Source organism: Citrobacter sp. wls711 (assembly GCF_005281055.1).
Taxonomy (GTDB): domain Bacteria; phylum Pseudomonadota; class Gammaproteobacteria; order Enterobacterales; family Enterobacteriaceae; genus Citrobacter; species Citrobacter gillenii.
The window spans coordinates 1-56,504 of record NZ_SZXC01000021.1; the positions used below are offsets into that span (position 1 = coordinate 1).

59 protein-coding genes, 3 tRNA genes and 1 pseudogene (1 of these 63 running past the window's edge) are annotated in these 56,504 nt (G+C 52.0%); 23 read left to right on the top strand and 40 right to left on the bottom strand.

The features are described 5' to 3' along the window. Positions 1 to 76: 76 nt before the first annotated feature. The 7 genes from FDW98_RS07170 to flhD all read right to left on the bottom strand — a co-directional run bounded on the left by FDW98_RS07170 (position 77) and on the right by flhD (position 9,321). The gene (locus FDW98_RS07170; RefSeq protein WP_096757458.1) at positions 77 to 3,559 is read right to left on the bottom strand and encodes an autotransporter outer membrane beta-barrel domain-containing protein; all 3,483 of its coding nucleotides are present in this window, start codon (positions 3,557 to 3,559) and stop codon (positions 77 to 79) included. Between the two features lie 342 nt (positions 3,560 to 3,901). Beyond that, positions 3,902 to 4,405: a chemotaxis protein CheW gene (gene cheW, locus FDW98_RS07175; RefSeq protein WP_096757459.1), complete on the bottom strand. Its 504-nt coding sequence runs from the start codon at positions 4,403 to 4,405 to the stop codon at positions 3,902 to 3,904. Between the two features lie 25 nt (positions 4,406 to 4,430). Beyond that, positions 4,431 to 6,455 carry a chemotaxis protein CheA gene (gene cheA / locus FDW98_RS07180; RefSeq protein WP_096757460.1) on the bottom strand — a complete coding sequence of 675 codons (2,025 nt, stop codon included), beginning with the start codon at positions 6,453 to 6,455 and terminating at the stop codon, positions 4,431 to 4,433. A 4-nt stretch (positions 6,456 to 6,459) separates the two neighbouring features. Next, on the bottom strand, positions 6,460 to 7,389 hold the full coding sequence (motB, locus tag FDW98_RS07185) for a flagellar motor protein MotB (protein ID WP_096757461.1): 930 nt from the start codon (positions 7,387 to 7,389) through the stop codon (positions 6,460 to 6,462). Next, on the bottom strand, positions 7,386 to 8,273 hold the full coding sequence (gene motA, locus FDW98_RS07190; protein ID WP_096757462.1) for a flagellar motor stator protein MotA: 888 nt from the start codon (positions 8,271 to 8,273) through the stop codon (positions 7,386 to 7,388). Before motA ends, motB begins: the two co-directional genes overlap by 4 nt. Positions 8,274 to 8,398: 125 nt before the next feature. After that, positions 8,399 to 8,977 carry a flagellar transcriptional regulator FlhC gene (flhC, locus tag FDW98_RS07195; RefSeq protein ID WP_161959006.1) on the bottom strand — a complete coding sequence of 193 codons (579 nt, stop codon included), beginning with the start codon at positions 8,975 to 8,977 and terminating at the stop codon, positions 8,399 to 8,401. Positions 8,978 to 8,979: 2 nt separating this feature from the next. Then, a complete protein-coding gene (gene flhD / locus FDW98_RS07200; protein WP_137399382.1) occupies positions 8,980 to 9,321 on the bottom strand; it encodes a flagellar transcriptional regulator FlhD in 342 nt (113 codons plus the stop codon). A gap of 792 nt (positions 9,322 to 10,113) precedes the next feature. Here flhD and uspC point away from each other — a divergent pair. Further along, positions 10,114 to 10,542, top strand: coding sequence for a universal stress protein UspC (gene uspC / locus FDW98_RS07205; RefSeq protein WP_096757465.1), 429 nt, complete (start codon positions 10,114 to 10,116; stop codon positions 10,540 to 10,542). A gap of 17 nt (positions 10,543 to 10,559) precedes the next feature. On the opposite strand, the gene otsA is transcribed toward uspC, so the two are convergent. The 6 genes from otsA to FDW98_RS07235 all read right to left on the bottom strand — a co-directional run bounded on the left by otsA (position 10,560) and on the right by FDW98_RS07235 (position 17,376). Next, positions 10,560 to 11,981 carry an alpha,alpha-trehalose-phosphate synthase gene (gene otsA / locus FDW98_RS07210; protein ID WP_096757466.1) on the bottom strand — a complete coding sequence of 474 codons (1,422 nt, stop codon included), beginning with the start codon at positions 11,979 to 11,981 and terminating at the stop codon, positions 10,560 to 10,562. Beyond that, positions 11,956 to 12,759 carry a trehalose-phosphatase gene (gene otsB / locus FDW98_RS07215; RefSeq protein WP_096757467.1) on the bottom strand — a complete coding sequence of 268 codons (804 nt, stop codon included), beginning with the start codon at positions 12,757 to 12,759 and terminating at the stop codon, positions 11,956 to 11,958. Before otsB ends, otsA begins: the two co-directional genes overlap by 26 nt. 123 nt (positions 12,760 to 12,882) lie before the next feature. Continuing rightward, a complete protein-coding gene (gene araH, locus FDW98_RS07220; RefSeq protein ID WP_096757468.1) occupies positions 12,883 to 13,869 on the bottom strand; it encodes an L-arabinose ABC transporter permease AraH in 987 nt (328 codons plus the stop codon). 14 nt (positions 13,870 to 13,883) lie between these two features. Next, a complete protein-coding gene (gene araG, locus FDW98_RS07225; RefSeq protein WP_096757469.1) occupies positions 13,884 to 15,398 on the bottom strand; it encodes an L-arabinose ABC transporter ATP-binding protein AraG in 1,515 nt (504 codons plus the stop codon). Positions 15,399 to 15,512: 114 nt separating this feature from the next. Next, a complete protein-coding gene (locus FDW98_RS07230) occupies positions 15,513 to 16,502 on the bottom strand; it encodes an arabinose ABC transporter substrate-binding protein (RefSeq protein WP_096757470.1) in 990 nt (329 codons plus the stop codon). A 316-nt stretch (positions 16,503 to 16,818) separates the two neighbouring features. Continuing rightward, positions 16,819 to 17,376, bottom strand: a complete 558-nt coding sequence (locus FDW98_RS07235) for a DJ-1/PfpI family protein (RefSeq protein WP_096757471.1) — start codon at positions 17,374 to 17,376, stop codon at positions 16,819 to 16,821. Positions 17,377 to 17,876: 500 nt separating this feature from the next. Here FDW98_RS07235 and FDW98_RS07240 point away from each other — a divergent pair, with 500 nt between their 5' ends. Beyond that, on the top strand, positions 17,877 to 18,380 hold the full coding sequence (locus FDW98_RS07240; protein WP_096757472.1) for a non-heme ferritin-like protein: 504 nt from the start codon (positions 17,877 to 17,879) through the stop codon (positions 18,378 to 18,380). 80 nt (positions 18,381 to 18,460) lie between these two features. Here FDW98_RS07240 and FDW98_RS07245 read toward each other — a convergent pair whose 3' ends face one another. After that, positions 18,461 to 18,712, bottom strand: coding sequence for a DUF2766 family protein (locus FDW98_RS07245; protein WP_096757473.1), 252 nt, complete (start codon positions 18,710 to 18,712; stop codon positions 18,461 to 18,463). A gap of 127 nt (positions 18,713 to 18,839) precedes the next feature. On the opposite strand from FDW98_RS07245, the gene FDW98_RS07250 reads away from it, so the two are divergent. Continuing rightward, positions 18,840 to 20,261 (top strand): MFS transporter, encoded by a 1,422-nt coding sequence (locus FDW98_RS07250; RefSeq protein WP_096757474.1) that lies wholly within the window; start codon positions 18,840 to 18,842, stop codon positions 20,259 to 20,261. Positions 20,262 to 20,295: 34 nt separating this feature from the next. Here the strand turns inward: FDW98_RS07250 and FDW98_RS07255 are convergent, their stop codons facing one another. Continuing rightward, the gene (locus FDW98_RS07255) at positions 20,296 to 20,934 is read right to left on the bottom strand and encodes an RpiB/LacA/LacB family sugar-phosphate isomerase (protein WP_096757475.1); all 639 of its coding nucleotides are present in this window, start codon (positions 20,932 to 20,934) and stop codon (positions 20,296 to 20,298) included. Between the two features lie 269 nt (positions 20,935 to 21,203). On the opposite strand from FDW98_RS07255, the gene FDW98_RS07260 reads away from it, so the two are divergent. Together FDW98_RS07260 and ftnA are read left to right on the top strand one after the other, a co-directional pair. Continuing rightward, on the top strand, positions 21,204 to 21,539 hold the full coding sequence (locus FDW98_RS07260) for a YecR-like lipofamily protein (RefSeq protein WP_096757476.1): 336 nt from the start codon (positions 21,204 to 21,206) through the stop codon (positions 21,537 to 21,539). 193 nt (positions 21,540 to 21,732) lie between these two features. Beyond that, positions 21,733 to 22,230 carry a non-heme ferritin gene (ftnA, locus tag FDW98_RS07265; protein WP_096757477.1) on the top strand — a complete coding sequence of 166 codons (498 nt, stop codon included), beginning with the start codon at positions 21,733 to 21,735 and terminating at the stop codon, positions 22,228 to 22,230. Between the two features lie 45 nt (positions 22,231 to 22,275). On the opposite strand, the gene FDW98_RS07270 is transcribed toward ftnA, so the two are convergent. Next, positions 22,276 to 22,515 carry a YecH family metal-binding protein gene (locus tag FDW98_RS07270; RefSeq protein ID WP_096757478.1) on the bottom strand — a complete coding sequence of 80 codons (240 nt, stop codon included), beginning with the start codon at positions 22,513 to 22,515 and terminating at the stop codon, positions 22,276 to 22,278. 213 nt (positions 22,516 to 22,728) lie between these two features. Between FDW98_RS07270 and tyrP the strand changes: the two genes are divergently transcribed. Beyond that, complete coding sequence (gene tyrP, locus FDW98_RS07275; RefSeq protein WP_096759430.1) at positions 22,729 to 23,940, top strand: tyrosine transporter TyrP; 1,212 nt, start codon at positions 22,729 to 22,731, stop codon at positions 23,938 to 23,940. Between the two features lie 29 nt (positions 23,941 to 23,969). Here the strand turns inward: tyrP and FDW98_RS07280 are convergent, their stop codons facing one another. The 8 genes from FDW98_RS07280 to FDW98_RS07315 all read right to left on the bottom strand — a co-directional run bounded on the left by FDW98_RS07280 (position 23,970) and on the right by FDW98_RS07315 (position 29,810). Next, complete coding sequence (locus tag FDW98_RS07280; protein ID WP_096757479.1) at positions 23,970 to 24,635, bottom strand: YecA family protein; 666 nt, start codon at positions 24,633 to 24,635, stop codon at positions 23,970 to 23,972. 84 nt (positions 24,636 to 24,719) lie between these two features. Next, complete coding sequence (locus FDW98_RS07285; protein WP_096757480.1) at positions 24,720 to 25,001, bottom strand: heavy-metal-associated domain-containing protein; 282 nt, start codon at positions 24,999 to 25,001, stop codon at positions 24,720 to 24,722. Next, the gene (locus FDW98_RS23605; protein ID WP_249354895.1) at positions 24,998 to 25,183 is read right to left on the bottom strand and encodes a transport protein; all 186 of its coding nucleotides are present in this window, start codon (positions 25,181 to 25,183) and stop codon (positions 24,998 to 25,000) included. The genes FDW98_RS07285 and FDW98_RS23605 overlap by 4 nt, the downstream gene beginning before the upstream one ends. A 117-nt stretch (positions 25,184 to 25,300) precedes the next feature. After that, complete coding sequence (locus FDW98_RS07295) at positions 25,301 to 26,443, bottom strand: transglutaminase-like domain-containing protein (RefSeq protein WP_096757482.1); 1,143 nt, start codon at positions 26,441 to 26,443, stop codon at positions 25,301 to 25,303. A gap of 238 nt (positions 26,444 to 26,681) precedes the next feature. Further along, the gene (locus tag FDW98_RS07300) at positions 26,682 to 27,152 is read right to left on the bottom strand and encodes an SRPBCC family protein (protein WP_096757483.1); all 471 of its coding nucleotides are present in this window, start codon (positions 27,150 to 27,152) and stop codon (positions 26,682 to 26,684) included. Positions 27,153 to 27,165: 13 nt separating this feature from the next. Then, positions 27,166 to 27,852 carry a DUF1571 domain-containing protein gene (locus tag FDW98_RS07305; RefSeq protein WP_249935696.1) on the bottom strand — a complete coding sequence of 229 codons (687 nt, stop codon included), beginning with the start codon at positions 27,850 to 27,852 and terminating at the stop codon, positions 27,166 to 27,168. 191 nt (positions 27,853 to 28,043) lie between these two features. Continuing rightward, positions 28,044 to 28,232: a hypothetical protein gene (locus FDW98_RS23370; RefSeq protein WP_161959001.1), complete on the bottom strand. Its 189-nt coding sequence runs from the start codon at positions 28,230 to 28,232 to the stop codon at positions 28,044 to 28,046. Positions 28,233 to 28,610: 378 nt separating this feature from the next. Next, on the bottom strand, positions 28,611 to 29,810 hold the full coding sequence (locus tag FDW98_RS07315; protein ID WP_096757485.1) for a hypothetical protein: 1,200 nt from the start codon (positions 29,808 to 29,810) through the stop codon (positions 28,611 to 28,613). A 344-nt stretch (positions 29,811 to 30,154) separates the two neighbouring features. Between FDW98_RS07315 and FDW98_RS07320 the strand changes: the two genes are divergently transcribed. Next, on the top strand, positions 30,155 to 30,397 hold the full coding sequence (locus FDW98_RS07320; protein ID WP_096757486.1) for a DinI family protein: 243 nt from the start codon (positions 30,155 to 30,157) through the stop codon (positions 30,395 to 30,397). Between the two features lie 322 nt (positions 30,398 to 30,719). Here FDW98_RS07320 and FDW98_RS07325 read toward each other — a convergent pair. From FDW98_RS07325 to uvrY, 6 genes are all read right to left on the bottom strand, one after another. Next, positions 30,720 to 30,806, bottom strand: a tRNA-Leu gene (locus tag FDW98_RS07325). 12 nt (positions 30,807 to 30,818) lie between these two features. Further along, a tRNA-Cys gene (locus tag FDW98_RS07330) sits at positions 30,819 to 30,892 on the bottom strand. 52 nt (positions 30,893 to 30,944) lie between these two features. Beyond that, a tRNA-Gly gene (locus FDW98_RS07335) sits at positions 30,945 to 31,020 on the bottom strand. A 151-nt stretch (positions 31,021 to 31,171) separates the two neighbouring features. Continuing rightward, positions 31,172 to 31,720: a CDP-diacylglycerol--glycerol-3-phosphate 3-phosphatidyltransferase gene (pgsA, locus tag FDW98_RS07340; protein WP_096757488.1), complete on the bottom strand. Its 549-nt coding sequence runs from the start codon at positions 31,718 to 31,720 to the stop codon at positions 31,172 to 31,174. Between the two features lie 55 nt (positions 31,721 to 31,775). Next, positions 31,776 to 33,608, bottom strand: coding sequence for an excinuclease ABC subunit UvrC (uvrC, locus tag FDW98_RS07345; protein ID WP_096757489.1), 1,833 nt, complete (start codon positions 33,606 to 33,608; stop codon positions 31,776 to 31,778). Then, entirely contained in the window at positions 33,605 to 34,261 is a 657-nt protein-coding gene (gene uvrY, locus FDW98_RS07350) for a UvrY/SirA/GacA family response regulator transcription factor (protein WP_096757490.1), read from the bottom strand. The genes uvrC and uvrY overlap by 4 nt, the downstream gene beginning before the upstream one ends. A gap of 358 nt (positions 34,262 to 34,619) precedes the next feature. Here uvrY and FDW98_RS23805 point away from each other — a divergent pair. Both FDW98_RS23805 and FDW98_RS07355 read left to right on the top strand, forming a co-directional pair. Next, a pseudogene (locus FDW98_RS23805) lies at positions 34,620 to 34,733 on the top strand (hypothetical protein); the annotation flags it as partial. Then, positions 34,720 to 34,944 carry a DUF2594 family protein gene (locus FDW98_RS07355; RefSeq protein WP_096757491.1) on the top strand — a complete coding sequence of 75 codons (225 nt, stop codon included), beginning with the start codon at positions 34,720 to 34,722 and terminating at the stop codon, positions 34,942 to 34,944. The pseudogene FDW98_RS23805 and the gene FDW98_RS07355, both read left to right, overlap by 14 nt. A gap of 66 nt (positions 34,945 to 35,010) precedes the next feature. Here the strand turns inward: FDW98_RS07355 and sdiA are convergent, their stop codons facing one another. The 8 genes from sdiA to FDW98_RS07395 all read right to left on the bottom strand — a co-directional run bounded on the left by sdiA (position 35,011) and on the right by FDW98_RS07395 (position 42,387). Continuing rightward, positions 35,011 to 35,733 (bottom strand): transcriptional regulator SdiA, encoded by a 723-nt coding sequence (gene sdiA, locus FDW98_RS07360; protein ID WP_096757492.1) that lies wholly within the window; start codon positions 35,731 to 35,733, stop codon positions 35,011 to 35,013. Between the two features lie 232 nt (positions 35,734 to 35,965). Further along, positions 35,966 to 36,718 carry an L-cystine ABC transporter ATP-binding protein TcyN gene (gene tcyN, locus FDW98_RS07365; RefSeq protein WP_096757493.1) on the bottom strand — a complete coding sequence of 251 codons (753 nt, stop codon included), beginning with the start codon at positions 36,716 to 36,718 and terminating at the stop codon, positions 35,966 to 35,968. Further along, positions 36,715 to 37,383 carry a cystine ABC transporter permease gene (gene tcyL, locus FDW98_RS07370; protein WP_096757494.1) on the bottom strand — a complete coding sequence of 223 codons (669 nt, stop codon included), beginning with the start codon at positions 37,381 to 37,383 and terminating at the stop codon, positions 36,715 to 36,717. Before tcyL ends, tcyN begins: the two co-directional genes overlap by 4 nt. Before the next feature lie 21 nt (positions 37,384 to 37,404). Further along, the gene (gene dcyD, locus FDW98_RS07375) at positions 37,405 to 38,391 is read right to left on the bottom strand and encodes a D-cysteine desulfhydrase (RefSeq protein WP_096757495.1); all 987 of its coding nucleotides are present in this window, start codon (positions 38,389 to 38,391) and stop codon (positions 37,405 to 37,407) included. Between the two features lie 107 nt (positions 38,392 to 38,498). Further along, entirely contained in the window at positions 38,499 to 39,299 is an 801-nt protein-coding gene (gene tcyJ, locus FDW98_RS07380; RefSeq protein ID WP_096757496.1) for a cystine ABC transporter substrate-binding protein, read from the bottom strand. A 100-nt stretch (positions 39,300 to 39,399) separates the two neighbouring features. After that, on the bottom strand, positions 39,400 to 39,951 hold the full coding sequence (fliZ, locus tag FDW98_RS07385; RefSeq protein WP_096757497.1) for a flagella biosynthesis regulatory protein FliZ: 552 nt from the start codon (positions 39,949 to 39,951) through the stop codon (positions 39,400 to 39,402). Positions 39,952 to 40,008: 57 nt separating this feature from the next. Then, on the bottom strand, positions 40,009 to 40,728 hold the full coding sequence (locus FDW98_RS07390; protein ID WP_096757498.1) for an RNA polymerase sigma factor FliA: 720 nt from the start codon (positions 40,726 to 40,728) through the stop codon (positions 40,009 to 40,011). A gap of 162 nt (positions 40,729 to 40,890) precedes the next feature. Next, positions 40,891 to 42,387 carry a FliC/FljB family flagellin gene (locus tag FDW98_RS07395; protein ID WP_096757499.1) on the bottom strand — a complete coding sequence of 499 codons (1,497 nt, stop codon included), beginning with the start codon at positions 42,385 to 42,387 and terminating at the stop codon, positions 40,891 to 40,893. A 255-nt stretch (positions 42,388 to 42,642) separates the two neighbouring features. On the opposite strand from FDW98_RS07395, the gene fliD reads away from it, so the two are divergent. From fliD to amyA, 4 genes are all read left to right on the top strand, one after another. Next, entirely contained in the window at positions 42,643 to 44,046 is a 1,404-nt protein-coding gene (fliD, locus tag FDW98_RS07400; protein ID WP_096757501.1) for a flagellar filament capping protein FliD, read from the top strand. A 15-nt stretch (positions 44,047 to 44,061) separates the two neighbouring features. Then, on the top strand, positions 44,062 to 44,469 hold the full coding sequence (gene fliS / locus FDW98_RS07405) for a flagellar export chaperone FliS (RefSeq protein ID WP_096757502.1): 408 nt from the start codon (positions 44,062 to 44,064) through the stop codon (positions 44,467 to 44,469). Further along, entirely contained in the window at positions 44,469 to 44,837 is a 369-nt protein-coding gene (gene fliT / locus FDW98_RS07410) for a flagella biosynthesis regulatory protein FliT (protein ID WP_096757503.1), read from the top strand. The genes fliS and fliT overlap by 1 nt, the downstream gene beginning before the upstream one ends. 71 nt (positions 44,838 to 44,908) lie before the next feature. Then, positions 44,909 to 46,396, top strand: coding sequence for an alpha-amylase (gene amyA, locus FDW98_RS07415; RefSeq protein ID WP_096757504.1), 1,488 nt, complete (start codon positions 44,909 to 44,911; stop codon positions 46,394 to 46,396). Between the two features lie 39 nt (positions 46,397 to 46,435). On the opposite strand, the gene yedD is transcribed toward amyA, so the two are convergent. Further along, positions 46,436 to 46,849, bottom strand: coding sequence for a lipoprotein YedD (gene yedD, locus FDW98_RS07420; protein ID WP_096757505.1), 414 nt, complete (start codon positions 46,847 to 46,849; stop codon positions 46,436 to 46,438). Between the two features lie 185 nt (positions 46,850 to 47,034). On the opposite strand from yedD, the gene yedE reads away from it, so the two are divergent. Both yedE and yedF read left to right on the top strand, forming a co-directional pair. Then, positions 47,035 to 48,240: a selenium metabolism membrane protein YedE/FdhT gene (gene yedE, locus FDW98_RS07425; RefSeq protein ID WP_096757506.1), complete on the top strand. Its 1,206-nt coding sequence runs from the start codon at positions 47,035 to 47,037 to the stop codon at positions 48,238 to 48,240. Continuing rightward, entirely contained in the window at positions 48,237 to 48,470 is a 234-nt protein-coding gene (gene yedF, locus FDW98_RS07430) for a sulfurtransferase-like selenium metabolism protein YedF (RefSeq protein ID WP_000790504.1), read from the top strand. Before yedE ends, yedF begins: the two co-directional genes overlap by 4 nt. 54 nt (positions 48,471 to 48,524) lie before the next feature. Here yedF and fliE read toward each other — a convergent pair whose 3' ends face one another. Further along, positions 48,525 to 48,839 carry a flagellar hook-basal body complex protein FliE gene (fliE, locus tag FDW98_RS07435; RefSeq protein WP_045444321.1) on the bottom strand — a complete coding sequence of 105 codons (315 nt, stop codon included), beginning with the start codon at positions 48,837 to 48,839 and terminating at the stop codon, positions 48,525 to 48,527. A gap of 216 nt (positions 48,840 to 49,055) precedes the next feature. On the opposite strand from fliE, the gene fliF reads away from it, so the two are divergent. The 8 genes from fliF to fliM form a co-directional block, all read left to right on the top strand. Beyond that, complete coding sequence (gene fliF, locus FDW98_RS07440; protein WP_096757508.1) at positions 49,056 to 50,726, top strand: flagellar basal-body MS-ring/collar protein FliF; 1,671 nt, start codon at positions 49,056 to 49,058, stop codon at positions 50,724 to 50,726. After that, positions 50,719 to 51,714 carry a flagellar motor switch protein FliG gene (fliG, locus tag FDW98_RS07445; protein WP_048211311.1) on the top strand — a complete coding sequence of 332 codons (996 nt, stop codon included), beginning with the start codon at positions 50,719 to 50,721 and terminating at the stop codon, positions 51,712 to 51,714. Before fliF ends, fliG begins: the two co-directional genes overlap by 8 nt. Further along, on the top strand, positions 51,707 to 52,414 hold the full coding sequence (gene fliH / locus FDW98_RS07450) for a flagellar assembly protein FliH (protein ID WP_096757509.1): 708 nt from the start codon (positions 51,707 to 51,709) through the stop codon (positions 52,412 to 52,414). Before fliG ends, fliH begins: the two co-directional genes overlap by 8 nt. Next, positions 52,414 to 53,784, top strand: coding sequence for a flagellar protein export ATPase FliI (gene fliI, locus FDW98_RS07455; RefSeq protein WP_096757510.1), 1,371 nt, complete (start codon positions 52,414 to 52,416; stop codon positions 53,782 to 53,784). The genes fliH and fliI overlap by 1 nt, the downstream gene beginning before the upstream one ends. A 21-nt stretch (positions 53,785 to 53,805) precedes the next feature. Continuing rightward, positions 53,806 to 54,249 carry a flagellar export protein FliJ gene (gene fliJ / locus FDW98_RS07460; RefSeq protein ID WP_096757511.1) on the top strand — a complete coding sequence of 148 codons (444 nt, stop codon included), beginning with the start codon at positions 53,806 to 53,808 and terminating at the stop codon, positions 54,247 to 54,249. After that, entirely contained in the window at positions 54,246 to 55,460 is a 1,215-nt protein-coding gene (gene fliK / locus FDW98_RS07465; protein WP_096757512.1) for a flagellar hook length control protein FliK, read from the top strand. The genes fliJ and fliK overlap by 4 nt, the downstream gene beginning before the upstream one ends. Positions 55,461 to 55,564: 104 nt before the next feature. After that, the gene (gene fliL, locus FDW98_RS07470) at positions 55,565 to 56,032 is read left to right on the top strand and encodes a flagellar basal body-associated protein FliL (protein ID WP_096757513.1); all 468 of its coding nucleotides are present in this window, start codon (positions 55,565 to 55,567) and stop codon (positions 56,030 to 56,032) included. A 4-nt stretch (positions 56,033 to 56,036) separates the two neighbouring features. Beyond that, a protein-coding gene (fliM, locus tag FDW98_RS07475) for a flagellar motor switch protein FliM (RefSeq protein WP_096757514.1) crosses the window boundary here: on the top strand, positions 56,037 to 56,504 show its beginning. 537 nt of this gene lie beyond the right edge of the window; 468 of the gene's 1,005 nt are visible here — the first part of the coding sequence; the start codon lies at positions 56,037 to 56,039; its stop codon lies beyond the right edge, outside the window.

Below are 56,504 nucleotides of genomic sequence, written 5' to 3' on the forward strand. Positions count from 1 at the left end.
CCGATCCTTAACTGATCAGCATTACAGCCACAGGCTGGGGTATTGTCAACACCATCAATATGATAACTTCCATCAACTACCAGCTGTAACGTACATTTAAGCTACCACTGAGATCGCCATAGTCATTACGTCCTTTTTGACCCGCCACTTGTCCAGTGATGCTCCACTGGCTATTCAGATTCGCCTGAATACCCACTTTCACCTCAGCGCGATCTGCCGGAAGATCCTGTTTCACCTCCGCGCCATCAAACGAAACAGCAACATCATCACTGGTGTGTAACCAGTTCACTTCCGCAAACGGCTGGATCACCGACGTGGTATTCTTGCGCAACTTGCCATCTACCCGCAGCCCCAGACGCGTGGTCCAGCTGTCACCGTTTTGTCCGTCAATGCGCGTTCCATTCTGCACGACTACGTCCGCTTTATATTGCTGCCATGTCACCTGAGCCTGAGGCGTCAGGCTGATGGTATTCTGGTGCTCAAGACCAATATCATACCGATAGCCTGTTTCCAGAGAGAGCGAGCTGGCCGTCGAATCATAATCCTTTGAGCCCGCGTCACCGTTATCCACGCTGTTATTGTAGAAGCCATACTGATACCAACTGTCCACATACAGTCCGCTGTGATTCTGCTCATCCGCAAACCAGGTGGCATAAGCCCCGAGGTTGTAACCGGCTACGTTACCACTGGCAGAGAACTGGCTCCCGTCAGCACCACGATTACCGGTGCTGTCCGTGTCGGCGTTAATGTAGCTCACCATCAGCCCCGCTTTCAGGCTCTGCTCGCCATTATCCCAGCTCAGCACATCACCACCTATCTGCAACTGAGAGTAGTTATTGTCAATATCCACATGGCCGTCAGCTGCCGTTGATGACGCTTCCCCCGTTTTAAAGCGCATCCACATACTGCCGTCATCGGTACGTAATTGACTACCCTCGCGGTCATAAAGGGTTTGCATTTGCAGATTACGTGCCATCCACTGGTTGCCCAGATAAGCGCCAATATCTGCCCGATACTGCGGGTTTACCGGCGTAACATCGCCGCCGTCATACGGGTCTACCGGCGCAACATCGCCGCCATCATACGGGTCTACTGGAGTAACATCACCACCGTCGTCAGGATCTACCGGCGTAACATCGTCGTCGTCATCAGGATCTACTGGCGGAACGGCCTGCGAGCGCAGATACCAGTCACCGCCATCTTCATACAATCGATATTCATACAAACCCGTCTGCACCTGATTACCCTGAGTAAAAACACCATCAAACTGGCCGCCGACATCAATCACTTCAATACCCTTTGTTGTTAACGCCCCTTCCCCCCCGATATTATTGACATAGAGCGTCGTGCTACCGGAAGTATCACCGGTAATAATCACTTTATCCGTCGGTGAAGTGTCATCCCCCAGTTGCGTGTTCAGATAAAGATTACCGTTATCGCCGTGATAATCCCCATCAATCGTCAGCGTTTTGAATTGGTCGTTCTGTGAAGGAATCTCAAATACAATATCTCCGGCATTATTTAATTGGGTTAAAGAAGAATTCTCGGTAATTGTCCAGCGTGTCTGTTCAGCCAGCGAGATATTCAGTGAAGAGTTTACCGTCGGATCGGTGTTAACAAACGTCGCCCCCACAAACTGGGAACCAGACGCCATATCCAGTGAAATACTGCCTTCACCCGCGCTAATGATGTCGCCTGTAATACCCATGACACCAGAGCCTGTCACGGTACCGCCGGGTAAGAGATTTCCCGCATTATCGGTAACAACCGGAACAAAAATAGCGACGCCATCCTGGGTTTTAATTGTGGTGTCACCGGTCAGCGATATTGCACCGCCTTGCTGTACCACCACACCGTAGCCATTTTCCCCACTCGCCGTCATATCAATGGTCATATTTTCACCATTAATTATTCCTGGCCGATTTAAGTCATTGCTGCCTATTGCCCATAAACCATAGGAACTGTTATCGCCACTCATAATAATGTCAGTATTGGCGACATTAATAACAGCACCGCTGTGTTGCGCTGAAACGCCATAACCATCGATAGCGTAAATAGCATTCCGATTGTCGGTATCCCCTTTAAAATCAAGTGTACTGCCAGAAGTCGCAGCGATACCGTTGGTCGCAGAGCCAGAAATAGCCGTACTTCTGCCGTCAACAACGCTACCGGTACCAATCTTCACATCGCCACCCTGGGCAATGATGCCCACAGACTGAGCGGTGTTGACTGTCAGCTCTTCCGCCTGGAATTCTCCCCCCGTCACCCAGAGGGTTGTACTTTCACCTGTCGCACTAATGGTGCTATTTTTCCCCAAATCGGCAAAACCGGCATCCATCATGATGGCATTCGTGAATTGCCCTGTAACATCAACTGTCAGGTTATCCGCAGTAAATTCAGCACCCGTTGCAGCACCATTTATCGATACCCCTGCGCCGTAAGAAAACCCGTCCATCGAGATGGAGGAGCCCGTGCCTAAATCCACGCTCGTACCGGCACCCTCAATAGCAATCCCCCGACCTGTACCCATTGAATTCCCGTCGGTGCTCACCTGAAGGGTCAGGGCATTAGCCTGGAAGGAACTATTCGCCCCCTTGACAGCAACGCCTTCTGAAAGATCGCCGCTACCATTAAGAATAACGGTGCTATTGTCGCCTAAGTCAGCATGACTATTAGCGTGTAATATCACACCCGAGACGGATGACCATTCGGCAAGCCCGGTAGCAGTGAGGGTAAGTTGGTCGGCATCTAGCATTCCATCATCACCCAACTCAATACCTTTCGTCATATTATTCCCTTCGGTAATAATATGACTGTTTGCACCTAAATCGATTTTGGCATTACCAGCACTTTGAATCCCCCATGCGGAGTTGTCCTGACTCGTCGAATGGATATATCCATTATCCATTTTGAATGAACCACTCCCCCCCTGTAAATAAACACCGCGGGCATCTCCCACCTCGCCCATTCTATAATCAGTCTCAGTGCTGACTGTGATAGCGCTTCCGCTACCAAGATCAACGTTGCTGTCTTTACCTGAATTTTTAAATCCATAAACATTATTTTTTCCCGACACATCGATAATAAGACCAGATGCTGTTACTTCTGTGCCTGGGTTCGTTCCGGAAATCAACACGCCGGTTGTATTTTTACTTGAGGTTTGTGTGGCATCGGTGTCGGCGACATGAATTTCAGTATTCACGCCCAAATCATTTTTGACACCATTATCCAGAGAAATCCCGGTAGACAGGGTTTCACCGGATACGTTGATAATTGCTTTCCCCTTCACCTGTAAGCCATCACCACCGGTATTGATACTCTCAACACCGGTGGTGTTTGTTTGTCCATCTGCCGTAACCACATCATTATCGTTCAATTCGATCGACGCGCCGCTTTGCGGTCCTAAATCTGCAGCATTAACAACGGCTGTACACATCAATGCGGCAAGTCCTGTTATCTTTACGCTATTACGTATTCCATTACCGCCATTCGCAAACTCAGAAGCAACCACAAACATATTACGCGTTGCGCTCCAAATTATATTATATATGGTATTCATATTTAGCTCCCTCTACACAGATAGATAGAAAAAAAAGCAATGCAGGGCAATCATATATATTCAAGATATATATACAAACCAGAATGCAATATAATTTATTTATATTAATTAAACAGTCAAGACAGCATTATATACATAGTTCACTAAGTGATTATATAAATAACCACTAGCTCCATTAAAAATAATAAATACACATAGAACAAATGAATAATATAAATAAAAGCATTCAGCCTACAATTAAATAGACACCAGGTTTTCACGCATAAAAAAACGCCCTCTATATGCAGAGGGCGTTTTATAATTTCCAGACAGGCATCATAAATAGTGTTTTTTTACTATGTCTTATGCCACATTGGAAGCAGCAATATCCAGCAATGCCATTTCATCGCTGTTCAGCAACTTCTCGATATTAACCAAAATCAGCATCCGATCGCCCAGTGCGCCCAGCCCCGTCAGGTATTCCGTTGACAGCGTAACCGCAAATTCTGGTGCCGGGCGAATCTGATCGGTCGTCAGCGACAACACATCCGACACACCATCCACCACGATCCCCACCACGCGTTGACCCAGATTCAGCACAATCACCACGGTGTTCTCGTTATAGTCAACGTCGCTCTGGCTGAACTTCACGCGCAGGTCAACGATAGGCACAATCACACCACGCAGGTTGGTCACCCCTTTAATAAAAGACGGTGTATTGGCGATACGCGTGACCTGATCATAACCACGAATTTCCTGCACTTTCAGAATATCGATACCGTACTCTTCATCCCCCAGTGTAAACACGAGGAATTCCTGACCTGACGGTTCGCCGGCCAGTTTAGTTACATTACTCATACCGGTCATATTATTCCCTTTCTCACTCAATCAATCAGGCGGCGGTGATCGCCACACGTTGTTCGCGGTTTAACCCCTGCAATGCAGAGACATCGACAATCAGCGCGACGCTACCGTCACCAAGGATCGTTGCGGCAGAAATGCCTGGCACTTTGCGGTAATTGCTTTCCAGGTTTTTCACCACCACCTGGTGTTGGCCAATAAGCTGATCGACCAGCAACGCATAGCGACGTCCCGCACTTTGTAAAATCACCACAATGCCCTGAGTTGCTTCGGTTTTTGCGCCGTCAACCTCGAAGACTTTCCACAATTCAACCAGCGGCAAATATTCCCCACGCACTTCAAGCACGCGTTCTCCCCCGGCCAGCGGGTGCAGATCTTCTTCGCGGGGTTGCAGCGATTCCATCACCGCGTTCAGTGGCAGAATAAACACCTCATCCGCCACGCGCACGGACATGCCGTCCAGAATCGCCAGCGTCAGCGGCAGCAAAATTCGGATGGTTGTGCCCTGGTCCTGCTTCGACTGGATCTCAACATGGCCGCCCATTTCCTGAATGTTACGCTTCACCACGTCCATCCCAACACCGCGACCAGAGACATCCGTCACCTGCTCGGCGGTCGAGAATCCCGGCGCGAAAATCAGCATGCCGACTTCGTCATCGCTCATGTTTTCATGGATCGGCATGCCCTGTGAGATGGCTTTGGCCAGGATGCGCTCACGGTTCAGGCCCGCGCCATCATCGGTGACTTCGATGCAGATGTTCCCGCCCTGGTGTTCAGCAGACAGCGTCAGGTTACCGACCGGATTTTTCCCGGATTCAAGGCGTTTTTCCGGCAGTTCGATACCATGGTCAAGACTGTTACGCACCAGGTGGGTCAGCGGATCGATAATGCGTTCAATCAGGCTCTTATCGAGTTCGGTGGAGCTACCAATTTGCGTCAGCTCAACCTGTTTGCCCAACTTGCCCGCCAGGTCACGAACCAGACGCGGGAAGCGGCTGAAGACATACTCCATTGGCATCATACGAATCGACATCACCGATTCTTGCAAATCACGGGCGTTACGTTGTAACTGACCCATGCTGGTGATGAGATCGCCATGGTTTACCGGATCCAGTTCATTCGAACGCTGAGCCAGCATCGACTGCGTGATCACCAGTTCGCCGACCAGGTTAATCAACTGGTCGACCTTCTCGACCGCCACGCGAATGCTGGTAGATTCGCTGGCACGCGCGGGTTTTTCACGCTCAACGCGACCCTGCGGCGGTTCGGTGGAGGCGACTTTAACCACCGGAACCGTGGCAACAGGCTGCGGTTGTACTACCTCGGTCGCGGTTTCAACGGGGGCGGCAGTAACCGTGGTAAACGCGATTTGATCGGCTTCGATGACAAAGCAGAGCACCGCGACGATATCATCTTCCGCGAGGTCGCCATCAATCGTTGCCGACAGCGTATCGCTGCTTTTGACCACATCCGTTAAGGTCGCCAGGTTCCCCAACTCTTCTTCCAGTAAATCCACTTCTCCAGCTTTCAGACGCGACAGAACGATCCGTTTTTTAACCTCTTCAGCAGCAACAGTTTCCTGCGCCATCGTCTCTTCCTGCAGCGCCGTGCCGTCAACAACGCTCAATTTTGCAGTGTTGACGACCGCGGGTGCGGTTTCACCTTTTGCTTCGAGCGCTAACTGTCGTAGCGCATGACAAATATACTCAAAGCTGGCGGCATCCGGCTCTGCTGAACTTTTATAGGCGTCGAGCTGTTCTTGCATAATATCTTTTGTTTCCAAAAACAGGTTGATAATGTCGGCATTGAGCTGCATCTCGCCACGCCGCGCTTCATCCAGCAGGTTCTCCATTAAATGGGTCGTTTCCTGCAAAATAGTAAAGCCGAAGGTGCCCGCCCCGCCTTTAATCGAGTGCGCCGCACGAAAAATGGCATTCAGTTGTTCGGAATCCGGAGATTCAGGGACCAAATCAAGCAGGTGCTGCTCCATGTCAGCCAACAGTTCGTCAGCTTCATCAAAAAAGGTCTGATAAAAATCGCTAATATCCATGCTCACGCTATCACCTCGGATTGGCTGGTGGCGATGTGGGAACGCTTGCCGGCGGAATGACCGCTGGCGGTTGTAAGACACTTACCGGCTCATTCTGGCTTTCAGCGTTTTCATGCAAAATGGCCTCTTCTGCCTGCTTATTAAGCACCAGCAGACTTATACGGCGGTTGATGGCGTCCTCAGGACCGCGATCGCTCAGACGCATCGTGGCGGCCATACCTACCACCCGTAATACTTTCCCCGTGTCCAGACCACCGCTGACCAGTTCGCGGCGTGAGGCGTTTGCGCGATCAGCAGACAGTTCCCAGTTGCTGTAGCCTTTCTCACCGTTGGCGTATGGAAAATCATCCGTATGACCGGACAAACTAACGCGGTTGGGGATACCATTCAAAACCGGCGCAATCGCCCGCAGGATATCGCGCATGTAAGGTTCAACCTCGGCACTGCCGGTCTTAAACATCGGGCGGTTCTGACTATCGATAATCTGAATACGCAGCCCTTCCTGTACCAGGTCGATTTTCAAATGCGGGCGCAGCGCGCGTAGCTTCGGATCGGACTCAATAAGCTGGTCCAGGTCGCCACGTAATTTACTCAGGCGGCTTTGTTCCATGCGCTTTCTCAGCTCATCAATATTCGGCTGCCGGTTCACTTCCCCTTGCTGTTGGGTGTAATCATCTCCCCCACCAGGGATCGGGCTTTGGCTGTTTGAAATACGATTTCCACCGGTTACCGCGGTGGCCAGAGGCGTACGGAAGTATTCGGCAATCTGGATCAGTTCTTTCGGACTGGAAATGGAAATGAGCCACATCACCAGAAAGAACGCCATCATCGCAGTCATAAAGTCGGCGTAGGCAATTTTCCATGAACCATGCGCCCCACCACCGTGACCTTTATGTTTTCGTCGCTTGACGACGATAATGGGATGGGCCTGATTTTTCATGCTTCCTCAGTCGTTTGCTGTGCCGTTGGATTTCTCACCGCACGGACATGCTCTTCCAGTTCGATAAACGACGGACGTTCGCTGGAATACAGTGTTTTACGACCAAATTCGACGGCAATCGGTGGAGCGTAGCCGTTCAGGTTGGACAGCAGCGTGATCTTCACGCACTGCATCATTTTGGTCGTTTCGGCACTTTTCTGACGCAACACGCTGGCGAGCGGTGAAATAAAACCATAGGCCAGTAAAATCCCGAGGAAGGTCCCCACCATAGCATGTGCGATAAGCGCCCCCAGTTCAGCCGCCGGACGGTCGGCCGAGGCCAGCGCATGTACTACCCCCATCACCGCCGCGACGATACCGAAAGCCGGTAATGAGTCGCCGACCATCGCCAGGCTGTTAGCTGGGACTTCCGACTCACTTTCATGCGTTTCAATTTCTTCGTCCATCAACGCTTCAATTTCAAACGTATTCATATTGCCGCTGATAATCAGACGCAGGTAATCGACGATAAAATCCAGCATGACGGCATCCGCGATAATGCGCGGGTAGCTGGCAAAAATTTCACTTTCTTTGGGGTTTTCGATGTCGCGCTCAAGCGAGAACATACCCTGCTGGCGCGACTTGGCCATCAGGCGATACAACAGCGCCAGCAGATCCATATACATGGCTTTGGTGTATTTTGAGCGACGAAAGAGCAACGGGATCGCTTTCATCGTCCCCTTAATGGCTTTGCCGTTATTACCGACAATGAATGCCCCGATACCCGCGCCACCAATGATCACCAGCTCAGCCGGTTGATAGAGTGCCCCAAGGTGTCCGCCGGTCATCATATAGCCGCCGAAAACTGTACCAATAACAACCAGGTAACCTATTAAGATCAGCACGATATCATCCTTTCGCAATTGACTATGACAGGATGCGCAGTCGGGCAGTTAACTCAAAGGTCGGGACAAAAAAAAGCAGCGGTAATGGCTTACCGCTGCTGGAGTGTCTATCCACACCGTATCAGTTAAACAGCTTGTTCGATCTGTTCATCCAGCAGTTGTGGAATAATATCGGCAGCATTCTGGGAAAGTTTACGTCTTTTTACGGCACGTGATGGCGGCTGACATAAACTGCAGGCAAAGCTGCCCACGGGTTGGTGCGCGTGAGTAATAAAATTACCGCCGCAGCAGTTGCAGGTAGACAGTTCCAGCAACCCGCTGTCAACAAAACGGACCAGTGTCCATGCGCGGGTTAACGCCAACAACGGCCCTTCAGCTGGCTGTGGGCACTGCTCAAGATACAGGCGATACGCCTTAATAACGGCATCGACACCGCTACACAGGCCCGTTTTGAGCAAAAATTGCCATGCGTTGCAGAACATAGAAGCATGGATATTTTGCTCCCACGTCATAAACCAATCGGTAGAAAAAGGAAGCATCCCTTTCGGCGGAGGGCTACCGCGTAATTCTTTATACAGCTTGATAAGGCGGCCACGGCTGAGTTGCGTTTCGCTTTCCAACATTTGCAAACGGGCGCCCAGTGTGATTAATTCCATGGCTAACTGGATATCACGTGCTTCCTGAACGATGCTTTTTTCGCTCATCATCACGCCCTTTTCTTACGCGCCGCATCATTGATGTCGCTTAACAGACGCGTTGAAAGCATGATACCTGTGTGAATTTGCTGAAGATCGTCGACGCGAGAGTCTTGCGTCAGGCGAGTGACCGTTTGATGATCGTCGAAACGAAAATGGCAGACCAGTTGGTTAGTTTCAGCCAGTTTGACCATTTGAGGAAGGGTTAAGGTTCCCAGCGTGTCCGCCATCTCTTCGCTGATACCAAGGCGAAACATCGCGGAGGCCTTGTCCTGAACGATTAGACGTTGTGCAAGCAATAAATATGACAAATTTATGTCATAAATGTGTTTCAGCAACTCGGATGTATGCATTATTTGCATCCATAATAACCAACATTATTTTTATGCGGTGTAACCGCACCCCGTGATGTCGCCGGGAAGGCCCGGTAAAAAAAAAGCAAAAGGTCAAATACATAGCAGCGTTACGGCTTACGCGTTGTGTAAACATCCCTTTTTAAGAAGGCCGCGTTCCTTACAAGCTCACATCAATTCTTACAAATGCCTAAGATTTTTCCTAATTCGACGCAACTCTACCCGCCACCAGTTACACATACAACGGAACCCTGCTGCGAATTTAAAGAATATGTGATGCAGATCACATAAACCAGCTAAACGTTTAACATAAATCCATCAGCACAGCTTTTATTTTGGTTATTTTGTAGCCAATAACTCACTCTATCGATTCCATACACCCGAATATTCTTGCAATAAAAGCGAATAGTCCTTTGTTTACGACAGTTAATATCACTGCGCGAAATAACGAGCGAGATCACAGATTTACAATAAACTGCTTTCTCACTTTATATCTTTATAAACAATGAGTTAAATATTTAACCTCATGAACTAATACCGTCAGGTAACGATATGCAAAATGTTAATTTATGTTTGTTTTTTATTAACATATTGTTTTCATTAGCCGAGAATTTCACTTAAATTGATTGAACAGATTTTCAGCTTTTGTGATCTGATTATTCTATTTATAAGAATAATTAATGAATAATTATGATGACATTCACACTATTACAGTATGAAAAATTGCAGTATGAAAGAAGCGAGAGTAACGCTAAAAGTCCTCTCATAATTCTTGTATTTAAGGAGCGAGTTATGAGCTACATGCACATTCTTGTCGCTGTTGCCGCCACCCCCGAAAGTCACCAGTTGTTAGCAAAAGCCGTTTCTATTGCGCGCCCTGTCAATGCGCGCATTAGCCTTGTCACCCTGGTCTCCGATCCCGAACTGTATAACCAGTTTGCGGCCCCCATGCTGGAAGACCTGCGTGAGGTAATGCAAGAAGAGACGCTGAATTTTATCGATAAACTCACCCAGCAGGCGCAGTACCCCATTGAGCATACCTTTATTACCTATGGGGCACTCAACGAACATATACTGGATATCTGTCGCAAACACGCCGTCGATCTCGTCATTTATGGCAACCATAATCACAGCTTCTTTTCGCGAGCATCCTGCTCGGCGAAAAGCGTGGTCAGCGCCAGCCAGGTCGATGTGCTGTTGGTGCCGCTGGCAGGCGATTAATGGCCGTATCCTCGTCGTCAGGCCAATTTAGGAAAGTCAGCTACGGTGTCATGCGGTTGGCTTTCAGCATGACGTGGCGTGATCTTTTTTAAGTCGCGGATAAAGTGTGCCTGCCAGTTGTCGATATCGTTTTTAACGATAATGTCCAGCATCTCAGCGTGGCGGGAAATACGCTCAGCAAGCGGCATGGTTAGCGCGCGGTTTAATGCACCCGCAACATCATCTCTGTCATAGGGATTAACGATCAGCGCCGAGGTCAGTTCATGTGCTGCCCCGGCAAATTGTGAGAGCACCAGCACGCCAGGATTGGCGGGATCTTGCGCTGCCACAAACTCCTTAGCGACCAGATTCATGCCATCGCGCAGTGGCGTCACTAACCCAACATCCGAGTAGCGGAAAATTTTCATCAGCAATTTACGATCAAAATACTGATTCAGATAATAAAGCGGCGTCCAGCCCAGTTGCCCATACTTGCCATTGATGCGCCCGGCCTCGGTCTCCAACTGGTGGCGAATATCCTGATAGGCCTGCACTTCTTCACGCGACGTCGGGGCGATTTGGGTATAGCGAATTTTACCGTGGTGCTGAGGGTAATGCTCCAAAAGGGCCTCGTAGGCCTGAAAACGCTCCGGCAAGCCTTTGGAGTAGTCCAGTCGCTCAACCGAAAAGATATTCTGCACATTTTTTAGCTCGGCCTTGAGCTGCGCCATTTTCGGCGGCAGAGGCCCCGCCGCCTGGCGGGCAATTTCATCGGGTTCAATGCCGATAGGATAAACCTGGGTACGGAACGCCTTTTTCCATGCCTGATGATGATTGTCGCCCCGCGAGGTGACTCGGGTTTGTGCACTCAGCGCATCAAGAAACGCCTGACGGTCGTTTTCGGTCTGGAACCCCAGTAAGTCAAAATCGCACAGTTGCTCAAGCAGCACATCATGCGGGGGCAATGCGTTGAATATCTCCGGCGTCGGGAACGGAATATGCAGGAAAAAACCGATACGGTTGTTCACGCCACGTTTCCGCAGCTCGCTGGCAAACGGTAATAAATGGTAATCATGAACCCAGATGATGTCGTCATCATTCAGTAAGGGCCGCAGTTTCTCAGCCAATAATGTATTGACCCGCTGATAGCCTTCCCAAGCCGGGCGCTGAAATTGCACCAGATCCAGGCGATAGTGGAAAGCAGGCCATAAAACGGCATTCGAAAACTGGCAGTAATACTCCTCGTAATCCTGCTCACTCAGATTAAACGATGCCCAGGTGATATTGCCGCGGGTGACTTTTTTTAGTGGTTGGTCTTCATTACCCGTCTCACCGCTCCAGCCAAACCACAGCCCCCCCGCCGTTTTCAATGCCCCCAGCACACCGACCGCCAGGCCGCCAGCACTGCCTTTATCATCCGGTGAGGCAATTCGATTAGAGACTACGACTAAACGACTCATGGTCATCTCTCCTGTCATTCGTTGCTTTTTGTTCTTGCTGCGGACAGTTGATCTGCTCCAGCCAGCGCCAGACATCTGTTACGCCCGCCAGACGCCACATCGCCTGGGTCGCGCCGCTCCCCACCTTCACGGAAATGCCGTCTGCGCGGTTTACCACAGCAAAACCCGCCTCATCGGTTAAATCATCACCAACAAAAACAGGGGTGCGCCCGGCAAAAGGGGCTTCCTGCATAAATGCAGCAATCGCTTCCCCTTTGTTCGTCCCCTTTGGTTTTATCTCAACCACACATTTTCCGGGCTGCAGGGCGAGCTGGGGCCATCGGCGCGTGATGCGTTCAGCCAGCGCCAGCAGCGCCGCCTCATGCTGTGGGGCCTGTCGATAATGCAAAGCAAACGCCATGCCTTTTGTTTCTAACGTCGTACCGGGCATGTTCGCCAGTGCAACATGCAATAGCACGCTAATGTCGTGTTCGACGTCCTGAGGAAGCCGGACTATGTGGGTGTGACCCTTGATGTCGCGGCGCTCAGCCCCGTGCACGCCGGCAAGCGGAAAACGTATGGGATGAGTGAGTGCGTCAAGCTCAGCCATTGAGCGCCCTGAAATCAATGCCAGTGCTCCCGCATTGTGCGTCGCCAGGCGATGTAATAATTGCAGGATCGTCTGCGGGACGGTGACCTGATCGGGATGCGGTTTTATCTCAGCTAATGTTCCGTCGAGATCAAAAAAATAAGCACAGTTTGCGGATAGTTCAGGGGGTACGGTTCGCGATACTGTCACCCGGTGCTCCTCCTTATCTTTATGCAGCTTGAGGTATGACGGGTATAAGTATAGACAGTGTGACCAGGCTCGCCATTTGCAAAAACAATCGCCAGCCGGTATAGCAAGTTGGCCGTTAAATCATCAAATAGTACGCTTCGCTTTTTGCTTGTAGCGGTCGAAGATCACCGCCGCCAGCAGGATTAGGCCACGGACAACGTACTGGGCGAACGGAGAAATGTTCAGCAGGTTCATCGCGTTTTCAACCGTCCCGAGGATCAACACCCCGGCTACCACATATGAGATTTTTCCGATGCCACCTTTCAGCGAAACGCCTCCCAGCACGCACGCTGAAATCACTATCAGTTCATAGCCAATAGACGTCATTGGCTGACCGCTGGTCATACGCGACGCCAGGATAATCCCCGCAACGGCCGATACCAGGCCGGAAAGAATGAAGATAATAATCTTCGTACGGACTACCGGAACACCAGCCAGACGCGCCGCTTCTTCATTACCGCCAATAGCCAGCGTGTTACGCCCAAAGGTGGTTTTATTCAGCAGTAAGCCAAAAATAATGAAGCAGCCAACGGTTAACCAAATAGGCGCAGGCAGACCCAGCCAGTTCGCATAGCCGAGGGCGAAGAAGCGCTCATCTTCGATTCCAACCGCTTTACCGTCAGAGATAATGTAGGCCAGACCGCGCACAATCTGCATGGTCGCTAGCGTGGTAATCAGCGCGTTTATTTTTAAACGGGCAATCACGAAGCCGTTCACCAGGCCGCAAAGAACCCCCAGCAGCAACCCGGCGGCGACGCCTATCCACAGACTTTCAGTCATGTTGATGACCACCGCGGTGGTAACCCCGGCACAGGCAATTACAGACGCAACAGAGAGGTCAAAGTCGCCGGAGGCCAGGCAAAACAGCATCCCACACGCGACCATTCCCGACATGGAAACCGCCAGGCCCAGCCCCTTCATATTAATAAAGGAGGCAAAGTTCGGCACAAAGAGGGCGCACACCAGAAACAGCACGGCGAACACCACCAGCATCCCGTACTGATCCCAAATTCTGCCAAGATTAAGCGCTGATTTGGTTGCGCCAGAACCCGATGTAGAAACGGAAGACATCATACTCTCCTTATTCAGGCTACAGCCTGGCTGACTTTAGGCATAGCAAGGCTCAACGCCTGACGCTCATCCGCCTGTTCGTGGAGCAACACACCGGCAATTTCACCTTCTCTCATCACCACAATACGGTCGGCGACGCCAAGAACTTCCGGCAAGTCACTGGAGGCAAACAGCACGGCAACACCGCGCGCCGCCAGGGCATAAATAACGTTATAAATTTCATGCTTCGCGCCCACATCGATGCCGCGCGTCGGTTCATCGAGCAAAATCACCTTCATATCTTCCGATAACCAGCGGCCGAGAATCGCCTTCTGCTGGTTACCACCAGAGAGGTTCATGATCAACTGCTCTGCTCCCGGCGTTTTAATATTGAGTGAGCGGATATGGTGGTCAGCGTTAGTCTCTTCCCAACCGTTGTTAATCAGGCATCCGCCCAGAACATGTTTACGCCGGGCGCTAATATTGATGTTGTTACGAACCGAATGGACCGGAATAATTCCTTCGGCTTTGCGGTCTTCCGGACACAGCATCATGCCGGCCTCAATCGCGTGGCTGGGTTTACGGATATCAATCGGCTTTTCATCAATAAACACCTGACCTTCGGTGATTCGTGTTCCGCCAAACAGCCCTTTCATCAGTTCGCTACGCCCGGCCCCGACCAGACCAAACAGCCCAACGATTTCACCACTGCGCACCGATAAACTGATCGGCGTACGCACGCCTGGCGCTTTAACCTCATGCAAGCGCAGGCGTTCTGTGCCATACGGTCGAGATTTCCAGCCGTAGATATCGCCGAGGTCACGCCCCACCATGGCCTGCACCAGCGCCTCGTGATCGACCTGCTGCATATCGGTAAATGTCTTAACGTACTGCCCATCTTTAAACACGGTAATTGCATCGCTGAGGGCGAAGATCTCTTCCATACGGTGCGAGACATACAGGATGATGCGCCCTTCGTTGCGCAGTTCGCGAATAACGCGGAACAGGTTCTCTATCTCCCTGGCGGAAAGCGAGCTGGTAGGTTCGTCAAATGCGATGATTTTGGCGTTACGCGCCAGCGCTTTGGCAATTTCCACCATTTGCCACTGGCCAATGGAGAGATATTTCAACGGCGTGGACGGATCGATATCCATCCCCAAATGTTTTAGCTGTAAACCGGCTTCGTAGTTCAGCAGCGAGCGGTTCACAATCCCACCCTTGTGGGGCAGTTGGCCTAAGTAAATATTCTCGGCGACGGTCATTTCCGGCACCAGATGCAGTTCCTGGTAAATAATGGCGACACCGGCATTCAGCGCGGTGGTGGTGTCCGCAAACGAAACCTCCTCGCCGCGGATCACCAAAGAACCCGTCGTTGGCGCATAGTTACCGCTGAGAATTTTTAATAATGTTGATTTCCCGGCGCCATTTTCACCCATCAGTGCATGCACCTGACCGGCATAGCAGTCAAAGCTAATATCCGTTAGCGCCTTAACGCCAGGGAAGGTTTTGCCAATGCCGCGAAATGAGAGATACGGGGTAGACTGTTGCATAACGTCTCCGTGAATCTAATCTGTTGCCGGATAGCGGTGTTGCCGTATCCGGCCTACTGAGGGCGTAATATGTTGGCCGGATAAGATAGGTTTAAGTCTTATCCGGCATTGACATTACTTGCCGCCTAAACCTTTTTTCGCCAGCTCTTCTTTGAAGTTGTCGCGAGTAATCAACACCACGTCTGTCACTTCAGTAAATGCCGGTGGCTCAGCGCCTTTGGTCACCCAGTTGTAGAGCATTTCACTGGATTTATAGCCGTGTACATCCGGGCTTGGCAGCAGTGAGCCGTAGAAGCCGGTCGCCTCACCTTTTGACAGTTCGCTAATCGCATCAACACCGTTAATACCGATACCAATCACGTTTGGCGCTTTAAAGCCCTGCCCTTCGGTCGCACGCACGCCACCCAGCACAGTGTTGTCGTTCATGCCGACGATCAGCCAGTGTTTAACTTCAGGATGCTGAACCAGCATAGAGTTCGCGGCGTCGAATGCGCCGGGGATATCATTAGATTTGGTCGGGACCTGATAGATCTGTTTTTCCGGGAAGCCCGCAGCTTTGAGCGCGTCCATTGAACCAGACGTACGACGACGCGCGGTATCCAGTTCGTTCGCGGTAATGGCCATCACAGCGGAGGATTTCACATCCCAGCCGCGTTTTTGCATTTCTTTGTACAATTCCTGGCCCTGGCGCTCACCAATTTTGGTTGCCGCCATCATCACCAGCGGCACGGTGTCCATCGGTTTACCTTTGGCGTTGGCAAACTGGTCATCGACAGCGATCACTTTCATGTCGTAGCCACGCGCCTTCGCCATAATCGCAGGCCCCAGTTTGGGATCCGGCGTACAAATAACAAACCCTTTTGCCCCACTTGCCGCCAGGCTATCGATGGCATTCAAGGTTTTCTCACCGTCCGGGACGGCAATTTTAATCACTTCAAAACCCAGATCTTTACCGGCTTTATCAGCAAATTTCCATTCCGTCTGGAACCAGGGCTCTTCCGGTTGCTTGACCAGGAAACCGAGCTTCATGGATTCAGCGATAGCGGATTGTGACATAACGGCGGCCAGACCGATGGCCGCCAGCGCTTTAGTGAATTTGTGCATGGTTAACTCCAGCTTTAACGTTCTTTTATATAGGGTAAAATCAGACGATTTTTTGTAATTCGGACGTAAAACAAGGCATTACCTTTTATTGATAAGATCAATGCCAGTGCTGAGAGTAGTTGTAGCGGGAAATTGATTCTCCATAAGAGAGCGGCATCACACCACAGAATTACAGTAATTGCGTACATAAATTCAGTGGGAAATGACATAAAAAAACGCGGTTTTTTTGGTGGGGAAAATGAGACGCAGCAGATTAATCCATAACGTCAGTCAGTGAATCCTTGTTCCCGAATGCACACATTCGGGAACGCAATGATTACCAGGGGTAATAAATATGTTCGGCATGGTCGCGAACAGGGGCATCATCTTCCAGCAGACGAGCAGAAACGGCAAAAGCAAAATCAAAAATATGACCTAAGCCTTTGCCGCTGATTAGATTGCCATCTTCGACTACCGGCGCGTCGATGTATTCACCTTCCGTGACATTTTGCCACAAATCCCCTGAGCACACGTAGCGACGGTCCTTCAGCAGGCCGTTACCTCCCAGAACCCGGGCGGCGGCCGAGCACACCGGACAAATCAGTTTTCCGGCGGCATCATGACGCGCAATAAACTGGACAACCGCATCGCTGGCGGCAAGATTCACGCTGCCCTGCGGCCCACCGGGTAACACGACGGCGTCATACATCGTCTCCAGGCGGGCAGCCAGGGTGCTGTCAGTGACCATCGGAATATCGTGATAGCTCACTACCGCACGGGACTCGGCGCAGGCCAGCGTCTCAACGTCAATATGCAGACGGCGAAGAATATCGATGGTGACAATGGCTTCAGCCTCTTCAAATCCGGGTGCCAGCAGCACCGCGACCTTTTTCATACTTAATTCCTCGATTTATCCACATCAATCAAACCATAAATGTCGAATTATTAATGTCATTTGATTAATGCAATTCAGTAAAATTGATCAGGCGCAAAAAAACGTCGAATATTGAGAACTCGCACCGAGGATACCTTGTCGGAAAATTTAATTTTGTGATATGAAACGCCATTTCATTATCTTTATTTAAATTTAATAACTTTAAAATCAGTTTGTTACATTCACTCCCGCTATACATCAAAATATTAAGAGCAAGAATATTCTTATAACAATATGTAAAAAAAAATAAATACGAACATTTAAGGATTTTCTTATGTGTGAGTAGGCGCTATGCTTATTTTCGATCGGCATAGAATTGCCTCAGTGATGATATAAAGGACCGGCAGAACGGATTTATTCTGCTAACAGTATTACGTGTACGTAGATGTAAAGTGCAACGGCAGCCCGTTGTACTGACGTGAGTAACGTACATTTTCCATTCTGGAAATAAGGATATTGATATGGCTGCAGTTGGAATTGTTCACAAACTCAACACCCAAATGAATCTTGAGTTTTATGCATCAAACCTCTACCTTCACCTCAGTGAATGGTGCTACGAGCACAGTCTGACCGGCACCGCAACGTTTCTGCGTACGCAGGCACAGAGCAACGTCACGCAAATGATGCGCGTGTTTAATTTTATGAAAAGCGCGGGTGCCAACCCCATTGTCAAAGCCATCGACGTGCCAGACGATGAGTTGACGTCTCTTGAAGACTTATTTCAAAAAACGCTGGATGAATATCAACAACGCGCCAACACACTGTCACGCTTAACAAATGAAGCGGAAGCATTAAACGATGCGCCAACCGTTGATTTTCTTCACGATCTGGAAAAAGAGCAGCAGCAGGATGGTGTGCTGTTGCAAACGATTCTTGATGAGGTTCGTAGCGCCAAACGCGCCGGACTGTGCATGGCGCAAACGGATAAGCATCTGCTAAACGTCGTTAACCACCAGTATCACTGATACTCGGCACTACCCTGTCTGCGCCTCTGTATCCAAGAGGCGCAAAAAAACCTTTCTAAAACCTGAAACAACGGTTTATTTTAGTGAGACTCACTTTGCGGCGTGAACTTCAGTTCGATCAACGCAACGGCTTTTTGAATAGCCCGCATCGTAACCGGATCGCCACCTGCGGGATGACTGGAAAAATCGATGCTTTTCAGCTGGCTGGACATTTTTTCCCGCACTTCGACCGGGGCAATGACATCAATAACATCCAGAATTTGCTTAATAACCAGCTGGCAGGCAACAACGTCCGAGAGCAGTTCCTGATCGGCATTCAGTGTTTGGGACATAATGAGCTCCTTATAGAAAGGTTGTCATAGTAGCCATTCAGCGTGCGAAACGATAGCTGTGCGGAGAGTACAGCTGCACTGAAAATAAAAAAATCCCGTGAATTTCATTTGAGATGGCAAGCACAACATGAGTAACGATGTAGCGGTTGAGAATAAACGTGGCCTCTCCCCGGCGGCCTTGCTCGTTGCCGGGGCTTTTTTTATGGAGTTTATCGATGGCACGGTCATCGCCACCGCCCTACCCGATATGGCAAAAAGCTTTGGCGTTGAGGCGGTCGATCTCAACATTGGCATCAGCGCTTATCTGATCACCCTGGCGGTTCTGATCCCTGCCAGCGGCTGGATTGCCGATCGCTTCGGCGCGCGTAAGGTGTTTAGTCTGGCGCTGGCCATCTTTACCCTCGCCTCAGTGTTGTGCGGATTATCCACCAGCCTCGAAAGCTTTGTAGCGATGCGTATCCTACAGGGAGTGGGCGGTGCACTGATGGTGCCGGTTGGTCGCCTCGCGGTGCTGCGCACCACGCCAAAACACCAGTTAATCACTGCCATTGCCACCCTGACCTGGCCGGCATTAGTCGCCCCTATCATCGGTCCCCCGCTCGGCGGGTTTATCACCAGCTATGCCAACTGGCGCTGGATCTTCTTTATTAATGTCCCGTTGGGATTACTGGCGATAGCCCTGGCGTTACGCTTCATCCCCGATATCCATGATGATGAACGCCGCCCCTTCGACATCCCCGGCTTTATTGCCACCTCGGTTGCCATGGTTAGTCTGGTGTATGCCATGGAGTTATTGGGCGCACAACAGCCTCAAGGCTGGCCAACTGCTGGCCTACTTATGCTTGGGGTCGTCACCTTTTTGTTCGCTTTGCGCCATTTTCGCCATGCTGCCTGGCCGATGATTCGTCTCGATGCCCTACAGGTCCCGACATTTCGCGTCACAATGTACGGCGGGTCGCTGTTTCGTGCGTCTATCAGTGCGGTACCCTTTTTGCTGCCGTTGATGTTTCAGGTCGGCTTTGGCATGAACGCCTTTCATGCCGGCTCATTAGTGCTGGCGGTGTTTGTCGGCAATCTGACGATCAAACCTGCGACCACGCCGTTGATTCGCTGGCTGGGCTTTAAAAAGCTGCTGTTGATTAACGGTGCGCTGAACGTACTGGCGCTAATGGCCTGCGCGTTGATTACCCCGCAAACGCCAGTGTGGGTGATTTTACTGGTGCTGTATCTGGGCGGCGTGTTCCGCTCGATCCAGTTTACCGGTGTCAGCACGCTGGCCTTCGCTGATGTTCCCGCCTCGCAGATGAGCTACGCCAATACGCTGTTCAGCACGGCCACGCAATTAGCGGTAGGGTTAGGGATTTCGCTGGCGGCAATTGGCATCAGAATGGGTGATGAAGTCAGCAAGTGGCTGGCGCTGAGCCATGTGCCCGGCATTAGCTTCCGTCTGGCCTTTGTGGTAATTGCTATTATTTGCCTGATCGGCATGGTGGATACGTTGCGGCTCACTCGCGACGCAGGCTGTGCGGTGTCAAACAAGAACCGATAAGCCCGGACAGCGTACGCCGCCGGGCCAACAGCATTTAGCCAATGATTTCACGGACAAACGCTTCAATCGCTTTGTCCTGGCAGTTTTCAAAGAAGCACTGCTGGAAACGCGGGCCGGATACAGCCGTTTTCACCAATTCAGGATCGATAGCGCGCAGAGTATCAAGATAGTTTTCTTTGACGATCGCCGCTTTAACCTGATTCAGAATACCGGCGTTACGCACCTGTGGCTCTTTACGCTCCGGCGGATAACCCTCGCCGTTACGTCCCGTGAAGGCTTTTTCGAACATATAGCGTACGTTCAGCTCTGCGCCCCAACCGAAACCTTTCGCAAACGCCAGGGAGAGCGCATTACCGTTGTTGATTTGTGCGAACAGGAACGCATCTGCCGGGTCGAGGCAATAGCCGCACACGACGCCCGGATGGATATTCAGCGACATCATGGCGCCCTGACCCGTACCGCAACCGGTGACGACAAAATCGACAGCTTTAGAATTGAGCAGAATGCTGGCCATAATGCCAAGATGAATATAGGTCAGATGATGGTCATTTTCATCGCTCATCCCAACGTTAAACACCGGGAAACCTTTCTCATCAGCAACGGCTTTAAGCTCGTTATGAATGATCGCGTTTTTGCTTGCCTGGCTGTTTTCCATCATCAATGCAATTTTCATTGTGTCTTCTCCTGAATACGCCGCGGGGGTTCCGCCATGAGTCATAACATTCAGGCCACATTACTATTTTGCAAACTCACTTTCAAATTTAATGAAATTTAGTTTTAAAAAGTAATAATGTGCTCACATTTTTCCTTTGAAACAACCGATTTGCCTCATGCCGAAGACGCCGTTGTGATTACTTGCAGGTGATCGTTAAGTTATTCAGGCCATTGTCAGGCCGCAGTGTATGCAAGGATAGCCTATCACCGAACTTTCAGAGCGATATCATGAAGACCCTAATCCTAACCCTATTGCCGCTCGTGCTGACGGGATGCAGTATCACTAAACAGGCACAGGTCAGCGAAGCCAGCCCTATCACCGGTGTAGTGCGCTTGACTTACAACCAGGCCATGCTGCAGACGGCTCGTACCGACGATTATGTTGCCCAGGGTACGGCGACAAAGGAATGTCAGCGGATGGGATACGCCAGCGCGGTGGCGTTTGGCCAACCGGTTGCCACCTGCAGCGTTTATGCCGGTTCCTTGTGCATGAATACCACCATCACGCTCGCCTGGCAGTGCCACGGCGTCGCCGTCCCACAATCCCCCTCTTTTAATTACTAATATGCAGACCAGCATATTGCTGCTGGTCTTTTATTACGCCGGGTTTATTTTTACGATCTAATATCGTTAATGCGTTTTATTCCCATTCGCATTTTTAATAATTAAAATTATTATTTTACCTTTTGCAAATAAATAAATAACAAATTATAGTGATGCCACATCAATATATAATTACCGTTCGTGGAGCAGAACCATGCTGAAAACAGAAATGATCGACCAACTGAATGAGCAAATGAATCTTGAATTATATTCATCTCTGCTTTACCAACAGATGAGTGCGTGGTGCAGCTATCACAGCTTTGAAGGCGCCGCCGCGTTCCTGCGTCGCCATGCGCAGGAAGAGATGACGCATATGCAGCGTCTGTTTGACTACCTGACCGACACCGGCAGCTTGCCGTGCATTAATACCGTGCCATCACCGTTTGCTGAATACGCGTCACTGGATGAACTGTTCCGCGTTACCTATGAACACGAACAGCTGATCACCCAGAAAATTAATGAACTGGCGCATGCGGCAATGACCCATCAGGATTATCCGACCTTTAATTTCCTGCAATGGTATGTTGCCGAGCAGCACGAAGAAGAGAAATTATTTAAATCGGTTATTGATAAATTAACGCTGGCAGGCAAAAGCGGTGAAGGTCTTTATTTCATCGACAGAGAACTGGCCACGCTTGATACCCAGAATTAATTCTGTTGGCTAACGGTGGCGCTATACTACCGTTAGCCAGGAATATTAATGGCGGCAGATCTTACTTTCGTGCGTAGAGAAGCCGTCGTCTCTGGCAATAAACTTCCCCTTCGCCGCTAAGAACGCCACCAGCTCAGCCGCCGTCATGCCCTCAGCAGAACAGGTATGAAAACGTGCCTGCTCGCCAAAACGTGCTGTAATCGCCGCTTCAAGGCTGGCATTTGAATACTGTTCGCCAGACTCAATCATCATGTTGAGTACTTCGTGGCCGTGAATAGATTCCATACATTCTCCTCAATAAAGCCCATAGCCTAATGTGAACGGCTTTATGCTGCTTTGCGCTAACGCAGAAAAATGTCATCTGGAATACATCTTAACCACTCACCAAGTGTAAATATAATTATACACGTATTGTAACGGTCATTTGACGAAAATAGCGTTATGCCTTACTCTGCGCCGCAGATACAACTGTTGACTATCTCTGGGACAGAGGAAAGCGTGAAGAATAGAACTCTGGGTAGTGTTTTTATCGTGGCGGGAACCACGATTGGCGCCGGTATGCTGGCGATGCCATTGGCTGCGGCGGGCGTGGGATTTAGCGTCACGCTGGTGTTGTTAGTTGGGCTATGGGCACTGATGTGCTACACCGCGCTGTTGCTGCTCGAAGTGTATCAGCATGTCCCGGCAGACACCGGACTCGGCACGCTGGCAAAACGCTATCTCGGTCGCTACGGACAGTGGATCACCGGCTTTAGCATGATGTTTTTGATGTATGCGCTCACAGCGGCGTACATCAGCGGTGCGGGTGAACTTTTGGCCTCGAGCATCAGTGACTGGACCGGCACCAGCATATCCCCAACGATGGGCGTATTACTGTTCACCTTTGTTGCCGGGGGGGTGGTCTGTGTAGGCACTTCATTGGTTGATCTGTTCAACCGCCTGCTGTTCAGCGCCAAAATTATTTTTCTGGTCATTATGCTGGCGTTGCTGATGCCGCACGTCCATAAAGTCAATCTCCTCACGCTACCGCTGCAGCAGGGTCTGGCGCTTTCTGCCATTCCGGTTATCTTCACTTCATTCGGTTTTCACGGCAGCGTTCCCAGCATTGTCAGCTATATGAACGGCAATATCCGTAAATTACGCTGGGTGTTTATTACCGGTAGCGCCATCCCGCTGGTCGCCTATATTTTCTGGCAGTTGGCCACACTCGGCAGTATCAACTCATCAACCTTTATGGGGCTGCTCGCCGATCATGCGGGCTTAAACGGTTTATTACAGGCGTTACGTGAAGTGGTGGCCTCACCGCACGTTGAGCTGGCAGTGCATCTGTTTGCCGACCTCGCACTGGCGACCTCCTTCCTGGGTGTGGCGCTGGGCTTATTCGATTATCTGGCTGACCTCTTCCAGCGCCGTAATACTACAGCCGGAAGACTGCAGACCGGCGTAGTGACATTCCTGCCGCCGTTGGCCTTCGCCCTCTTCTACCCGCGCGGGTTTGTCATGGCACTGGGATACGCAGGTGTGGCCCTCGCGGTGCTGGCGCTGCTGATCCCGTCGATGCTGGTCTGGCAGAGCAGAAAACACAATCCTCAGGCGACGTATCGCGTTGCCGGCGGCGCTCCGGCACTGGCACTGGTGTTTATTTGCGGTATTGTGGTGATAGCGGTGCAGTTTTCAATTGCGGCAGGACTGCTGCCAGAAGTGGGTTAAAAAAAAGGGGGCTTAATGCCCCCATTGTCTTAGTGCAGACAGCACTGCTTATATTTTTTACCGCTGCCGCACGGGCACGGATCGTTACGTCCTACCTTGGCATCGACTTTAACCGGTACCTTCGCCGGGGCTTCCTGCGGGTGCGCCATCCAGTACGCGTGTAGATCCAACGCCGCCAGACGGATAGCCTCAACGCTCTCTTCAAACGCCTCTGGGGTCAGTTTTTCCACCACCTCGAAGTTTTCTTCCGTCCCGTGCAGCGCAATCGCCTCAAGCGCGGGTTTTAACGAATCCGGTAATGTGGACCAGTCAGACAACGCCACACCGCGCATATAGCCAAAGCACCACTCTTCCACAATCGTCAGCTCATGGCCTTCAATTTCGCGCAGGCCAAACAACGGTTCAAACTGCTCCGGGAATTCATCCAGACGATCGGCGGTATCCGCCATGTGCTGAAACGCCAGGTTCATAAAACGCGCCATTTCTTTTTCGGATGACCAGCGAGGGACATACTGCGCGCCGCCCCATATCGCGACCAGCCACTGCTCTGGCTCAATTTCAAAAGGTGAACTGAGCACTGCCGTCAGCAAGCCGTCCAGCTCTGAGACATCCAGAATCGCCTTATCGGTATTGTACTTGGTCAGTACATCATCCAGCCATTCCAGCTCGCTCTCGTTTAACGGTCCCGTTTTCATAACGCTTTTCCTTAGTCAATAATTCCTGCCTGTGAGTATCTTACATGGCTGGCAGAATAACTGATACCAATAGGCATAAACGGCTTACTGTTGCTCAATACGGTTTAGCGTGGCCGTGTATCCGGTTTTCGCCACTGCGTTCAGCAGCGTATCAGTAGAAAAACCGTGGGGCACGATGGCTTCGGCCTGTCGAGTCTTAAGCGAAGATTTGGCTTTGATCACGCCGTCGGTTTCGCGCAGCGCCTGGTTCACCGAAATAACGCACAGCGAGCAGGTCATATTTTGGATATCCAGCACCACTTTTTGATTGGCGGCCTGTACCCATAACGGCAGTAATAACCATCCCAGCAGCATTACTTTTTTCATTCAAACACCTCATAAAACCAGGCCACCAGCGTGGGGTAGAATAACACCGGCAAAATCAGCGCCACGGCGAACCAGTATAGAACGCGCATCTGCGTCAAGGTTAACCGCCCGGTACACCACAGCCGTTTAGAAAAATAGAGTCGCCAGAAGACCCGTAATAATAACCCTAACGTCAGCACCATCAGGGGGATACGTAAAAATTCAGCCTGGGTGAATACCGCAAAGCCCGCCGCGGAAATACCAAACAGCAGATATAACAGCGGCCCGACACAGCACAGACCGGCGGTAATCCCGCCCCCTTAGCGTTGTTCTGTTGCAACATAGCGGTAAGAGAACGCTTTAGGGTCATAGAAATTGATCGGATCGCCGTCCACTTCAGCATAAGGGTAACCAAAGTTGTTCATCGCACCCTGCTCGGTTGCCGGATACAGTTCAAAATCGCGTCCGTAGTTGAAACCCACCCAGTTCATTTCCCAGTTACCAAACAGGTAAGCGTTGACGGCCTGGACATCGGCATCCTGATGGGCTTTTTTCTCTGCCAGACGCATTTTGGTCACGTCTGCCGGGTCGCACGGCAACCAGCCGTAACCGGCCAGATAGAACTCAGCACGACAGTGCTGTCCACCACTAACATCGGCAATCCCTGCGCTGTCGGCTTTGCCAAACGCGCTTTTCGAATAGCGTTCCAGCTTAACGGCTTTCCCCAGGCGGATGCCAAACAGTTCTCGCGCAGGAATGCCGCTAGCCCGAGCCAGGGCCACAAAAACGGAACTCATGTCGGTACATTTTCCCTTAAGCTTGCCGCTTTTCAGGATCTCTGCGACATCGCCTGTCCCGCAGCCAATCACGTCATTATCACGCTCCATATAGCGACTCACCCACTCATAAATCAGGCGTGCTTTTTTCAGTGGATCCTGCTCCGTCCCGGTAATTTTACGCGCGGTTTCCTGAACCAGGCCATCGATGGGCGTATGCGCTGTCGGCAGCAGATACGGTTTGACATCCAGCGGGTAAATAATCTGCGCCGGCGCTTGCCAGGTTTTTAGCGCGTCATGTTTCAGCGGTTCCCAGTCGGTCGTTTCAATCTCAATATCGACCTTTATCAGCAACTCACCCTGCGAATCGGGCCAACTGGCAAACAGCGTTTTGGCGCCGTAGGTGTTATTAGTGGTGATGTACGCCTGCTTATAATTGCCGGTAAAGACAAGGTTTGTCATCTGCTGAAACGCGGTGTCTACCGGCAGCGGTATCCACAACTTCACCACGCCACGCGATCCCTGAGGTGGATTGAGTTGATAGGTTTGTGATAACACAAAACGTCGACGCGCCACCGGCGCTGCTAACGGCTCTGCGGCTTGTACTGTCTGGCTAACTATCGAAGGGCCGACGAATCCGGCGGCAGAAAGGAGTACGCTATTTTTAAGAAACTGGCGACGTTGCATTGCTGTCTGTCCATATTATGAGAGTTGAGCCACGGCGAGCGTAGGCGATCATCACAGCAGACAGACGCTGACGTAAAAAGGCGAGTCGATGGGGATTATTCATCAATAACAGACCTGTTAACTGTGAATGAAAAGAGAACCGATTAAGCCACTTTCGACCACAAGAGTACAGGCGCAATAAGAAAAAAGGCAAAGAATGCATAAAATATGCGAGTCCCTTACCTGACTCGCCATTACATTAAAACATATACACAGGAGCGCCTAATTTGCGGGCCAGTCCTCTGGCGCCCTCGCGCATAACCGTATCGTGATTCCAGCGAAATACGGGGGCGGCCAGCGGGGCAAGATAGTTCATCCAGCGAAGCGTGGTGCGAATGTTCCAGTCGTATCTGACGAGAGTCTCCTTACCTAATTCGACAAAAGACCATACCCCACGACCTTCAACCTCACCGCAGGCTTCTCCTTCAAGCAGAGAACACGGCTGAATATTCAGTACATTAATATCAAAGGTTAAACGATACGGCAGCGCCCCTTTCCAGGTATAACGGTGCAACGCGCCGATACCCAGCCCATCACCTTTCTTAATTTCGGTGACTCGCTCCAGATTTACCCACCACTCTGGCCACTGGTCCGGATGCGAGAACACCTCCCAGACCTCCTGGAGTGACGCCTCAACCCGCCAGACGGTAGAAAACTGATATTCGGCCATTGCGCTGGCTCCTTCAAGGCGTGAAGAAATTGGCAGGAAAACGGACGTTAACGATCAGTGAGTCCATCAGCACCGTTTCCAGCAGTTTTCCCTCCAGCGTGTAGCTCACCACTTTGGCAGGCAGCCCATAATAGTTATCTAACCAAAGGTCATAGCGATGAACACCATCAACAACCATTGCCTTCGCCCCCACCACCGAGACATAGGTGACCGAGCGCCCGGATAGATTCTCCACGCCAAGGGTGGTGGTGGTTCCCTCACGCTGCAGACGGCGAATATTCCCCAGCAAAACGCCGATGTCAGACCGGTCCACACGATGACCGCGCTCATCCTGAATCAGTGAATTAGTGGGCGACAGCGTCAAAACAGGCAACGTTCCCAGCCCAAATGGCCACAACGTCACCTTCCCACTGCCGGGGTTATAGGTCAGTACCGCACCTGCATGCGGTTGGGTGAAGTCCATTCGTACATAGCCGGGTTTTTTATAGCTATAGCGAATAATTTTGCTCGCCTCTGTCGTGGACGAGGAACGCATAACAACCTGATAGGATTGTATTTGATCAAACCTTTGTTGATAGCGACTGATGGGGTCTTGCGACGGCACAGACGCCACAGCAACGCTCACTGCTACTGGATACGCTATCGCGCTAAAAACGAGTAACGTTGCAGACATCATCGTCAAAGAGAGTAAGCCTCTCATGATCGTCTCCTGCATCAGTAGGGTCTGCAAACAGGAGCTATCACCTGTTACCTGCTTTCATTATAGGGGGGAATTCAGCGGTGCTGACTGGCTGGATAATCATTATTTTCACAGACACAGCGGTAAAATTAATCATGCCTACGTCGGGTACCAACGCTGCCAAACGCTATACTTGAATAGCCACATTTTTATCAGGTATTCATCATGAAACGGTCACGGGTACGTTCATACTTCGCCTTCACCGTACTGTTGATGACGTCATTCTGTGCTATTGCCAGCACCTTACAGGACCAGGCCGCAAGAGAGCGTGAATTAAGTGCGGCGCTGTCTACCGGCAACAGCGTCATCATCATTGGAGGAACGGAGGATTTCGGTTTCACGCTCAGGTCCCACAACAAAATCCATCGGTCTTTTGCGATTCAGGATGGCATTGGCGATCCCATTATGTTTAACCGTCTTCAGAACCAGAGTTACAATCCCGCCCGAGATGGGTTCAGTAATAACCCGGCCCACGGAGGATTTATGATGGGTGCACCGATTCGCAGGTAGATGCCTATTGAAACCTTGCCCTTAGAAACGATGCCGATGCGGGTCAACAAATTACAGGCACAACAAAACCACCCGTAGGTGGTTTCACGACACGGCTTATTGATTTAATTATTCAATTGGAATGGGACTTGAATCCACACAAGTCGAACACCAAGGCGAGGTTTAACTGATACAAAACGGAGAACGTAAAGCATGTCACAAGCGCTACCTCAACTGGATTGAGGTTGGCCGGATGAGTACGGGCATTTAGCACTTTCTAAAAGTGCCTCATCTTGCGCTAGTAAGGTAATCACGTCTCCAGCAATATCAGCCCTGATTCCAAGAGATTTGTGTGCAACATAGGCAGCAACAGCCAGCGGCCTCCATTTAAAGCAAGCGGCAATACGCCTGATCTCTTCAATAACCTTGAATGTGTCACATTCTAAGGCCAAGCTTGCACGCGCTGTGTCAAAAGATATTCGCTGAGCATTGGTCAGCGGGGGAAGCCTTTTAAGCTCTGCTGTGATTATTCGCTGAGCTTCAACACCTATAGAAGATCCGCCTTCGACTATCCCCGTCAATCCAACAAGTTTTCCACCATCACTACGGCTATTATCATCTTTGACCTGGAGCGGAACAGTCTGGGCCATCAGCTCGACATCCTGCTGAAGGAGATCGAGCAATTCGGGCATAATTTCAGGGTTAATGACACCTTTCAAAGCATCTACTCGTTTTGCCAAGGTCACAGGAGAGCAACCCAATCGAGTTGACATAGAAATAAGGCGATTTGCTATCATGAAAATGTCATTCAAGCCAATTAAAGGCTCACACTCGCTGCGGAGTATCATATCTTCACGTTGGGCATAATTTTGCTTAATGGGTTTCCTGACCTTAGGTTTTGCTTTTTGACTCGTATAGCCACGCAAAGCATCCTGCGTGCTTTCTATTAGCATGTTAATACTGTTTGTCAGATCTTCACTTCCTTTCAGACTGGAGGTGATCTGATGCATTTTATGAAGCCTTGCCAGCATTTCAGGCGTTGCGCTCCCTGACGCTATACTCTGGCTTATCTCATGCATATTTTTGATAATTCCAGTGGCAATTTGTGATGGGTCAGACGCAATATCTTTAACTTGGTGGCTATTTTGTATTGTACGCTCCATCAGTTTGAGCACGTCTTTCCAATCGGTTTTTACACCACATTTTAGGGCTTCAAGCCTGGAAATCGTATTACGAAGGCTGTGACATTTCGCCAAAGGGATGGCCTCGCCTACGTTTTTACCCATTCTCAGCCAATTAATAAGGGCAATAAAATCGTTTGCTGCAGAATCATTCAACCCTTCAACGACACGTTTTCTCACATCGGGATCAGAAAAGTTCGTTCTTGGCTTCGGAAGGCGATCATTTTTATGGTCGCTTGGTTTCTTCATACCGTTTACTCAGAATATTTTAATGAATCAAGCGTTGCTCGATGTCAGTAGAATCAGGGGTTAAAACAATACAACTCAATCAAATATAAGGATATTTACCTTATTGAGCAATATTGAAAACGGTCTTTCTCGTACTCTTTCACGGAGCGGTCATCACACATTGCCGTTCTTCAGGTTGGTCAGGTATGGATTCGGGTGAGCCCGTCATCGCTCAATCCGGACTTCAGCGACCATTGCACATATCAGTCGCAACTGAAGGGACGCCCACGTTAACGCCCTCTTGAATAGTGGATAAAAACACAGTATAAATACTGTATATTCATCCACCAGAAAGGCAGTGTGCAATGTTTGTGGAACTCGTTTATGACAAAAGAAATTTTGAGGGTTTACCGGGTGCAAAGGAGATTATTTTAGGTGAGTTGAGTAAGAGGGTTCACCGACTCTTCCCGGATGCGGATGTTCGAGTTAAACCGATGATGACACTACCGGGGATCAACACAGATGCCAGTAAGCACGAGAAAGAACAGATAAGCCGAACCGTTCAGGAAATGTTTGAAGAGGCTGAGTTCTGGCTGGTGTCAGATTAAACATCTCTGATTCATCATACTGGGTAAGTACAACCCGCCGCGAGTGGCAGTCATTCAAGACTCACACTTCAAACATTCGCCAGTCAACCGCTGCCATATCTTTACATACAGTGTGGTGGCGGCAAATTTCCCGACTTTGATTTCCAATTCACTTTTCTCGTTCTGAAAGCAAAAGAGCATTTTGTTGTTACATTTGCGGTGAGGCAGTAATGCCCTCTTTTTATGGCGAAACATTGGTGAACCTGAAGTACAAAAACAAAAAAACCACCCGTAGGTGGTTTCACGACACTGCTTATTGCTTTGATTATTCTTTTCTTTCCCATGGTGCCCGGAGTGGGACTTGAACCCACACAGCCTTACAGCCGAGGGATTTTAAATCCCTTGTGTCTACCGATTTCACCATCCGGGCTCGGGAAGAAATTGGAGGCGCGTTCCGGAGTCGAACCGGACTAGACGGATTTGCAATCCGCTACATAACCGCTTTGCTAACGCGCCGAAATCTTCAGGCTTTTCAGCCAACACCCGCATATTGCCGATGTTTTAAATTTGGAGCGGGAAACGAGACTCGAACTCGCGACCCCGACCTTGGCAAGGTCGTGCTCTACCAACTGAGCTATTCCCGCATCACCAAGTGACTTTGTTAATCACTTGATTTTACTATCGTCTGGCAATCTGTGCTGCCGTTCGATGCGTTGCATTCTACTTACCTGACGCACTGAGTCAACGATATTTTTCACCACTTTCGATCGTTTGCTGAAATTTGCGTCGAAACGATCACTGATCAAGCAAATCTCCACGTGCAGCTCTCAAATACTGGAACATTGACCACAATGTCAGTATCGCCGCAACGAAGAAAAGCGCGATCCCGGCGTATTCAACCCAGATATTTGGCCGCCACAGCAACCACGCCAGTGCCGCCATTTGTGAGGCGGTTTTGACTTTACCGATCCATGACACGGCTACGCTGTTGCGTTTCCCCAGCTCGGCCATCCATTCGCGCAGTGCTGAAATGATAATTTCACGGGCGATCATCGTCGCAGCAGGTAATGTTACCCACCAGCTGTGGTAGTGCTCCGCCACCAGCACCATGGCGATAGCCACCAGCACTTTATCGGCGACCGGATCGAGGAAGGCGCCAAAACGCGTGCTTTGGTTCCAGCGGCGTGCCAGAAATCCGTCAAACCAGTCGGTAACCGCCGCGATACAGAAGATCAGCGCACTAACAAAGGGAGCCCAGGTAAATGGCAGATAAAACGCCAATACAAAGAATGGGATCAGAATGACGCGAAACAGCGTGAGCAATGTAGGGATATTAAATTGCATATGACGGATAACTATCTGTTGTCAGTGAAATTACCCCTATGTTGCTACAGAGGGCCTAATGTTTCAACGAGTAGAAGATCTTTTCTGCCAGACCTTGCGAAATACCCGGCACTTTTGCAATTTCTTCGACACTTGCGTTACGAAGCCCTTGCAAACCGCCCATGTACTTTAGCAGCATCTGGCGACGTTTTGGTCCAACGCCCTCAATGGTTTCCAGGGTACTGGTGCTTTTCACCTTCGCCCGTTTTTTACGGTGTCCGCTGATAGCGTGATCGTGTGATTCATCGCGAATATGTTGAATCACGTGCAGCGCAGGCGAATCTGGCGGCAAGCTGAACCCCTCACCTTCCGGTTCAAAAAACAACGTTTCCAGGCCAGCTTTACGATCCGCCCCTTTTGCCACGCCAAGCAGGAGCGGATGGCTTTTATCCCAGGGCACATCCAGTTCAGCAAATACCGCTTTCGCCTGCCCCAGTTGACCTTTGCCACCGTCGATCAGAATAACGTCCGGGATCTTACTTGCTTCAATCGCCTTGCCATAACGGCGGCGCAGCACCTGATTCATCGCTGCATAATCATCACCGGGGGTAATGCCGGTAATATTATAGCGGCGGTATTCAGCACGTAGTGGTCCATTAGCATCGAAAACCACGCAGGAGGCTACCGTCTGCTCGCCCATGGTATGGCTGATGTCAAAGCACTCCATACGTTTAACCGCCGGTAGCTTCAGCACCGATGCCAGCGCCGTCAAACGTTGTGTAATGGTGGACTGCTGAGACAGTTTGGTGGTCAGCGCCGTTGCAGCATTGGTACGCGCCAGCTTCAGGTAGCGCGCGCGATCGCCACGCGGCTTCGTCTGGACGTTAATCCGCCGCCCAGCGAGCTCAGACAACGAATCGGCCAGCAGCGTTTTATCGCTCAGATTAAAATCGAGCAGGATCTCGCCGGGCAAGGTGCGCATCTGGCTGCCCTGTAAATAAAACTGTCCGACAAAGGTCTCGACCACTTCGCCCAGTTCCGTTCCCCCCGGTACTTTAGGAAAATAGCTGCGGCTACCCAGCACTTTTCCCTGACGGATAAACAAAACATGCACGCAGGCCATCCCGGCATCAAACGCCACGCCGATAACGTCAAGGTCATCTCCGGTGTTGGAAACAAACTGTTTTTCGGTGACACGGCGGACGGCCTGAATTTGGTCACGAATACGCGCGGCCTCTTCAAATTCCAGATTCTGACTGGCCTTTTCCATCCGGGCGATCAATTGCGTTAACACCTGATCATCTTTGCCGGACAAGAACAAGCGGACGTAGTCAACCTGCTGCGCGTACTCGTCTTCGCTCACCAGACCGGCGACGCAGGGACCGAGACAGCGGCCAATCTGATATTGCAGACAAGGGCGCGAGCGGTTGCGGTAGACACTGTTTTCGCACTGACGAATTGGGAAAATTTTCTGCAACAGTGCCAACGTTTCACGCACGGCATAGCCGTTAGGGAATGGACCGAAGTATTCGCCTTTGGCATGCTTCGCCCCACGATGCATCGCCAGGCGCGGGTGGGTATCACCGCTAAGAAAGATAAAGGGGTAAGACTTATCATCGCGTAACAGCACGTTGTAGCGCGGCTGGTACAGCTTGATGTAGTTATGCTCAAGCAACAACGCTTCGGTTTCAGTATGCGTCACCGTCACATCAATCTGCTGAATAAGCGCCACCAGCGCTTCTGTTTTACGCGACGCGAGGTTGCTGCGGAAGTAGCTGGAAAGCCGCTTTTTCAGATCCTTCGCTTTACCGACATAGATAACCGTCCCGGCGGCATCGTACATACGATAAACGCCGGGCTGGCTGGTGACGGTTTTCAGGAACGCTTTGGCATCAAACTGTTCGGTCACTGGCTTGTTAACGTCTCCGCATTACACAGGCCATGGCGAATTGCCAGGTGAGTCAGTTCTACGTCGCCGTGAATGTTTAATTTACTGAACATTCGATAGCGATAGCTGTTCACCGTTTTCGGACTGAGATTCAGCTGCTCCGAGATCTCATTGACCTTCTGGCCTTTGGTGATCATCAGCATAATCTGCAATTCGCGTTCAGACAAACTGGCAAACGGTGTTTCCGTTTTCTCCGGCTCAATTTGGCTGAGCGCCATCTGTTGAGCGATATCAGAAGCAATATAGCGCTGTCCGGAATAAACGGAGCGAATGGCGCTAACCACTTCCTGAGGTGCAGCGCCCTTGCTCAGATAACCTGCGGCCCCGGCCTGCATGACTTTTGCGGGCAATGGGTTTTCAGTATGAACGGTCAACATGATCACTTTTATGTCAGCCGTAGAACGCGCAATTTTACGTGTTGCTTCAAGCCCACCAATACCGGGCATATTCATGTCCATCAGCACGACGTCGGCGGAATTTGAGCGACACCATTTCACAGCATCTTCGCCGCAGCACGCTTCGCCGACAACTTTAATGCCTTTTATATCTTCAAGAATGCGTCGTATCCCTGCGCGCACCAGTTCATGGTCATCAACAAGAAAAACGTTGATCAAAGGAATATCTCCAGAATAGGGATAACGCTACCGATAGTTAATCGGTCCTATGTTAACGGGTTTTATCTCAACTTTGAAATGTAAAAAACATCCGTCTTCCGATTTTGCTCTCGTTTTTGGAAATTAGATTGTACGCCGCGTGGAAACATTCACTGCTGACGGCGTTCTGCCGGGGTTATATACGAATCGCTGTTTCAAAATGGTGACAAAAAAATCATATTCTTCAGTTGAATGCTAAATAGGCGGGCAAAGTTGTAACAATAATTAACGAGTAAAAAACTCGAAATATACAAAGAATGGAGAAAATATATGCACTGCAACATCTTGTTTATTTTAATGTCGCGGTTAATGTTTGTGCGAAAAACAGCCACTGATATTTTTAGCCGCGCTTATGGTATACTCCGCCGCCTTAACATTTGCCATCGCACTTTTTCATAGAGACATAACGAGGAAAATAAATGAGTACGCCTGATTTTTCCACTGCTGAGAATAATCAAGAACTGGCTAACGAAGTCACCTGCCTGAAAGCCATGTTAACGCTGATGCTGCAGGCAATGGGACAAGCCGATGCAGGCCGCGTGATTCTTAAGATGGAAAAACAGATCGCGCAGATTGAAGATCAATCCCAGGCGGCGGTATTTTCCAACACTGTTAAACAGATTAAACAGGCCTACCGCCAGTAATAAGAAACCGGCTGATAGCATTGCAATCAGCCGGTTTTGCGTCTGACACTCAGAACGACAACTTATTCAGATAAGCCCGGTCGCTGCAGCATAGCAGGCAATCTGCGTTTTGTTTGGTGCGTTAAACTTCTTCTGCATATTCTTCTGATGGAAGTTCACGGTATTTTCAGAAATCGACAGGATCATCGCTATTTCTGCCGACGTTTTTCCCTCTGCGGTCCATTTCAGTATTTCTTTCTCCCGCTTACTAAACCGCATCTCTGGCGCCATGACCATATCATCTTCCAGTCGCGTCAGGACGGAGAGACTCTCCCTTACCAGCAATTGCATTCTGAGTTCCACTTCATCCTGCGCAAAGCGGCCATTACGCACGCTCGCACACGAGACAGAAAGAAAACCCTGCGCCCGGTTCGGCAGCATTAAGCATTGCGTCATCCCCTTGCGTAAACCGTGATTACGCGCCGCATCCCAAAGCGGTTGTGCATCGCGAAATAAGGTATCGTCCCAGGGAAGATGGCCCTGTTTGAAGTTTTCTGGTTTAAGCACGGGGTCAATCGCGAGATAATTTTCGGACTGATAATGTGCCACCCACGCTTTGGGGTAAGTTGTATGAAGCGCCGTCTTAGGTCGGGTAAACGGCACGGGGTGACGAACACAAAGAGCGTAAAAATCGAACTCCAGATGCTGTGTCTGATGTTGTAATTCGGTATAGACGTCATCTGCCGTCGCCATTTCCTGAAAGCGTAACAGCATGCTCCGTCGCCAGGTGAAGAAATCGTGATCCTGCATACTAAGTGGTCATGTCCCTGAGATTGATAATCATCACAAATGAGAATGAAACAAACTAACACATAAATGTATTTTATATATGCAGATTATCGGACAAGAATGGATTTACTTGAGTATTACGCATAATCAGAGCAGGTTGATGCGACGCAGCGTTAATAATAAAGCAGTAATAATAAATAGTTATGCGGCTTGTGCTCACCAAAAATCTATTTCGGTGAGCACCGTAGGGTTATTATTGCATTAAGAATTTTTCCAGAAACTGACGCGTTCGCGGTTGTTGGGGCGCGGTAAACAGCGATTTTGCCGGTCCCTGCTCCACAATGCGCCCCTGATCCATAAATATCGCGCGGTCAGCAACGTCGCGCGCAAAGCTCATTTCATGCGTCACAATCACCATGGTGCGTTTTTCCTGCGCCAGTTGACGAATGGTATTCAGCACCTCGCCAACCAGTTCAGGATCGAGTGCTGACGTTGGTTCATCAAACAGGATCACCTCCGGGCGCATGGCCAACGCCCGGGCAATTGCCACGCGCTGCTGCTGTCCACCGGATAACCGACGCGGATAGCTGGTCTCTTTACCCGCCAGGCCCACCTTTGCCAGCAACTCACGTGCGCGCGCCGTTGCTTCGGCTTTCGGCTCTCCCTTCACAATCACCGGACCTTCAATAATGTTTTCCAGCACCGTACGGTGAGGAAACAAATTAAAGTTCTGGAACACAAACCCCACATGCTGGCGCAGCTGACGAATCAACCCTTTCTGCTGATTGAGTGAACGCGCCGTATCAATGGTAATGTCACCGACTTTAATCGTGCCCGCCTCAGGCTGTTCCAGCAGATTAATACTGCGCAGCAACGTGGTTTTCCCTGAGCCGCTAGGCCCGATAATCGCCACAACTTCACCGGGTTTTACCTCAAGATCGATACCGTGGAGCACCGTTTGCCCGTGAAATTTTTTCACCAGGTTTCTGACTTCGATCGCACTCATTTCGGCTCTCTCTCCTGGCGGTTCAGTTGTTCTTCAAAATAGTTCTGCAGTGCGGACAGCACCGTCGCCATTACCCAGTAAATCAGTGAGGCCGCCAGATACATGGTGAACACTTCCAGCGTACGTGAGGTGATCAACTGTGCCTGACGGAACAGTTCCGGTACCTGGATTGTCGCCGCCAGCGAGGTGTCTTTTACCAGGCTGATAAAGCTGTTGCTCAACGGCGGCAAAGCCACGCGCGCCGCCTGCGGCAGGATCGCCCGCCGCATGGTCTGCCAGCGTGTCATGCCGATACTGGCGCCCGCCTCCCACTGACCTTTATCAATCGAGGAGATAGCCGCACGCAGCGTTTCAGCCGCATACGCTGCGGTGTTCAGCGACAAACCAATCATCGCCGCCGGGATCGGGTCCAGCTCAATGCCAAACTGCGGCAGACCGTAGTAGATCATAAACAGTTGGGCGATAAGCGGTGTGCCGCGAAAAATAGAAATATAGACGCGCGCCAGCCAACGCACCGGCAGCAACGGCGACAGGCGCATCAGAGCGAGAATAAACCCCAGCACCAGACCAAAGAACATCCCACCGATACTCAGCTGCAGCGTAAATACCGCGCCTTTAAGCAGGAAGGGCAGTGAATCAACCACCAGTTGGATACTTTCTTGCATTAGCGTTTTTCTACCTTGCCATTACACGTGAGGATGGTAGGCAAACAGCGCAGGTGCCCCACCGGTATGAATAAACAGGACCGGACCTTCATCCTTGAAGCGCTTCTGGCTGATACCGTCAATCAGGCCCGCCATTGCTTTGCCGGTATACACCGGATCCAGCAAGATGCCTTCCAGACGCGCCAGCAGTTTCACCGCTTCCATGCCCTCTTCGTTTGGTGTGCCATAGCCCGGTGCAAAATAGTCATCCCATAACAGAATATCCGCCGAGGCGGTCAGTTCCAGTTCACGAGCCACGTCCTGCTGCAGGGTTACCACTTTTGGCTTTTGATCGGCGACGCTGCGCGAAACGGTCACCCCTATCAGCTCGACGTTGGGCATTAGCTGTTCCAGCCCCACCGCCAGACCCGCATGGGTGCCCGCGCTGCCTGAAGCCACCACCACAGAGGACAGCGCTACCGCGCCTTCGCACTGCTGGGCAATTTCCAGCGCACTTTCAACATAGCCCAGCGCGCCCAGCGCATTCGACCCGCCGACCGGGATCACATACGGTCGGAACCCCTGCGCTTCAATCCGCGTCGCCAGCGCCTGAAGTTGTGCATTCGGGTCGGTCAGCGCGTCGCACATTTCAACCTGGGTATTAAACAGATCTAACAACAGACGGTTACCGTTGCTGAGATAGTTTTCTGCCGTGGTGCCAATCGGGTTTTCCAGCAGCGCCACGCAGTGCAGCCCGAGCTTTGCCGCCACCGCCGCCGTCTGGCGCACGTGGTTCGACTGAATGGCCCCGGCGGTAATCAGCGTATCAGCCCCTTCGCGCAGCGCATCTGCCGCCAGGAACTCCAGCTTGCGCAGCTTATTGCCGCCCATCGCCATTGGCGTGACGTCATCGCGTTTAATAAAAATGTCGCGTCCGAGATAATCAGAGAAGCGCGGGAGATATTCGAGCGGCGTTGGCGCGCCAATAAATTCCAGACGTGGAAAGCGCGTTAAATTATGCAGCGGCATACAGCCTCCGGTATTCGTTGTGGTGATGTTCTTTTTATTATGCACGTTCAGGCGCAATGAAATAAAAAAAGGCGCTGTTAAAGGCGCCTTTTTTATCCGGATGACGATTATTTCGTCACATCCGCCCCAAACCATTTTTCAGACAGGGCTTTCAGGGTACCGTCTTTCTGCATCTCTGCAATGGCAGCATCGACCGCTTTCAGCAGATCGTCATTACCTTTACGCAATGCCACGCCGGATGCCTGGCGGGAGAAGGCTTCACCGGTCACGGCCAGCGTGTCTTTGGTTTTCTTCACCAGATCCAACGCGGCCAGACGATCAACCAGAATCGCATCGATACGACCGACGCGCAGATCCTGATATTTGGTCGGGTCATCATCATAGGTACGAATATCAACGCCCTGCACGTTCTGGCGCAGCCACTCTTCGTAGTTGGTACCCAGACCGACGCCGACTTTTTTGCCTTTCAGGTCAGCCGCGGTTTTAATCACGCCTTCGTTGCCTTTTTTCACCAGCGCCTGGATACCAGAGACCGTATATGGGGTAGAGAAATCGTATTTTTTCTGACGTTCGTCAGAGATGGTTACCTGGTTAATCACCACATCAATACGTTTGGAGTCTAAAGAGGCCAGCATGCCATCCCACTTGGTCGGCTTCAGCGTCGCTTTCACCCCGAGATGCTTGGCCAGTTCTTCGGCAAATTCGACTTCAAAACCGGTCAGCTTGCCGTCATCACCCTGAAAACTAAACGGGGGATAGGTCCCTTCCAGGCCCACCAACAGCGTACCGCGCTCTTTCACTTTATTTAACAGACCTTCGTCGGCAAATGTTTTTGCGCTCATACCGGCGACAAGTGCCACAGCCATTACACCCATCAGAGCCTGACGTCCCAGACGTGCTAATTTCATAGTTACCCCGAATATTGTCATTAGTGACTATCATTTATGACAGTAGTGTAGAGCGTTTACCGCTATTTACAAACACGACTCCGTTACACCTTATTCGTTTTTAATATATATCAGAACTGGCTGTCCAGGAGGATTTCTGCATCTGGCCGACAGGTGCATGCGCCTTGAACTGCTCATATTTGCGCAGCGCAATGCGGTAATTATTGGTGCTGGTCTCCGGCAGCCACGGGGCGAGGTTTTCGTCGAGGAAGCCTTCCTGCAGCAGGTCATGGGAGATGTTCTGTTCGGTCAGATGATTACCGAGGCGGCGCAGGCGAACCACATATTCGCGCACCGTGCCGTGGCTCATTTCGGTTTGTTCAAACAAAAACTGTTTAAACCCGATGATGTCAAAAAAGTCGCTCTGTTCTTTGCAGTGTAAATCACCGCAAAAACGGCATAACGCCACCCACTCTTTTTTCTCCTGCTCCCAGGCGGCGGCGTCCAGTAACATATCGAGCCGGGCAATAGCGATTTTATTCACAATCTGGCCGCGGCGGACCAGCGTGATCCTGTCGAGCAACTTATAGCAATGGGCGCAATGCGTCTGGCTGTGTTTGAAATCTTTGAGGTAGCGGCTTAGAGGCCGTCTTTTTGATTGCTGCACCGTCATGAGAACTCCTGGTAGTCAATTCGTTATGCGGCATTGTTCAGGGGCAATGATTACCCCCTATAGCTTACCCAGCTTGGTGCGTAGACGTTTGATGGCCTGACTGTGCAACTGGCTAACCCGTGACTCACCGACTTCCAGAACAGCACCAATCTCTTTCAGATTCAGCTCTTCCTGGTAATACAGCGTCAGCACCAGCTTTTCACGCTCCGGCAATGCGTCAATCGCATCCATCACGCGCTGGCGTAAATTGCCATCAAGCAGTTGCTGTAACGGGTTTTCTTGCTGGTTTTCTTCCGTCACCAGCTCAATACTATCGCCATGCTCTTCCCGCCACTCGTCGTAGGAGAAGAGTTGGCTGTTATTGGTATCAAGCAACATCTGACGATACTCTTGCACAGGAATAGCCAGACGCTCCGCCACTTCGGTTTCCGTCGCGTTACGCCCGAGTTCCTGCTCCAGTTGTCCCATCGCCTGTGCCACTTCGCGGGCATTGCGCCGAACGCTACGCGGCACCCAATCCCGGCTGCGTAGTTCATCCAGCATAGCCCCACGAATACGCTGCACTGCGTAAGTGGTAAATGCCGTTCCTTGCAGAGCGTCATATCGGTCAACTGCATTCAATAACCCGATGCCGCCCGCTTGTAGCAGGTCATCCAGTTCTACGCTCGCCGGCAAGCGCACCTGAAGGCGCAATGCTTCGTGACGCACCAACGGTACATAACGCTGCCACAGCGAGTGTTTATCCATTACACCTTCAGCGGTATACAGTGAATTCACGATAAACAGCCCTGCGTTAAATGAGTTATCGGCATGATTATCCGTTTCTGCAGGGGTTTTAATCGGGTGAATAGTGGGTGAAATAAGGGGTTATTTGAGGGTTACGGGTAAAGCGGAATGTAAAAAACCCCGCCGGAGCGGGGTTTGCGCGATAAGTGTAAATTAACGCAGCAGAGACAGAACGTTCTGCGTAGTCTGGTTTGCCTGCGCCAGAACAGAAGTCCCCGCCTGTTGCAGAATGTTTGCACGAGACATGTTGGACACTTCGGTCGCGTAGTCAGCATCTTCGATACGGCTACGGGCTTCAGACAGGTTGTTGACGGTGTTACCCAGGTTGGTAACGGTAGAGTTGAAACGGTTCTGTACCGCACCCAGGTCGGAACGCAGGTCAGCTACTTTAGACAGCGCCGCGTCGATTTTCGCCAGCGGGCTTTCGGTTTTCGCGGCAGCGACTTCGTTCAACGCAGTACCGGATTTGAAGTTGTGGTCTTTTACGCTGGACGCCAGGTACTGTTTACCACCTACGGTAGCGATTTCAGTTTTACCGTTCACACCACCAAACTGAACAGCTGCTTCTTTGCTAACACCTTTATCGTCGGTGTATGCAACAGTTTTAGCTGTGATTTTGCCGTCTTTATAATCAGCAGCGTAGTATTTGCCACCGTTTTCCAGAGCATAGCCGCCATCAATCACTTTGCCGTTTTTGTCTTCAAAAGACATTTTCACCAGAGTGGTGTTGGCAGCAGTTGCACCGGTAACACCTGCATCAACCAGCGCTTTTGCTGCATCAGTTGTAACTGGTTTCGCTGCCGGGGCATCAACAACCTGATTTTTGGTAACGGTTGTAGTTTCTGCTTTGGTAATGTTTGTATCTTTAGCACCAAAGCTTACAACACCAGTACCCGCATCGATTGTCGCCTTGTACATGCCGTTACCTTTAGCTGGATCTGTTTCATCCGAACCAGTAACGCTTATGTAATGCTGGCCATCTTTAAACTCAATCGTCGCCTTGCCTTGACCAGCAGTTCCTCCAACGTTAGTATCAATTGCCCCTTGAGCAGGTCCAGTAAGAGCAACACCGTCTTTATAGGTACCCGCACCTACAACTGTAGCACTAGTCTTATAACCATCCTGCACGCTCAGGCTATCCAGACCCAGCGTTTTGGAGTTGATTTCTTTCAGGTTGATATCGATGGTTTCGCCATCGTTGGCACCGACCTGGATAGTCAGGGTGTTGTCTTTCGCCAGTACTTTCACGCCGTTGAACTGGGTCTGACCGGATACGCGGTCGATTTCGTTCAGACGCTGAGTGATTTCAGCCTGGATGGAGTCGAGGTCAGACTGGGAGTTAGTACCGGTAGAAGACTGAACCGCCAGCTCACGAACACGCTGCAGGTTGTTGTTGATTTCAGACAGAGAACCTTCAGTGGTCTGCGCGATGGAGATACCATCGTTGGCGTTACGGGACGCCTGAGTCAGACCTTTGATGTTAGAGGTGAAGCGGTTAGCAATCGCCTGACCTGCAGCATCGTCTTTCGCGCTGTTGATACGCAGACCGGAAGACAGACGCTCGATAGCGGAGCTCAGGGAAGACTGAGATTTGTTCAGGTTGTTCTGGGTCAACAGCGACAGGCTGTTTGTATTGATGACTTGTGCCATGATCTTTTCCTTATCAATTACAACTTGATGTTATTGGGCCGTTGCCCACGGTTTCTGACCGTAACCCATGTATCGGCACGTTAATTTCGAACTTTAGAAAATTTTTAGTTTCCGCCCTCTTTTTTCTTAGCCGCGGAAATACCCTCTTTAATTGCCACTATTCCGGGCATTATTTTTGCAAAACTATTATTAAACTTTGCGCGCAGATTGCCGATAAAGCGGTTAACTACTGTTTGCAATCACAAGGAATTAGGCATGCCTTCATTTACATCACTGGGCGTTGGTTCGAACTTACCGCTGGATACATTGCTAACAAACTTAACAACCGCTGAGAAAAAGCGTTTAACGCCCATTACCCAGCAACAAAGCGCTAACACCTCGCGCTTGACCGCCTACGGCACGCTGAAAAGCGCGTTAGAAAAATTTCAGACGGCAAATACCGCACTCAACAGCGCCGATCTGTTTAAAAGCACCACGGCCACCAGCAGCACAGAAGATTTGAAAGTCAGCACCAGCGCAGGTGCCGCACCAGGGAAATACACCGTCAGCGTCAGCCAACTGGCGCAGGCACAGTCGTTATCGACTACGGCCAAAATTAGCTCGACGAAAGAACAATTAGGTGACACCAGCGTTGATGAACGCACCATCACAATTACGCAAGCCGGTCGTACAAAGCCGCTGGAAATCAAACTCGGCAAAGGTGAAACCTCGCTCGAGGATATTCGTGATGCGATTAATGATGCCGACAGCGGTATTTCGGCAAGCCTGGTAAAAATTAAAGAAGACGATTACCAGTTAGTGTTAACCGCTGAAAGCGGCACCGAGAGCGAAATGACCATCTCGGTGGATAAAGATGCAAAACTGAGCGAATTACTCTCCTATGACAGCAAAGCTGGCAGCGGGAAGATGAAACAGCTGGTTGGCGCGCAAAATGCGCAGTTGACCGTCAACGGCATCGATATTGAACGTCAAAGCAATACCGTGACCGACGCCCCGCAGGGCATTACGCTGCAGCTGACCAAAGAAATAAAAGATGCGTCCATCACGGTTGTCAAAAGTGATGAGAAAGCCACCGCGGCGATTAAAACCTGGGTGGATGCCTACAACTCGCTGGTCGATACCTTTGGCACGCTGACCAAATATAAAGAAGTCGAACCGGGCGAAGCGGCCAGCACCGATAACGGCGCGCTGCTGGGTGACAGCGTTTTACGTACCATTCAAAACGGTATCCGCGCACCGTTTGCCAACAGCGGTAGCGAATCCTCGTTTAAAACCATGTCTGAGATTGGCATTACCCAGGACGGCGGAACCGGTAAGCTGAAAATTGATGACGAAAAGCTGGCTAAGGCGCTGAAAGATAACACCGCAGCCACCCGTGAACTGCTGGTTGGCGATGGTAAAGAAAGCGGGATTACCACCAAGATTGCCACTGAAATTAAAGGTTATCTGGCCGATGACGGCATTATCGACAATGCACAAGACAATATTAACGCCAATCTGAAAATGCTGACCAAGCAGTATCTGAACGTAAGTAACAGCATTGACGAAGTGGTGGCGCGCTATAAAGCGCAGTTTACCCAGCTCGATTCCATGATGAGTAAGCTCAACGGCACCAGTACCTATCTGGGCCAACAATTTTCAGCGATGAACAATTCCTGATAACACGAGGTAAGCATGTATACCGCGAGCGGTACCAAAGCCTATGCACAGGTCAGCGTGGAAAGCGCCGTGATGAGCGCCAGCCCGCATCAGCTGATCGAAATGTTGTTTGATGGCGCGCACAGCGCGCTGGTGCGCGCTCGCCTGTTTATGCAACAGGGTGATATCGTCGCCAAAGGCGAGGCCTTAAGCAAAGCCATCAATATTATTGATAATGGCTTAAATGCCGGTTTGGATCATGAAAAAGGAGGTGAACTTGCCACTCATCTGTCTGCGCTATACGCATACATGGTCCGGCGTTTATTGCACGCAAATTTGAATAATGACTGTCAAGCAATTGAAGAAGTCGAAGGGTTGCTCGGCAACATTGCGGAAGCCTGGAAGCAGATCTCACCGAGTGCATCATCCCAGGAGTCGCGTTAATGACCTCAGCCGTGGAGTTTGTCAACCGTTGGCAGCGCATCGCGCTACTCAGTCACTCGCTGCTGGAACTGGCGCAGCGCGGTGAATGGGACCTTTTACTGGAACAGGAAGTTAGCTATCTGCAAAGTATTGAAGTGGTCATGGAAGACGAGGCTCCACCGGGCATTACGCGAGGTATTCAGAACATCGTGGCCGGGTATATTAAACAGACGCTGGATAATGAACAGTTACTCAAAGCATTGCTGCAACAGCGGCTGGATGAACTCAGTGGGCTTATTGGTCAGTCGACCCGCCAGAAGACGCTGAATAACGCCTATGGTCGTCTTTCCGGTATGCTGCTGGTACCCGACGCCCCTACCGCATCGTAATTTTTTCCCGTCTCGTCTGAATAATCTTCCATACTCCAGAGGTCGGCCAAACGACTTCTGGAGCACGGAAGATGAAAAATCCTACGTTATTGCAGTACTTCCACTGGTATTACCCTGAGGGCGGTCAGCTGTGGCCCGAACTTGCCGCACGCGCAGGCGGCCTCAACGATATCGGCATCAATATGGTGTGGCTGCCGCCCGCGTATAAAGGCGCGTCCGGTGGCTACTCGGTTGGCTACGACTCCTACGATCTGTTTGACCTCGGCGAGTTCGACCAAAAAGGCACCGTCGCCACCAAGTACGGTGATAAAAACCAGCTGCTGGCCGCCATTGATGCGCTGAAACACAACGACATTGCGGTACTGCTGGACGTGGTGGTCAACCACAAAATGGGGGCTGATGAGAAAGAGCACATTCGCGTCCAGCGCGTAAACACCGATGACCGCACGCAGATTGACGATGAGATTGTCGAATGCGAGGCCTGGACCCGCTACACCTTCCCGGCCCGCGCCGGGCAATATTCACAGTTTATCTGGGACTTTAAATGCTTCAGCGGCATCGACCATATTGAAAATCCCACCGAAGACGGCATTTTTAAAATCGTCAACGATTACACCGGAGAAGGCTGGAACGATCAGGTGGATGACGAACTCGGCAACTTTGACTACCTGATGGGCGAAAATATCGATTTTCGTAATCACGCCGTCACCGAGGAGATCAAATACTGGGCGCGCTGGGTGATGGATCAAACCCAGTGCGACGGCTTTCGCCTCGATGCCGTCAAGCATATCCCGGCCTGGTTTTATAAAGAGTGGATCGAACACGTGCAAGAGGTGGCCCCCAAACCGTTGTTTATCGTCGCTGAATACTGGTCCCATGAAGTCGACAAACTGCAAAACTACATCGACCAGGTGGAGGGGAAAACCATGCTGTTCGACGCCCCCCTGCAGATGAAGTTTCACGAGGCTTCACGTCAGGGACGCGATTATGACATGAGCCAGATCTTCACCGATACGCTGGTGGAAGCCGATCCGTTCCATGCGGTGACGCTGGTCGCCAATCACGACACCCAGCCGCTACAGGCGCTGGAGGCCCCGGTCGAACCGTGGTTTAAGCCGCTGGCCTACGCGCTGATCCTGCTGCGCGAAAACGGCGTGCCGTCGGTGTTCTACCCCGATCTGTACGGCGCGCATTATGAAGATACCGGCGGGGATGGCCAAACCTATCCCATCGACATGCCAATCATTGAACAGCTTGATGAACTGATTCTGGCCCGTCAGCGTTTCGCCCACGGCGTGCAAACGCTGTATTTTGATCACCCCAATTGCATCGCCTTTAGCCGCAGCGGTACCGACGACGACCCCGGCTGTGTGGTGGTGCTGTCCAACGGCGATGACGGCGAAAAAAGCATTGCGCTTGGCGCGAACTACGGCAATAAAACCTGGCGTGACTATCTGGGGAATCGCGAGGAAAGCGTGGTCACCGATGAAAACGGCGAAGCGACGTTTTTCTGCAACGGCGGCAGCGTCAGCGTGTGGGTGATTGCAGAGGTGTTGTAATCTTCTCCCCGGTAGCCGCGGACTACCGGGGTTAAACGCTTACGGCAGCGGCGTGGCCAACGGCGTTTTCTGTAACACCTCGGCGCATTCCTGCGTTGGGCGATCGACCCGTTGCAGCGTCATCCCGTCATATTCCAGCGTATTACCTTCGCGCTCAATCTCATACAGCTCACGCTTCACCGTCACGTTGGTGAGATCGCCGGAGAGCATCGTCAGTTTCCCCGGTAGCGCAATCACCCGCTGCCACTGGCGACAATCCAGCGTATCGCCCTCTTTGGTCACCACCAGCGAGGCGATAGCTTCCGGACTCACCAGCTTGCGCTGCGGACCTTTCGACTGCCAGTAGCCTTCCAGACCGGCAGGCGCGGGCGTTTTTACCACTTCGTTATAATTTTCAACTTCGGCGCATCCGCTAAGAAGCAGAAATGCACCAACGATTGCTAATTTTTTCATCATTCATCCTGCATGCGAAGAAAAGGGGATTGTGGCATTAAACCCCTGATGTCGCCAGCCTTTCGCGGCGGCGGATAAAGATTGATCTCGTCGGGATTACTTCTTATTGCTGATAGGCAAAAATGTGGATCGGTGTAATATCCACACTTCTTGTTACATACCTTCTGAGTTCAGAGGCAAAACGCATGTCATGGCAACACTTCAAACAGGCCTGGTTAATTAAATTTTGGGCTCCTGCCCCCGCGGTCATCGCGGCGGGTATTCTCTCCACTTACTATTTCGGCATTACGGGAACCTTCTGGGCGGTAACCGGCGAATTTACTCGCTGGGGCGGTCAAGTCCTGCAGCTGTTTGGCGTTCACGCCGAAGAGTGGGGTTACTACAAACTGATCCACCTCGAAGGCTCCCCGCTGACCCGCATCGACGGCATGATGATCCTCGGCATGTTCGGCGGTTGCTTTGCGGCGGCACTGTGGGCCAACAACGTGAAACTACGTATGCCACGTAGCCGGGTGCGCATTATGCAAGCCATTATCGGCGGGATAATCGCCGGTTTCGGCGCGCGTCTGGCGATGGGCTGTAACCTCGCGGCGTTCTTCACCGGGATCCCACAGTTCTCCCTGCATGCGTGGTTCTTTGCACTGGCCACCGCAATTGGCTCCTGGTTTGGCGCACGCTTCACCCTGCTGCCGATGTTCCGTATTCCGGTCAAAATGCAGAAAGTCTCTGCCGCCTCGCCGCTGACGCAAAAACCGGAGCAGGCGCGTCGGCGTTTTCGCCTCGGCATGCTGGTGTTTATCGGCATGATCGGCTGGGCGCTGCTCACCGCCATGGATAAACCCAAGCTCGGGTTAGCCATGCTGTTCGGCGTGGGATTCGGTCTGTTGATTGAACGGGCGCAAATCTGTTTCACCTCGGCATTTCGCGACCTGTGGATTTCCGGGCGCACCCATATGGCAAAAGCCATTATCTTCGGCATGGCGGTCAGCGCCATCGGTATCTTCAGCTACGTGCAACTGGGCGTGGAGGCGAAGATCATGTGGGCCGGTCCCAACGCGGTGATCGGCGGCTTGCTGTTTGGCTTCGGCATCGTACTGGCGGGCGGGTGTGAAACCGGCTGGATGTACCGCGCGGTGGAAGGCCAGGTGCATTACTGGTGGGTCGGTCTGGGCAACGTAATCGGCTCGACCATCCTGGCCTACTACTGGGATGACTTCGCCCCGGCGCTTGCCACCAGCTGGGATAAAGTGAACCTGCTCAACACCTTCGGTCCGCTCGGCGGCCTGCTGGTGACCTATCTACTGTTGTTTGCCGCGCTGATGCTGATCATCGGCTGGGAAAAACGTTTCTTCCGCCGTGCAGGGCTAGCGCCTGCTAAGGAATCCGCATGAAAAATATCGTCCCTGATTACCGTCTGGACATGGTGGGTGAACCGTGTCCCTACCCGGCTGTCGCCACGCTGGAAGCGATGCCGCAGCTGAAGAAAGGTGAAATTCTGGAAGTGGTGAGTGACTGCCCGCAGTCGATCAATAATATTCCGCTGGATGCGCGTAATCACGGCTATACGGTGCTGGATATTCAGCAGGATGGGCCAACCATTCGTTATTTGATTCAGAAGTAAGGGTTTGCCGGATAGCGTTGCGCTTATCCGGCCTACATTTCCTGCACGTTGTCCCTACACCTGCATCGACATCACTTCCTGATACGCCGACACCAGCTTGTTACGTACCTGAATCCCCATCTGCATTGAGACCGAGGCTTTTTGCATATCGGTCATCACATCATTCAGCGCAATGCCCGGCTCACCCAGGGTAAATTTTTCTGCCTGCACGCGGGATGCGGTTTGCACATCGCTGATGCGGTCCAACGCCGCATGCAGTTGACCGGCAAAACTCACGGTCGGTTGTGGCTGCATATCCTGCATTTTCGCTGACGTCGCCGTGGCCTGTAGCTGGCTGATGACCCCTTCAATCCCCTGTATTGCCGACATTCTGATCCCCTGGATGATTTTTCACGTAGCAGAGATTACCAGCTCGTCAATAAGATAAAGGCGCTAAATAACGATAAAAACCCCCGGTTTTTGGCGCATAGAAAAATTTAAAACCGCAAATAATGTGACGGTCAATTTTTCGAGTTTGCTGACCCGGGAGTGAGTCTTGTTCCACTTTGCAAAAAACGCCGTCCACGATAATCCACGAGGTGCGAGATGAGTGCGACAGCATCGACTGCAACCCCACTGAAACCTCTCGAGTGGTTAAATCGCCTGCGTGCGAATCCCAGAATCCCTCTGATTGTGGCGGGCGCGGCTGCCGTCGCGATCGTCGTGGCGATGGTATTGTGGGCCAAAGCGCCAGATTACCGCACGCTGTTCAGCAACCTCTCCGATCAGGACGGGGGCGCCATCGTCACCCAACTGACGCAGATGAACGTGCCCTATCGTTTCACCGAGGGAAGCGGCGCCATCGAAGTTCCCGCGGATAAAGTACATGAACTGCGTTTGCGTCTGGCCCAGCAAGGTCTGCCGAAAGGCGGCGCGGTGGGTTTTGAACTGCTGGACCAGGAAAAATTTGGTATCAGCCAGTTTAGCGAACAGGTGAATTACCAGCGTGCGCTGGAAGGCGAACTGGCGCGCACCATTGAAACGCTCGGACCGGTTAAACGCGCCCGCGTCCATCTGGCCATGCCGAAGCCATCATTATTTGTCCGTGAGCAAAAATCCCCTTCCGCCTCCGTTACCGTAAATCTGGAACCGGGTCGGGCGCTGGATGAAGGTCAAATTAGCGCGGTTACCCATCTGGTCTCCAGCGCCGTGGCCGGTTTACCGCCGGGTAACGTCACGCTGGTCGATCAGGCCGGTCATCTGTTAACCCAGTCGAACACCAGCAGCCGTGACCTGAACGATGCGCAGCTGAAATACGCCAGCGACGTCGAAGGCCGCGTTCAGCGTCGTATCGAATCGATCCTGTCACCAATCGTCGGTAACGGTAACGTCCACGCGCAGGTCACCGCACAGCTGGATTTTGCCAATAAAGAGCAAACCGAAGAACAGTACAGCCCGAATGGTGATGAATCGCAGGCTGTACTGCGTTCGCGCCAGCTCAACGTCAGCGAGCAAATAGGAAGCGGCGCACCGGGCGGCGTACCGGGCGCCCTGTCGAATCAGCCTGCACCGGCGAATACTGCGCCGATCAATACGCCACCGGCTAATCAGCAAAATGCGCAAACCGCGCAGACAGCCAATAACGCGAATACCGGCCCTCGTAGTACTCAGCGCAATGAAACCAGCAACTATGAAGTCGACCGCACCATTCGTCATACCAAAATGAACGTCGGCGACGTGCAGCGTCTTTCCGTGGCGGTGGTGGTCAACTATAAAACCTTGCCGGACGGTAAACCGCTGCCGCTGACCGCCGATCAGATGAAACAGATCGAGGATCTGACCCGCGAAGCCATGGGCTTCTCCGATAAGCGCGGCGATACCCTGAACGTGGTGAACTCACCCTTCACGGCAACCGACGACGCGGGCGGTGAACTGCCATTCTGGCAACAGCAGTCCTTTATTGAGCAGTTGATGGTTGCCGGACGCTGGTTGCTGGTGCTGCTGGTGGCCTGGATCCTGTGGCGTAAAGCGGTCCGTCCGCAGCTGGCCCGCCGTAGCGAAGAGGCGAAAGTCGCACAGGAACAAACGCGCGTGCGTCAGGAAACCGAAGAAGCGGTAGAAGTTCGTCTCAGCAAGGACGAACAGACCCAGCAGCGTCGTACGAACCAGCGCCTGGGCGCAGAAGTCATGAGCCAGCGTATTCGTGAAATGTCAGATAACGATCCGCGCGTTGTGGCGCTGGTCATCCGCCAGTGGATAAATAACGAACATGAGTAATCTAAGCGGCACCGATAAAAGCGTCATTTTACTGATGACCATTGGCGAAGATCGCGCGGCAGAGGTGTTTAAGCATCTGTCGACGCGTGAAGTGCAGGCCCTCAGTACGGCGATGGCCAACGTGCGCCAGATTTCCAACAAGCAACTCACCGAGGTGCTGGCCGAGTTTGAACAAGAAGCCGAGCAGTTTGCGGCGCTGAACATTAACGCCAACGAATATCTGCGCTCGGTGCTGGTGAAAGCGCTGGGTGAAGAGCGCGCCTCCAGCCTGCTGGAAGATATTCTGGAAACCCGCGATACCACCAGCGGCATCGAAACGCTCAACTTTATGGAGCCGCAAAGCGCCGCCGACCTTATTCGCGACGAGCACCCGCAGATCATCGCCACCATTCTGGTACACCTCAAACGGGGCCAGGCGGCCGATATTCTGGCGCTGTTCGACGAGCGTTTACGCCACGATGTAATGTTACGTATTGCCACCTTCGGCGGCGTGCAGCCGGCCGCGCTGGCGGAGCTGACCGAAGTGCTGAACGGCCTGCTCGACGGCCAGAACCTGAAGCGCAGCAAAATGGGCGGCGTGAGAACGGCAGCAGAGATTATCAACCTGATGAAAACGCAGCAGGAAGAAGCGGTCATTACCGCCGTGCGCGAATTCGACGGCGAACTGGCACAGAAAATTATCGACGAGATGTTCCTGTTCGAAAACCTGGTGGACGTCGACGACCGCAGTATCCAGCGCCTGCTGCAGGAAGTGGATTCCGAGTCGCTGCTGATCGCCCTGAAAGGTGCCGAACAGCCGCTGCGCGAGAAATTCCTGCGCAATATGTCGCAACGTGCCGCCGATATTCTGCGCGACGACCTCGCCAACCGTGGTCCGGTACGTCTGTCGCAGGTAGAAAACGAACAGAAAGCAATTCTGCTGATTGTGCGTCGCCTGGCGGAAACCGGCGAGATGGTGATCGGCAGCGGCGAGGATACCTATGTCTAACGACCTGCCGTGGAAAGTCTGGACCCCGGACGACCTCGCGCCACCGATGGCGGCGTTCGTGCTGGCCGACGACAGCAGCCCCTTGCCGACGGACGACGCGGAAGAACCGCAGCTGTCCGCTGAACAACAGCTCGAGCAACAGTTGGCACAGCTGCAGTTGCAGGCGCATGAACAAGGCTATAACGCCGGCCTGGCTGAAGGTCGGCAAAAAGGCCATGAGCAGGGTTATCAGGACGGGTTAGCGCAGGGGCTGGAGCAAGGTCAGACGCAGGCCCGCACACAGCATGCGCCCATTCACGCCCGCATGCAGCAGCTGGTGAGCGAGTTTCAAAATACGCTGGACGCGCTGGACAGCGTGATTGCCTCACGCCTGATGCAAATGGCGCTGGAAGCCGCGCGGCAGGTGATTGGCCAGACGCCGATCGTCGATAACGCCGCGCTGATTAAACAAATCCAACAGCTACTGCAGCAGGAGCCGCTGTTTAGCGGCAAACCCCAACTGCGCGTACATCCGGACGATCTCCAGCGCGTGGAAGAGATGCTCGGCGCCACCCTCAGCCTGCACGGCTGGCGACTGCGCGGCGACCCAACCCTGCATCATGGCGGGTGTAAAGTCTCGGCCGACGAAGGCGATTTGGATGCCAGCGTCGCCACGCGCTGGCAGGAACTCTGCCGTCTGGCCGCACCGGGAGTCGTGTAATGACCACCCGTCTGACCCGCTGGCTCACCTCGCTGGATAACTTCGAAGAGAAAATGTCGCTGCTGCCGTCGGTACGACGCTACGGGCGTTTGACCCGCGCCACCGGCCTGGTGCTGGAAGCCACAGGCTTACAGCTGCCGCTGGGCGCCACCTGCGTGATTGAGCGTCAGAACGGCAACGACACTCAGGAAGTCGAAAGCGAAGTGGTCGGTTTTAACGGCCAGCGTCTGTTTTTGATGCCGCTCGAAGAAGTCGAAGGCGTTCTGCCTGGCGCGCGCGTGTACGCGAAAAACATTGCCGGTGAAGGCCTGCAAAGTGGCAAGCAGTTGCCGCTGGGCCCCGCCCTGCTTGGTCGCGTGCTCGACGGCAGCGGAAAACCGCTCGACGGTCTGCCTGCGCCCGACACCACGGAAACCGGGGCGTTAATTACACCCCCCTTTAACCCGCTACAACGTACCGCCATTGAGCACGTGCTGGATACCGGTGTGCGCCCCATCAATGCGCTGCTAACCGTCGGTCGCGGCCAGCGTATGGGCCTGTTCGCCGGTTCCGGTGTGGGTAAAAGCGTCCTGCTCGGCATGATGGCGCGCTATACCCAGGCCGATGTCATTGTCGTTGGGCTGATTGGCGAGCGTGGTCGTGAAGTAAAAGACTTTATTGAAAATATTCTCGGTGCCGACGGTCGCGCACGCTCGGTGGTGATTGCCGCCCCTGCGGACGTCTCCCCATTATTACGTATGCAGGGCGCCGCCTATGCCACGCGTATTGCCGAAGATTTTCGCGATCGCGGGCAGCACGTCCTGCTGATTATGGACTCCCTCACCCGCTACGCGATGGCACAGCGTGAAATCGCACTGGCTATCGGTGAACCGCCCGCCACCAAAGGCTATCCGCCCTCGGTGTTCGCCAAATTACCGGCGCTGGTGGAACGTGCCGGGAACGGTATTCACGGTGGCGGTTCGGTTACCGCATTTTATACCGTGCTGACCGAGGGCGATGACCAGCAGGATCCTATTGCCGATTCCGCGCGTGCGATCCTCGACGGACACATTGTGCTGTCCCGTCACCTGGCGGAGGCGGGTCATTATCCGGCCATTGATATCGAAGCCTCAATCAGCCGTGCAATGACCTCGCTCATCAGCGAAAAACACTATGCGCGGGTGCGTAATTTTAAACAGCTGCTGTCCAGTTTCCAGCGTAACCGTGATTTAGTCAGCGTGGGTGCATATGCCAAAGGCAGCGACCCGATGCTGGATAAAGCCATCGCCTTGTGGCCGCAGCTGGAGGCATTTTTACAGCAAGGGATCTTTGAACGGGCCGACTGGGAAGATTCCCTGCAGGCGCTGGATCTGATTTTCCCTGGGGTGTGATTAAGCAGGAGAGCATAGGTCATGGCACAACATGGTGCACTGGCAACACTAAAAGATCTGGCTGAAAAAGAGGTCGATGACGCCGCTATCTTATTAGGCGAAATGCGGCGCGGCTGTCAGCAGGCAGAAGAACAGTTAAAGATGCTGATCGACTACCAGCACGAGTATCGCACCAATCTTAATAGCGATATGGGTCAGGGGATCACCAGTAACCGCTGGATCAACTACCAGCAATTTATTCAGACGCTGGAAAAAGCGATCGAGCAACATCGCCAACAGCTGAATCAGTGGACACAGAAAGTTGACCTGGCGCTGAGCAGTTGGCGCGATAAAAAACAACGGCTGCAGGCCTGGAAAACCCTACAGGACCGACAAACCACGGCGGCCTTACTGGCTGAAAACCGCCTGGATCAGAAAAAAATGGATGAATTTGCTCAGCGCGCAGCTATGAGGAAACCCGAATGATTACGATACCGCAACTGATTACTACCGACATCGACGTTGCCGCAGGGCTTCCGTCAGGAAAGGCGGTGGATTCAGCCGAAAATTTTTTAGCCCTACTGGCTGGCGCGTTAGGCGCGGACAACACGCAGGGAAAAGATACCCCGCTGTCTCTGGCCGATCTTCAGGCTGCGGGCAGCAAACTGCAAAAAGGGTTGCTGCAAACACAGGGCGATAACGGCCAGGCCGTGAAGCTTACGGATCTGCTGGCACAAAAAGGTGGGCAAACGGACGTAACGCTTACCGACCTGACCGATGCCCGGCAATTGCTGTCGGCACTCACGCCGTCGCTGAAGGTGAATGCCCTGACGGCGACAGGCAAATCAGCCCAGTTGGACGAAAAGACCACCACGCTCAGCGATGAGGATCTGGCAAACCTCAGCGCACTGTTTGCTATGCTGCCGGGCCAGCCCATCACCACGCCAGTCGGTGAAGCCGCTTCTGCCCCGGCAGACGCCACCCTGACCACGCTGTTGCGCAGCAATACGTCCGGCAGTACGGCAGATAACCGCGTCGAACTGACGTCTGGTGAGGTGAAAAAAGGCAAGGCCGATGTCGCGATGCACGCCGCTGACACCGACCAGACCCGCAATCCGACCTTAACCCCACTGACGGCGGCGGCAACCGCCCGCGCGGAGATGGAGAGCACCCCGTCCCCGGTAAGCGTTGGTGCGGTAATTACGCCACCGGCTGGCGCACAAACGCACGCCCAGCCGCTCCCTGCCGCCGTACCGGTACTGAGTGCCCCGCTGGGTAGCCACGAATGGCAGCAATCACTAAGCCAGCACGTCACGCTGTTCACCCGTCAGGGCCAACAAAGCGCGGAACTGCGCTTACATCCACAGGACCTGGGCCAGGTGCAAATCTCCCTCAAGCTGGATGACAACCAGGCGCAATTGCAAATGGTGTCACCACATAGCCACGTGCGCGCCGCGCTGGAAGCGGCATTGCCGATGCTGCGGACTCAGTTGGCAGAAAGCGGGATCCAGTTGGGGCAAAGCAGCATCAGCAGCGAAAGCTTCGCTGGCCAGCAGCAGTCTTCTGCTCAGCAGCAACAGGCGGGGCGCACTCAGGGACAAGACATTTTTGCCAGCGAAGATGACACCGCTCTGGCCGCGCCTGCCTCACTGCAGGCCGCCGCACGCGGTAACGGCGCAGTAGACATCTTCGCCTAACGCCAGAGGTAGCATGATTATCCGCGTCTTTTCCACGCTTTGTCGGGGACAGGACACGGGATAATCAGCCCATAAGCTGTACCGAAACAGGAAGCCCGTATCTGATGACTGACTCCGCGATTAACAAAAAGAGTAAACGCGCTATTTGGATCCCTCTGCTGGTGTTAATTACCCTCGCCGCCTGCGCAACTGCGGGATATAGCTACTGGCGTATGCATCAGCAGCCGTCCGCCAGCGTTAGCGCGGAACCGGCCCCACCGCCAGCCCCGGTGTTTTTTGCGCTGGATACATTTACCGTCAATCTGGGTGATGCGGATCGCGTGCTGTATATCGGGGTCACGCTGCGTATGAAGGACGAAGCGACGCGCGCGCGCCTGAGCGAATATCTGCCGGAAGTGCGCAGCCGTTTGCTGCTACTGTTCTCACGGCAGAATGCCGCCACGCTCGCCACCGAACAAGGTAAGCAGCAGTTGATCGCCGCCATCAAAGAGACGCTCGCGACTCCGCTCGTTGTCGGGCAGCCGAAACAGGTTGTCACCGACGTTCTTTATACAGCTTTTATTCTGCGGTAAAGACATGGGCGACAGTATTCTTTCTCAGGCTGAAATTGACGCATTGCTTAACGGCGATAGCGACACCAAAGACGAACCTATTTCCGGTATTGCAAACGAAAGCAATATTCGTCCGTACGATCCCAACACCCAACGCCGCGTCGTTCGCGAGCGTTTGCAGGCGCTGGAGATCATCAACGAACGCTTCGCGCGCCAGTTCCGGATGGGATTATTTAACCTGTTGCGCCGTAGCCCGGATATTACCGTGGGTGCGATCCGCATCCAGCCGTATCACGAGTTTGCGCGTAACTTACCGGTGCCGACCAACCTGAACTTGATCCACCTGAAACCGCTCCGCGGGACGGGTCTGGTGGTGTTCTCGCCGAGTCTGGTGTTTATCGCCGTCGATAACCTGTTTGGCGGTGATGGACGCTTCCCGACGAAGGTGGAAGGTCGCGAATTTACGCATACCGAGCAGCGCGTGATCAACCGC

Bases quoted from the DNA above. Each gene is read 5' to 3' on its own strand.
- fliS (WP_096757502.1), top strand. From the start codon at position 44,062: ATGTATACCGCGAGCGGTACCAAAGCCTATGCACAGGTCAGCGTGGAA.
- fliH (WP_096757509.1), top strand. From the start codon at position 51,707: ATGTCTAACGACCTGCCGTGGAAAGTCTGGACCCCGGACGACCTCGCG.
- yedF (WP_000790504.1), top strand. From the start codon at position 48,237: ATGAAAAATATCGTCCCTGATTACCGTCTGGACATGGTGGGTGAACCG.
- fliE (WP_045444321.1), bottom strand. From the start codon at position 48,839: ATGTCGGCAATACAGGGGATTGAAGGGGTCATCAGCCAGCTACAGGCC.
- yedE (WP_096757506.1), top strand. From the start codon at position 47,035: ATGTCATGGCAACACTTCAAACAGGCCTGGTTAATTAAATTTTGGGCT.
- FDW98_RS07260 (WP_096757476.1), top strand. From the start codon at position 21,204: ATGAAGACCCTAATCCTAACCCTATTGCCGCTCGTGCTGACGGGATGC.
- tcyL (WP_096757494.1), bottom strand. From the start codon at position 37,383: ATGCAAGAAAGTATCCAACTGGTGGTTGATTCACTGCCCTTCCTGCTT.
- araH (WP_096757468.1), bottom strand. From the start codon at position 13,869: ATGTCTTCCGTTTCTACATCGGGTTCTGGCGCAACCAAATCAGCGCTT.
- FDW98_RS07355 (WP_096757491.1), top strand. From the start codon at position 34,720: ATGAGTACGCCTGATTTTTCCACTGCTGAGAATAATCAAGAACTGGCT.
- fliF (WP_096757508.1), top strand. From the start codon at position 49,056: ATGAGTGCGACAGCATCGACTGCAACCCCACTGAAACCTCTCGAGTGG.
- fliZ (WP_096757497.1), bottom strand. From the start codon at position 39,951: ATGACGGTGCAGCAATCAAAAAGACGGCCTCTAAGCCGCTACCTCAAA.
- fliD (WP_096757501.1), top strand. From the start codon at position 42,643: ATGCCTTCATTTACATCACTGGGCGTTGGTTCGAACTTACCGCTGGAT.
- ftnA (WP_096757477.1), top strand. From the start codon at position 21,733: ATGCTGAAAACAGAAATGATCGACCAACTGAATGAGCAAATGAATCTT.
- FDW98_RS07285 (WP_096757480.1), bottom strand. From the start codon at position 25,001: ATGAAAAAAGTAATGCTGCTGGGATGGTTATTACTGCCGTTATGGGTA.
- FDW98_RS07295 (WP_096757482.1), bottom strand. From the start codon at position 26,443: ATGCAACGTCGCCAGTTTCTTAAAAATAGCGTACTCCTTTCTGCCGCC.
- FDW98_RS07320 (WP_096757486.1), top strand. From the start codon at position 30,155: ATGTTTGTGGAACTCGTTTATGACAAAAGAAATTTTGAGGGTTTACCG.
- tcyN (WP_096757493.1), bottom strand. From the start codon at position 36,718: ATGAGTGCGATCGAAGTCAGAAACCTGGTGAAAAAATTTCACGGGCAA.
- otsA (WP_096757466.1), bottom strand. From the start codon at position 11,981: ATGAGTCGTTTAGTCGTAGTCTCTAATCGAATTGCCTCACCGGATGAT.
- fliL (WP_096757513.1), top strand. From the start codon at position 55,565: ATGACTGACTCCGCGATTAACAAAAAGAGTAAACGCGCTATTTGGATC.
- flhC (WP_161959006.1), bottom strand. From the start codon at position 8,977: ATGAGCGAAAAAAGCATCGTTCAGGAAGCACGTGATATCCAGTTAGCC.
- FDW98_RS07280 (WP_096757479.1), bottom strand. From the start codon at position 24,635: ATGAAAACGGGACCGTTAAACGAGAGCGAGCTGGAATGGCTGGATGAT.
- cheW (WP_096757459.1), bottom strand. From the start codon at position 4,405: ATGACCGGTATGAGTAATGTAACTAAACTGGCCGGCGAACCGTCAGGT.
- tcyJ (WP_096757496.1), bottom strand. From the start codon at position 39,299: ATGAAATTAGCACGTCTGGGACGTCAGGCTCTGATGGGTGTAATGGCT.
- fliK (WP_096757512.1), top strand. From the start codon at position 54,246: ATGATTACGATACCGCAACTGATTACTACCGACATCGACGTTGCCGCA.
- FDW98_RS07315 (WP_096757485.1), bottom strand. From the start codon at position 29,810: ATGAAGAAACCAAGCGACCATAAAAATGATCGCCTTCCGAAGCCAAGA.
- FDW98_RS07235 (WP_096757471.1), bottom strand. From the start codon at position 17,376: ATGAAAAAGGTCGCGGTGCTGCTGGCACCCGGATTTGAAGAGGCTGAA.
- uspC (WP_096757465.1), top strand. From the start codon at position 10,114: ATGAGCTACATGCACATTCTTGTCGCTGTTGCCGCCACCCCCGAAAGT.
- fliI (WP_096757510.1), top strand. From the start codon at position 52,414: ATGACCACCCGTCTGACCCGCTGGCTCACCTCGCTGGATAACTTCGAA.
- motB (WP_096757461.1), bottom strand. From the start codon at position 7,389: ATGAAAAATCAGGCCCATCCCATTATCGTCGTCAAGCGACGAAAACAT.
- fliT (WP_096757503.1), top strand. From the start codon at position 44,469: ATGACCTCAGCCGTGGAGTTTGTCAACCGTTGGCAGCGCATCGCGCTA.
- FDW98_RS07170 (WP_096757458.1), bottom strand. From the start codon at position 3,559: ATGAATACCATATATAATATAATTTGGAGCGCAACGCGTAATATGTTT.
- amyA (WP_096757504.1), top strand. From the start codon at position 44,909: ATGAAAAATCCTACGTTATTGCAGTACTTCCACTGGTATTACCCTGAG.
- yedD (WP_096757505.1), bottom strand. From the start codon at position 46,849: ATGAAAAAATTAGCAATCGTTGGTGCATTTCTGCTTCTTAGCGGATGC.
- FDW98_RS07305 (WP_249935696.1), bottom strand. From the start codon at position 27,852: ATGAGAGGCTTACTCTCTTTGACGATGATGTCTGCAACGTTACTCGTT.
- dcyD (WP_096757495.1), bottom strand. From the start codon at position 38,391: ATGCCGCTGCATAATTTAACGCGCTTTCCACGTCTGGAATTTATTGGC.
- FDW98_RS23605 (WP_249354895.1), bottom strand. From the start codon at position 25,183: ATGGTGCTGACGTTAGGGTTATTATTACGGGTCTTCTGGCGACTCTAT.
- fliJ (WP_096757511.1), top strand. From the start codon at position 53,806: ATGGCACAACATGGTGCACTGGCAACACTAAAAGATCTGGCTGAAAAA.
- fliG (WP_048211311.1), top strand. From the start codon at position 50,719: ATGAGTAATCTAAGCGGCACCGATAAAAGCGTCATTTTACTGATGACC.
- FDW98_RS07270 (WP_096757478.1), bottom strand. From the start codon at position 22,515: ATGGAATCTATTCACGGCCACGAAGTACTCAACATGATGATTGAGTCT.
- FDW98_RS07300 (WP_096757483.1), bottom strand. From the start codon at position 27,152: ATGGCCGAATATCAGTTTTCTACCGTCTGGCGGGTTGAGGCGTCACTC.
- sdiA (WP_096757492.1), bottom strand. From the start codon at position 35,733: ATGCAGGATCACGATTTCTTCACCTGGCGACGGAGCATGCTGTTACGC.
- FDW98_RS07230 (WP_096757470.1), bottom strand. From the start codon at position 16,502: ATGCACAAATTCACTAAAGCGCTGGCGGCCATCGGTCTGGCCGCCGTT.
- flhD (WP_137399382.1), bottom strand. From the start codon at position 9,321: ATGCATACATCCGAGTTGCTGAAACACATTTATGACATAAATTTGTCA.
- FDW98_RS07250 (WP_096757474.1), top strand. From the start codon at position 18,840: ATGAGTAACGATGTAGCGGTTGAGAATAAACGTGGCCTCTCCCCGGCG.
- araG (WP_096757469.1), bottom strand. From the start codon at position 15,398: ATGCAACAGTCTACCCCGTATCTCTCATTTCGCGGCATTGGCAAAACC.
- FDW98_RS07395 (WP_096757499.1), bottom strand. From the start codon at position 42,387: ATGGCACAAGTCATCAATACAAACAGCCTGTCGCTGTTGACCCAGAAC.
- FDW98_RS07240 (WP_096757472.1), top strand. From the start codon at position 17,877: ATGGCTGCAGTTGGAATTGTTCACAAACTCAACACCCAAATGAATCTT.
- FDW98_RS07255 (WP_096757475.1), bottom strand. From the start codon at position 20,934: ATGAAAATTGCATTGATGATGGAAAACAGCCAGGCAAGCAAAAACGCG.
- FDW98_RS07245 (WP_096757473.1), bottom strand. From the start codon at position 18,712: ATGTCCCAAACACTGAATGCCGATCAGGAACTGCTCTCGGACGTTGTT.
- pgsA (WP_096757488.1), bottom strand. From the start codon at position 31,720: ATGCAATTTAATATCCCTACATTGCTCACGCTGTTTCGCGTCATTCTG.